Raw genomic sequence first — 48,037 nt, forward strand, 5'->3', positions numbered from 1 at the left:
TATGTAGAGTTTCGCTTTACATAAATTTTATTTCTTCGTCGGTATCGTTTTTTGAGACTCATATGATTGATGTGGATTTAATAGTAAAGATTTTAGAACAAAATTTAAACTTTTAAAAAAAAGCAGTCCTTCTAAAAAAACTGCTTTGTCTATCTCAATTCTAAAACCGAAAACTCCATAAAGAAACATTACACCGCTGAAAAGCTCCCGAAGCTGTGCCTGTCGAAGTATTAAACGGGCTTTCATTTGCCTACGGCGAAGCTTCGGATTCGTATCCTGCGGACAAGACGAAAGCTTAGTTATTATCTGCAGTCTCTTTTTAACAGTTCAATTTCAAACTTCATTTTTTGTTCCCAATTCTTGCCGTTTCGTTTCTCAAGATATGGTTTAACTATTTCAGCATACTTTTCTTGTGCTTTATTTTGATCTTCCATGATATTGCAACCAGTATTAAAATATGTTACACCATATTTTTTATAAATACTATCAATTTTGTTCTCTATAGTTTGGTCACATTCAGAAATTATTAAGCCTCCTGCATATTCATAAGTTACATTATCGGCTGTAATATCTTTTTTAGCTTGAGTTATATAAATGTTTTCAAGTTTCAGATAGTTTATTTTGTTTTCATTGTATTTTGAAAATCCTGTAAATACTAAAAAGAATAGAAAAATTGTATTTATTAATGCAAAAAATGCAAGAAATTTATGCTTAAAACTTAAATTTTGAATATTCAAATTTGAAATTAAATAAGTGATTACTACTATTATACTAAACGTAATTAGAAGATATCCGAAGCCATAATTACTAAAATTGTGGAATAAATCAAATTTTATTGGATAATTTATAGCATAGAATTCTCCAATATTTGAAATAAATATTAAAATAAGAATTATGATATTTAATATTGTCAATTTCTTTATCATGGCGGTTCTGGAGAGATTCTGACTAACGTTAAGTTTAAGTTTAAGTATTGATAATCAGTTTTTTGTGAATTTTATATCTTTGTCAGTCAGACCAAATTTAGTGATTTGTTTTTGAATTCTGTTGACCATTTTTAGTTTTCTTTTTTCATCCAAGAAATCATATATAGAGGTAAAACCTCGTTTGCGTTTATTTATATAAAACAAATTATATTTCTCTACTTTATCAATTGCTGATGAGTTCCAAATTTGGAGTTGTTTATAATGGCAATATAAAATTGCTAATTTTTCCTAGACTATTTATCATAAACAATTTTAACCATATTCTTTAACAAAAAAAGAAATAATGTAATTCCTATGGCTTAAATTTACACTATTAAATAAATTATGAGTTTAATATACAGTAAAGACATCGTAGTGACGAAAGAACATTTAGACCAAAATAATCATGTGAACAATGTACAATATGTGCGTTGGGTGGAAGAAATTGCCGAAGAACATTGGGAATCTGTGAAGCATATGTGTCAATATACCAATGATTATTGGGTGATGTATGACCATCATATACAATATAAAAAACAGCTTTTTTTGGATGATATTGTTACCATAAAAACCTATCCTTTGCCTCCAGATGGTGTAAAGCAACCTAGAAAAGTAGAATTCTATTGCAACGGAAAATTGATGGTAGATTCCCGAACTCTTTGGATCTTATTCGAGAAAGAAACCAACAGAATGCGCCGTTTGGATAGCCATTGGCTAGATCAATTTTCTTCTGGTATTTAGATCTTTGTAATTTGATTACCATTTTTATATCTTATTGTATAATGTGAAAATACCAGCTCGGCAGGAAATGATATAGCCAATAGTAGAGAGTAGAAATCTAAACCTCAAAGAGATTATTACTATCTGTTACAAATGATAGTTTTCGTATTACACAACGAGTTTTAAAATCAAAAGATTACCTTTGCATAATTAATAAAAAGGAATCCATAATCCTAAAAACGAAAAATAAAATGGCTATAGAAAAAAATAACGTTGTTGCGTTAACTTACACACTTCATACTGTAGGAGAAAATGGAGAAAAAACTTTTGTAGAACAAACAACTACAGAAAACCCACTTACATTTTTGTACGGTGTTGGGATGATGTTACCAAAATTTGAAGAATATATTTCTGATCTTAATGTAGGTGACAAAAAATCTTTCGATTTGCCCGCAGTAGATGCTTACGGAGAAAGACAAGACGATGCAATTGCTCAGTTACCTGTAGATATGTTTCAGGAAGCAGGTATGCCTCCAGTAGGTGCGATGTTGCCTTTGCAAGATAATGCAGGAAACAGCTTCAATGCAGTAGTAGTAGAAGTTACAGACGAAGTAGTAGTAGCAGACCTTAACCACCCAATGGCTGGTATGAATTTGTCTTTTGATGTAGAAGTAATTTCTGCACGTCCAGCTACAGAAGAAGAGTTGGCTCACGGTCACGCTCACGGAGTAGACGGTACAGAAACTCACTAATAAATAGCGACTTATTGTGCTTTATAAAAAGAAGCTACGACCCAATCGTAGCTTCTTTTGTTTTTTCTATAAGATATTAGTTATGATGTCCCATATTCAATTTTATTTTCTTTAAATCTTCCAACTCGTGTACAGGCCTTTCGATATCGTAAGGAATTGGCATTTTAGAAAATGTTTGGAAATACAGCAAACATGCATCCTTCCACCATACAGCATCTTTAGATTGTATCTTTAATCTGGATTGTATGTGTTTGAATCTTTCTTCGTCTACATAAGGTTCCATTTTATCCCAAAGAATTTGGTATTGTCTTACATTTTTAACCCCATTATCATATTGATAAGCCATATTTTCCCAAAGATTTTTACCGTTCTTCATCTTGTAAGTCCAAGGTACTCTGTGGAACCAAAGAATCATATTTTCTGGTGTTGTCTCTACATCGTTATACATTTCTTTTAGCGGCGAACTGTATTGAGATGATGCGTTACTACCTTTACTACTACGATCGAAACCTATACCGTTAACATCAGCTTTATGATAATAATACGGTGACCAATCTGCCCTTGTATTTTCGTAGTTCCCCCAAGGTTCTGGACCGTAATGATGAACGCCTGCAAAGATATGATGTAGTCCCAAAGGCATCATATAATCCACCGTAGTTTCGCGAGAAGTTAACATTATCTCTTTAACTGGTTTTAGAAAATTGGCTTCGCTAGTAAATGTTTGCTTAATCCACTCGTCTGCAATTTGTTCTGATGATAATTGATGATTCCAAGCCAAACGTCCGAAAGCATACCAGTTAGCTTGTGCAAAATGGTGTCCTGTCCAGTTGGTATCTTCACCAATATTAGCGACCGCAGAAATTGCTGTTACCTTTGCAGGTCGCAATGTCCCATCTGTTAATTTGGCGATTGTAGACCCTTTACCATCCGAAAATGTATCACTATCCAAATTTTCTTTAAACATTGGTGCCAAATAAACCAAGTGATTAGAATGGCCTAAATATTCTTGAGTTAACTGGAACTCTACCATCTCTGGCGTTTTCTTTAACGCGCCGAAAAGTGGGCTAAATACTTCTCTTGGTTGGAAGTCAATAGGACCATTTTTAATTTGTATGATAACGTTATCATCGAACTGACCATCCAAAGGTTTAAACTCTAAATAAGCTTGCTTAGCACGATCATCAGAACTTGGGCTATACACAAAAGCACGCCACATAATAAGTCCACCATAAGGCTTCAAAACTTTGGCCATCATATTGGCTCCGTCTGCGTGTGTACGTCCGTAATCTTGTGGACCAGGCTCGCCTTCGGAATTAGCTTTAACCAAGAATCCTCCAAAGTCTGGAATCGTTTTATAGATTTCAGCAGCTTTATCTTTCCACCAATTCTGAACGTCTTTATTAAGCGGATCCGAATTTTCTAATCCATCAATAACTTTAGGCGAAGAAAAATTAACGGATAAATAAACCTTAATCCCATAAGCTCTAAAGATGTCTGCCATAACTTTAACCTTATCTATATAATTTTTCTTTAGGATATTAGGCGATGCGTTAACATTGTTAAGCACAACAGCATTAATCCCAACAGATGCGTTGGCTCTGGCATAAGCTTCGTAACGTGGTGAAATTTTGTTAGGAAGATCTTCCCATTTCCAAAGTGATCTACCAGCATAACCACGCTCTACAGTACCGTTAAGGTTGTCCCAATGATTGAGAATTCTCACATCGTAAGATGGCTTTTCTGTAATGTTAAGTTGAGATAAATTGGATTTTGTTTCTTGCAACCTTAGCAAATGATAAACTCCATATAACAACCCGCTTTCTTTAGCAGCTGAAACAACAATTTTGTTACCCGATGTTTTAATAGTATAACCATCTTTTAGCGAAGATAATTTGTTATCTATTTTTAGCTCGATGGCTTGTCCTTGCCAATAATTTGTTAGTTCCGTTTTCGCGATTTGCAAAGTTTTAGAATTGCCTTTCGAAACAATTTTTTCTTTAGCTAAACCACCTTTAGCATTTGGAAATCGTAACCATAATTGGCTACCATCTTCTGCGTGAAAACTTAATGGAATCAAAAGTAAGAATAAGCCTAAGTTTCTAATTTTTCTAAGATTCATAAAAGGTTAATTTTGAGTAAATTTTGGGATCGTACTTTCATATTTTGGAAATACATTAACCCAAATAATTAAAAGTAAAGTCCTTGAAGACTCGGCCGAAATACATATTCCAACCAAGCCCCAAGATCAAATTTTATAAATTAATCTTTACAGATTATTGCTCCATTCCTTCGATGGCTTTTATAGTGCCATCTTCATTGTATTCTAGTTCAACAACTTTTAGACTTCTTAGCCAAGTTTTGCCTTCAGAAGGAACACAATCGTGGAAGAATAACCAGTTTTTTCCTTTGTATTCTACAATACTGTGATGCGTTGTCCAGCCTACAACAGGCGTCAAAATTACCCCCTGATAAGTGAAAGGTCCGTAAGGATTATCTCCTACTGCATAACAAAGAAAATGCGTATCTCCTGTGGAGTAAGAGAAGTAATATTTACCATCGTGTTTGTGCATCCAAGAAGCCTCGAAGAAGCGATAAGGATTACCATGTTTTAGTTCTTCTCCGTTTTCGTCAAGAATTTTAATATCTCTAGGTTCTTCTCCAAATTCTAGCATATCGTCTCTTAAAACAGCAACTTTAGGACAAAGAGCTGGTTCGTCTTCATTAGGAAGAATTGCAGATTCTAACGCTTTGTTATTTCTGTAACGTTGAAGTTGGCCTCCCCAAATTCCACCAAAGTAGAAATAGTGTTTTCCATCTTCCTCGAAAACAGCAACGTCGATGCTATAAGAACCCATCATTGGATGTGGTTGTGGAACGAAGGGGCCATAAGGTTTGTCTGAAATTGCAACGCCGAAACGGAAGATGTCGTTTTTATCCTTTAAAGGGAAATATAGATAATATTTACCCTCTTTGTAAGCTACATCACAATCCCACAATTGGCGACCTGCCCATGGAATATCTTCTACCGAAAGAGCAACTCCATGATCTGTAACTTCGCCATTTTCTACATCTTCCATAGAAAAAACGTGGTAATCTTTCATGTTGAAATGATCTCCATTGTCGTTTTCTTCTACTCCACTTTCCCAATCGTGAGAAGGATAAATGTATAATTTACCATCGAAAACGTGAACGGATGGATCTGCCATATAATCGTTCGGTACAAGGTATTTTGCTTTCTTCATTATATCAATTTTTATAGTATTTATTTAGTTTTTTTTTTCTTCAGCCAACTGAATCAGTTTTTTTACAATAGGTTTTGTTTGATATTTTCTATCAAATAATAAAGGATAATCCGTCCTTCCCTTTATTGGGAAATCGTTTTTCCAAGAGTCTATGTCCGTTACGCCCCATTGGGTTACCCTTTTTACTTTATCTTTATGTTTTAAGAATAAAGAAAAGAAATCCATATATCTTTTTTCCCATTTTGTAGTTGCTGTCTCTGACAAACCAGAAGTATAGGGATTAAGCTCTTTCTCGTAAGCCTGTGTATCGGCGATATTAGAAGATATTTTGTGAGGCGAAGGCAAGGCACTGATGTCTAGCTCTGTAGAACTCACTTTCACTCCAGCATTGGTATAAGCGATGATGGCTTTCTCATATTCTTCTATCGTAGGATAATCTAAGCCTACATGAGTTTGTAATCCCATCCCATCTATTCTTATTCCTCGAGATTTCAAATCTGCAATGAGTTTTACAACTGTTTCCACTTTCCCTTTATGCCACTCATTATAATCATTATAGTACAACTCTGCATTAGGGTCTGCTTCGTGTGCATATTGGAACGCCAATGGGATAAACTCTTCTCCTAAAATTTCATAGAACTTACTTTTTCTATAAGAACCGTCTTCCATGATGGCTTCGTTCACTACATCCCAACCATGTATTTTCCCTTTATAGCGAGACACAACTGTGGTAATGTGTTTTTTCATACGTTGCTTCAAAACTTCAGCAGACACATTTTTGCCCTCTTTATCAGTAAAGAACCAATCGGGAGCTTGTGAATGCCAAACTAAGCAATGTCCGATAATGAACATCTTATTTTTTTGTCCAAAAGCAACAAATTGATCGGCATCATCAAAAAAGAATTCTCCTTCTTTGGGCTGAAGAAACATCGACTTCATACAGTTTTCAGCAACAATAGAATTAAACTGATTTTCGATAATAGCCACCGCTTTTTTATCGTTATTATGAATGGCGTCTAGATTAATCGCCGCACCTACATAAAAGTGATTTTTAAAACCTTCCTTCAGTGTTTGTGGAGATTGTACAGAAGCTGTTTTCTGAGTTGTTGAACAAGATGTTAAACTAATAGCTGCAATAGATAAAGCAGTAATAACGATATTTTTCATAGTTATTTTTTTCTTCTTTCTTTTAAATCATTTTCAATTTGAACTTCCATTTTCTTATCAATTTTATATAAAAATAAAAGTCCACAAGCTGCAAAGAACGGAACGGCAGGAAAAATACTTACTAGCATTTTTGCGCCTGCAGCTACTGTTTCTGGTTGGATAACACTAGCGCCACCTTCTGCAGAAATATATCCGTAGGTACTGATAATCCATGCCACCAAAGAGCTTCCGATACTTAATCCTACTTTTAGACCCACCATCATGGCAGAGAAAATAATTGCTGTTGCACGACGGTTATTTTTCCATTCAGAATAATCGGCAACGTCAGCAATCATCGCCCATAATAATGGCGTACTAATACCATAGAAGAAACCGTGAAGAATCTGCGCTCCAAACATCAATAACACCGATTCTGGAGGGAAGAAAATAAACATGGCAATAAATAAAGTTGAAATAAAAAGTGAGGTCATAAAAGTATCCCTTTTTCCAAATTTATCAGCAAATCTCTTGGAGAAAGTAATCCCAATAATCATCATAATAATTCCACCAGCATTGAATAATCCGAAACCTGCAGATTTAGGATCAGCACCAAAGAAATTCATCCCTATAGAATCAAAAAATGCTGTAATAGGTAAAATAAAAGATTTAAGAGAATGTTCGTCTACATAATTATTAAAATAATACACGAAAGATCCTCCTTTCATTGCCAAAGTAATAAAGATCAAAGTGGTTACAGACAGCATAATGATCCAAGGTTTATTTTGAAAAAGATCCTTAAGGTCATCTTTAAGATTAGATTGTTGCTCTGCAGTTGGTACTACTCTTTCTTTAGTTGTAAAAAAAGTCATTAGCAACATAATTGTTCCGATAATCGCCAACCATGTCATCACAATTTCTATACCGGCTGCCTTATCGCCTTCTCCAGCAGATAATATAATAGGCAACATAAATACTTGTACAAAGAACTGCGCAAACATTACAGCTACGAAACGATAAGAAGAAATACTGTTTCTTTCTCCCATATCTCCTGTAATTACTCCGCTAAGAGCAGAATAAGGCAAGTTGTTCCCTGCATATAAAAGAAGCAAAAGAGAATACGTAATTGCTGCATACATTACCTTCCCTTTATAATCGAAATCTGGAGTACTAAAAGCCAATAAAGCGCAAACACCTAAAGGGACAGCTGTAAACAAAATCCAAGGACGAAATTTTCCCCATTTAGTTTTCGTACGGTCTGCAATAGCACCAATTACAGGGTTGAACCCAAAACCTGCGATAAGGCCTACAATCAGGGTGATTACTGATGCATCTTCTGCCTTTAGACCATAAATATCGGTATAGAAATACGCCAAGTAAGTAACTAAGGTCTGAAAAACCAAATTTGCAGCGAGGTCTCCCAAACTGTAGCCCACTTTTTCTATTACTGATATTTTTTGAGATTGATTATTCATAATCTTTTACAATATTATTTACTTAAAAATTTATTAGTATTATTAATTTTCTGTAGTGAATGATGAAGCTGGCAACCCCGCTGTATTTTTCAGATTGGCTGTATCTGGATTGTCAGCCCAGGCATAACGCACCGCTTTTGGTTGGGTAATTTCGTCTGCCCAAACTATTAATTTATTACCTTTTATCTTTGCTTTTGCCCAAACCCACTTTCCATTGTCGCCTTGTATCGCAAAGCCATTTAGATCCTTCACTTTAGCAAAATCATCGGTTCCATTTTCGAATGTAAGAATAGCTTTACCTTTTTTAAATTTTGCGGATTGATAAACGGGACCATCAGCAGTTATTTTTTCGTTATAGCTTATTTTCTGAGCTTGCAACGCCACGCGGTCTCCCACCGATTTTTTGTTTAATGGATGAATGTCATTCCACTCTCCAATGTCATGACTTACCACCAAACCAGTGTTAGAAACTTTTTGCGAAACTTTTCTTTGTTGATCTCTAAGTTCTGCCCAATTGCTTTCTATAGGTTGTTCTGAAGCTACCATAAAATTGGATAACTGAACCACAATAAATGGCATATCTTTATGCTCGAATTTTGTTCTCCAATCTGAAATCATCGTCGTTAGCAAATCTCCATATTCTTGAGGTTTCCCAGTGTTGCTTTCGCCTTGGTACCAAATGGTTCCTCTGATGTTGTAATTAATCAAAGGATGAATCATCGCATTGTACAAACCGGTAGGCTTCCAACGTATAAAAGTCTGTCCGGGCGCTACACGATTCATTTTCGAACCAATATTGTATTTCCAATTGCCTTTAAGATCTATTTTCTGACCTTCCATTTCTAGATAATATGGCTTATCTACTACAAATTCTCCTCTTCCACTACCATTGATGGCGCGTACAGTTATGATATTTCTCCCATCTTTCAAAACACCTTCAGGGATTTTGTACCATCTTGGTGGATATTCGTAAGTTACATTTCCTACCTTTACTCCGTTGATATACGTTTCATCCGCATCCTTTATTCTTCCTAAATTTAAAAAAGCAGTTTTACCATTGCTCACAGTAGGAAGTACAATTTCTTTTTTCAACCAAATAATTCCTTCAAATTCTCCTTCATGATCTTCCCAAGAACCTGGAACACTCATTGTCTTCCAAGAAGAAAAATCGGTAGCATTGCTTGTCCAATTTTGTTTTAAACCCAAATCGGTAGCGTTTAGTTCTGCATACCATGCGTCACTCAGATTCCTTTCATTGGATTCTGTATTTTTTATAAGGTCGTCACTTTTCCATTTTTCAGCTTCCGCCAAATAATCTGGATATTTTTTTAAAGTAGACGGATCCATCCATGCCTGAATGGGTGAGCCACCTAAACTAGAATGCAAAATTCCAATAGGAACATTGTATTTTTCGTTTAGATTTTTAGCAAAAAAATATGCAACAGCAGAGAAACTTGCTATTGTACTCGATGAAGTTGATTCCCATTTTCCACCACTAATATCAACTTGAGATTGTTTAAAATTATACTTTTGAGGAACTGTGAAAAATCTGATATTTTTGTTGTAAGCCGAAGCAAATTCCTTTTCGTACAAAGGCTTTACACGGTACATCGGCAACTCCATATTAGATTGTCCAGAAGCCAACCAAACATCACCTACCAAAATATCTTTTAGAGTAATCTCATTAATAGTCATCGTGTAGGGACCGCCTGCTTTATGAGATGGAAGCAAAATCTGCCAATTACCATTGATATCGGCTATCGTATGGTATTTTTTATTTTGAAACTGAACGAAGACTCGCTCTTTAGAATCTGCTTTCCCCCAAATTTTAATTTTTTGATCTCGCTGCAAAACCATTCCATCAGATACCAATGCTGGAAGTTTTATTTTTGCCTCCATCATTGTACCTAACCCCATTAGTCCAAATGATAGCGAGACTACTTTTTGTTTTAATTTTTGGTTCATGCTTAATGGTATTTATAAAATTTTAAAAAATAAGAAATACTTCTCTATTCATGGATTAAGAAGGTTCGCTTTTACAACAAAACGAGCAGTCTAGAGTAATTTTAATATTCATAATAAAGTAGGATACTACTTCCAATTTTCCTATACATCATCCTTCATCAAAAAAGAAATATCTATCAACTATCTACAATAAAAAACAAATAATACATAGTACATCTGTATAGAAGTATCAATATATTTCCACAATTTTAAAAATAAATGAAAGAATTTACATAAAAAAATGATTTGGTTATCCTGAAAATAATTTAAGTGAAAAAAGTGCGTGAAAAAGCTCACTAACAAAGTAAAAACAAAATAACTTATCATTAAAAATAAGATTAGAAATGCAGGATAAATTCTGATGCTATGTTCGAAATAACTGATTAACAAAACCAAGAGAATTTTAAAAATAAAAAGCAAAGTTTAGCTTATCGTATATTTTATAATAACCTCGATTTTTGGATATGAGTAGATGGTGACATTGAGAACAGATTAATTTAACATTAATTTAACTTTTACAAACACAAAAATTCATAGATTTCTCCATGAATTTTTGCTTTTTTTCAATTATAAATTAACCAAAAAACCTCCTCGGCGCTGAAATTATGACTATTTCTTGGTCTATATTGTAAAAAATTTGAATACAGTAGTAGACTCATACTTTTCTTCTGGTTTTATAAATACCGATGGAAAATCCTTCTTGTTGGGCGAATCTGGAAAATGTTGGGTTTCCAAACAGAAACCTGTTCTACTTCCACAGTCCGATCCTTGTTGATTTTTTTTGGTTGAGTTAATATGATTTCCCGTGTACAAATGTACGCCTGGCTCGGTGGAAAGCACTTCCATTACCACACCAGATTCTTCGGAAGATGCCATGCCCACAGATCTAAAACCATTTCCATTGATCACCAAGGTATGATCGTATCCGCAGCCTAGTCCCAAATCAATATCATAAGTATGAATATCATTTCCTAAAGTTTTTGAAATTCTAAAGTCAAAAGGCGTGTCTTTCACAGACTTTAGCTCACCTGTAGGAATCATTGTGTCATCGGTGGGCAAGTAAGCATCGCAATTCAACTGCAATTGATGATCTAGAATATCCTTAGAAAAATCACCCGACAGATTAAAATAAGTATGCTGCGTCATATTCACCACCGTTTCTTTATCAGTGGTAGCCTCGTAAGTTATTTCTAGAGCATTATCAGCAGTCAAAGTGTAGGTAACGCTACTTGCCAAATTACCAGGGAAACCTTCTTCCCCATCATGGCTTAGATAAGCTAGTTGTACTTTATCATTGCTAGTAATTTTTGCATCCCAAATTTTGGTATGAAAACTATTTTTACCTCCATGCAGATTATTCGGCCCATTATTAGCCTCCAACTGATAAACCTCATCATTGATTTTGAATTTCGCATTGGCAATACGATTCCCATAACGACCTATAATAGCCCCAAAAAAGAAAGGATTTTCGAAATAATCTTCAGGATTTTCATATCCAAGAACTACCTCTTTTAGCTCACCTTTTTTAGAAGGCACTTTAAGAGAAGTAATGATGCCACCGAGATTAATAATCTCGACAGACATACCATTGGCATTTTTTAAAGTATATTTTTTTATCAATTCACCCTCCGCAGAGGTTGCGTAATCCGAGATCGTAATCATTTATTTATTATTATATAAAATTCAACTTCATTAGAATTCACTTTCTGGTGCGCCAAGATAAGAAGGTTTGAGACCACCCGTGTTGATTAATATTTTTTCTAAGACTATTGCAGGGTCTAGAACTTTAAATCTTAAAGTATGTTTCCCTTTAGCATCGATCGTAATTTTAGATTTGGATCTGATGATGTGTTCTGCTTGCCACTCTGCTAATTCACCTTTGTAATGTCCATTAAAATTAATAGTCTGTGGGTTTTTACCATCAATAGACAGCTCATATCTAAGACCTTTATTATGGTTGAAATTGAGCGTAGGTGCTAACAATAATTCAATATCAAAAGTACCTATTGTTTCAAAGTTTATATCGTATTCTACATACAAATTGTCCTTCTGTGTAGGATAAGCATTGGCCGGAAAAGTAGTAATTCCCGATTTGGTTTTTCCGAAATTAGGAATCACTTTCCACTCTATTTTCCCTGAATTATTTTTTCTGGCAAAATTTTCAGCTTCAATAGAAACGTAGCCATCCTTTTCCTTGAAAACTTTTTCGGTATTCGGAGATGAAACAACTGTTACTTCCGGCATCACATTATGCTCTGGTTGTTGCCAATAGGTATACCCAATGTGAATTTGATCCATCATATGAGGCCATTTTCCACCTGCAATTTCTTTATTATACTTGTTTACCAAACGTGTATCGTAATCAAAATGTTTTTTTACCTTTTCTGCAAAGTGATTGGCTTCTGGATTATTTTCAGCTGCATATTTTTTGTTATTTGCTAAACTAAAATACATTTCGTACAGATTACTACTTGCATCGATAGGATACAGCACCAGTTGGAAGTAAGCATCCTTATATTCAGCTGGGATGTCGTTATACATACGGTTAGCCTCTAGAGCCAACGTTCGGTATTCGTTGACTACCGTTTCAAATTCTTTATAGTTTTCTAAACTGTATGTTTTATCATTGAGCATTTCAGGCGTCACGCGGCGATTGTATTTCGTATACAAATCGATCATACGAGCGATATCTTTTGCATATTTTTCACCAAATTGTTGAGCCGACCAATTTTCTGTATATTCTAAAAGATTATCTTGGTTAAATTGTTTCGGATTCCAAGCCATATCTAGGAAAAAAGAAATCGGGAATTCCATTGGTTTCAAATCTCCCACATTCACGACCCACAATTTCTTAACTTCGTGCTCGTAGGTAAGGTTCATTTGCTCCCAAATACGTTGAATGGGGCTGATATTGATCCATTTTGAATTTCTAGGGCCTCCTACATAATCAAAATGATAATACATTCCATAACCTCCTTTGTGAAGAGGCTTGGTAAGATCTGGAAGTTTTCTCACATTTCCCCAATTATCATCACAAAATAAAAGAACCACATCATCGGGAACGCGCATTCCAGCATCATAATAATCCTGAACTTCCTTATACAACGCCCAAACCTGCGGGGTTTTGTTGGCTTTTTTTCCTGTCGCTTTTTCAATAATCGAACGCTGATTTTTCACCACATTTTCTAATAACGAAATATTAGTTCCTTCTTCCATTGCTTCATCACCATCTCCACGCATACCGATAGTTACCAAGCGCTCATAGCTATTACTTCGTTCAATACCTTTGGTCCAAAAATCGTCTAAAACTTTTTTATTTTTGGTATAATCCCAGACGTTAGGCAACTTATTTTTAGCGATATAACGTCTCCAGTCTTGCTGGCTCATCGTCATAGGTTCATGATGAGATAATCCGATGACAATTCCCATTTCGTTCGCCAATGGTCCGTTTTGTGGATCATCATCATAGAAAGCACTTCCCCACATTGCTGGCCACATATAATTTCCTTTCAGTCGAAGTACAAGCTCAAATGTTTTCTCATAAAATTTAGAATTGAATCCTCCGAATGTTGCTCTTGCCCAACCTCCCAAAGCAGGTTCTTCATCATTTAAAAATATTCCACGTAATTCTACAGCAGGCTCGCCATCGGTGTAACTTCCTTTTTTGAAGTAGAGATTTTCTTTTTTGGCAACAGGTACATCTGCCCAATAGTTCCAAGGAGAAACGCCTATTTGTTTAGAAAATTCATAGATACCATAAATTGTACCGCGTTTATCACTTCCTGCAATAACGATGACGTCAGAATTATCGTTGGCTTTAATATTTTGAATGATAAATTTTTCGCGTTTGCCTTGTAAGTCTTTAGCATTCATCTTTTTTTGTTTTACTAAAGCATCAATCACAGAATTGCTTCCAATAGTTCCTACAATAATGGTAGGTTTATTAGAATTTGATAATTGATTGATAAATAAGGGTGCTTCACCAGTTACATTTTTAAGATCCGTTTGGAAACTATTTAGAGCTCTTAAAACCCCCTTGTCGATGGTTGTATCATAATAGATATTCGGACGGCTCGACTTATCTTTTATCGTTATTGATTGTTCTGATTTTTGAGTTAAAATAAAAGGATCTGCCGCTTTACAGTAGGCTATAGATATCCCTAATAGAACGAGAGCGATTGATTTTTTAACTATTTTCATAATCCCATTAATTTTTGAAATCCATTATATTATTAGCCGTTGTATACAATCCTATTAAAGCACCTGTGAAACCACCGGCAACATTTGTTGAAAGGATATCTCCAGAAACAGCTTCTCCCAAATTGGTATAGTTTTGCCCATCTACCGAAAAACTGAATTGGTATTCATCTGAAACCACATTCACCTTCATCTGTATTGTTTTTTTGTAATTTATTTTTTGGCTCGCAAGCACTTTTGATACTCCTTTTTCTGTTTTTTCTAATACAATATAGAAGTCTTTGTTTTTCTTTGTAATTCCGAAAACATAATTGTGATTTTCACTTTGATAACACGTTAGACCTGCCAGTTCTTTTTCAGATTTGGGCTGATAATCTAGCGTTACATTAGCTTGAAAATTTGAATGTTGTTGTCTGTGGAATAACGCAGAAACCGGTGCTTTATCTTTGATATTGGTAGCATAAGCTGCTAATTTTACTCCATTTTTCTGAGTAGAAATAAAACTCTCTCTTGGCCCACGCATGGCAATCCAACGGAAATCTAAGTTTTTATCGGTTAAAGCATCTTCAAAAGTAAAATTACCATTCGGGAAGAATCCGTTTTTACCTGTTTCATTTATAGCGTTGTTTGGCAATTTCATCTTAGGTTTCATCGGTACCAAACCATTTTCGAAAACAGGATAAGTTCCGCTCCAATCTACAGGCAGTAAAAAGGTTTCTCTGCCTGTATTTACTCTATTTTTTTCATTAGGACGAATGCCTAAAAATACGCCATAATATTTACCATCTTTACCTTCTACCAAATCTGCATGTCCCGCCCAATCTACCATATTTGCTCTGTTACGAGGAAAATGACGTTGCGTGAGAATTGGGTTGCTAGAGGCTGGAATAAATGGGCCTTTTGGAGAATCACTCATAAAAACAACTTCACTATGCCAATCTCCTGTACCACCTTCTGCACACATCAGGAAATATTTTCCATCTTTTTTGTACAGATGAGGTCCCTCTATCCATATGGGTTTTTGGGAAATATCTACTCCACCATCAACTACAATTTTATCAGATCCAGCGATTACTTGATCTTTGTCCAAATCATATTCCCACATTTTTATCACACGGTGTCCACTGTATAATTCTTTTCCTGCATCTGGTGCATCATTGTGAAATAAATAGGCTTTGCCATCGTCATCAAAGAATAAAGAGGGATCAATTCCGCCCACTTCAATTTTTTTAACCTCGCTCCAGCCTTTTTCAGGATCTTTAGTTTTCACCACCATATTGCCAATACCGCTTGCAATCTGCGTAGTAATCATATAAAATGTATCGTTGTACTTGTTGTATTTGATGTCTGGTGCATAGATACCCTCAGAAAAACCTGCTTTGTCTACTTTCAGCTGAGAAGGTCTGTCCAATACGTGTCCTATTTGTTTCCAATTTACCAAATCTTTAGATTTAAAAATAGGAACACCCGGAAACATAGAAAATGAAGAATTTACCAAATAATAATCATCCCCTTTTCTCGTTATACTAGGATCTGGGTAGCATCCTTGCAAGATTGGAGAATGCATTTCGTCAGATTTTAAGGGATTTTCATTGTAGATTTTATCATTTCCCTTGTAAGAAAAGTTAGAAAAAACCTGTGCCGAAACAGACTGAGCTGCGAGTAATGCTGCTGCCGAAAATAAAAGTGATTTTGGTTTTAAAAAGTAAGACATAGTTCTTTAGTTTTAATTAAGATTTACTGAACTGATTTTTGTTTATTGATAAATTTGATAAGAAACCAACAAGAGATATAGGAAACTCCTGCGATAAAGAATATGATATTATAACCGCTGTTAATATCTCCTTGTTTTTTGAAATAATCTAAAACAATCCCTATAAATAGAGGGAAAATAATCCCTGCGATAGAACCCATCATCCCACCAAAACCAATCACTGAGCTCACATAAGAATTGGGAAGTTTATCTGAAACTGCCGTCATAAGATTGGCACCCCAGCCTTGGTGTGAAGCCGTTGCAATAGCAATTACAAGGGTAATCATCCACATATTATCCAAATATTTGGAGAACATTACAGGAACTACCATTAAAGCAAATAACAGCATTGTAGTTGTTCTCGCTTTGTTTACCGTCCAACCTTTTTTTATAAATAAACCTGAAATATAGCCACCGCCAATGCTTCCAATTGTGGTTCCACCATAGATTAAGATAAGTGGTAAGGAAGGTTTGGTAAGATCCATCTTGAAAACATCCGCAAAATAAGCAGGCAACCAAAACATAAAGAAGTACCAAATAGGATCGGTCATCATTTTGCCTAATGCAAATGTCCATGTAGCTTTTAGCTTAAAGATTTCTTTAAAAGATACCGCAGGTTGATCTTTGACCTCTACATCCTGATCACTTTTGATATAGGCTAATTCTTCCGAGGATATCTTTTTATTATCTTCTGGTTTACTATAGAATCTCCACCATAATATCATCCATAAAAGTCCAGCCGCACCAATCCAAACGAAAGTTTGCTGCCATCCATAATGTCCCAAAATAAAAGGGACTAAAATGGGTGCTAAGATAGCTCCAATAGTTGCCCCAGAATTGAACAATCCTGTTGCCAAAGCTCTTTCCTTTTTTGGAAACCATTCGGCAACAGATTTTACCGCAGCAGGTATGTTTCCCGCTTCGGATATACCTAATGCTGTTCTTGCTAGTAAAAACCCAAAAGTAGATTTTACCAAACCATGTCCCATAGAAGCAATACTCCATACTACAAGAGAAACTGCATAACCTATCTTAGTACCTACTTTATCAATGAATCTTCCCATCAATAAATTCCCCAACGCATAAGAAGCAGTAAATGCCATTACAATGTAAGAATAATCTTTCTCATCCCACCCGAACTCGCTTTCTAACGTGGGTTTCAGAAGACCCATTACCTGTCGGTCTAAGTAATTGATTGTTGTTGCTAAGAAAACCATAAACAACATAAACCATCTTAAATTTTGTTTTTTCGGTGCTTGCATCTTATGAATTTAGTAGATTAAGTAACTCTTGCACTTTCGTCTGAAGTTCTTCAAGAGAAATATCATTTTTAATTAAAGCACTGCCTTGTCCCACTGCGATTGCCCCACCATTCAGCCATTCGTTTATATCCTCTAGTTCTGCCGTAACTCCCCCAGTTGGCATAAATTCCATACCCGGAAAAACAGGTTTTATAGATTTGATATAATTTTTACCAACCGCATCAGCAGGGAAAATTTTCACCAACCGTAGATCATTTTGGTAGGCTAAATTCACTTCTGAAGGTGTTAATGTTCCTGGAATTAAAAGGATATTTTCTATTTTTGAGCAATCAATTAATTCTTGATTGATTACGGGTGTGATGATGAAATCCGCTTTTGCATCTGCATACAATTTCAATTCAGAAGCGTTTTTTACCGTTCCAATTCCTAACATTAATTCAGGGAATTCGGTAGATGTAATTTCTTTTAATCTTGTAAAATTATCCAAGGCTTTTTCACCACGATTGGTGTATTCTATAATTCGGATTCCAGCTTCGTATAAAGCTTTTACAATTGATTTCGAAACGTCAAAAGAATCATTGTAGAACAACGGAATTATTTTTTGGTCTTTTATTTTTTGTACAATTGGGTTCATAGTTTTTCGATGTTTATCGTTTCGTTAATGGTATCTCCTTTTACAAATAGTTTTTTGAAAGCTACTTTTGAAGCATCTTCTAAAATTTGTTGAATTGGATTATTTTTAAGACTTCCATGGATTAGCGCAGCCATAAAAGAGTCGCCACTTCCTACACGCTCTACTACTTTTTCAGAGTATTGTTTTTCTGAAATAAATAACTGATTGTCTTTAAACAAAGTCGCATAATAATTCACTTCGTCGCCTTGTGTAAACCTAAAAGTATTGGCTACAGTCGTTACATTAGGATAAATTTCTTGAACTTTTTTCGCCGACTTTTTAGCTTGTTTTAAGAGATTTTCGTCATCGAAATTCCCATTCAATTCATATTCAATAGGAATATTTAAAAATTGCTGAATCGACCAAATATTTCCCATCAATAGAGAAACATAAGGCATCAAAAGAGAAATTTTATCGTAAGAATTTCTGTTCACCCAAAGTGCTGCACGATAATTAAGATCCAGTGAAACCCTTATATTTCTTTTTTGTGCTTCCTTCATTAAGTTTAAACATTTCTGGAATGCACTTTCACTTAGAGCGGGTGTAATGGTAGAAATATGCAACCATTTAACCTCATTAAAAAGTTCATCATCTGCAACCAAATTAAATTGAGATTCTGTAAACACCGATGGAAAACGATCATAAACTACGCCTGCATTTTGCATATCTCCATCCAAGGGAAGATAAAAAGTCCCTAATCTCCCATTAGATTCATCAGAAAAAACTTCAATTCCTGCTTTATTTAATTTAGAAGAAAGTTGATTTCCTAAATAATTTTGTGGTAAAGCTGATAACAATTTTACTGGATTTCCCCACTGTGCTAAAGCCGAAGATACATTATATTCTGCACCTCCAACATATATTCTTAAAGATTGATTATCTAGCCAATTTCCTTCTGTATCCGGAGCAAAATGCAAAAGCAATTCTCCGAAACACAATATCTTTTGAGTCTGTTCCATAATTAAAATCCGAAGTAGTTTTTAGTATTATTATAACAGATATCTTGGATAATCTTCCCGACCCATTGTTCGTCATTAGGAAGAAGACCTCTCTCCATTTCGGACCCGAACATATTACACAGTAATCTTCTAAAAAGTTCGTGTCTTGAGAATGATAATAAACTTCTAGAATCCGTTAACATCCCCACAAAAGTGCTTAGAAGTCCGATGTTGGAAATTGTATTCATTTGCTTTTCCATGCCGTCTAATTGATCTAGGAACCACCAAGCTGCGCCAAACTGAACTTTAGATTTTATGCCTCCTTCATTGAAATTCCCTGCTAATGAAGCAAGAACTTCATTATACGCTGGATTTAGATTATAAATAATGGTTTTTGCTAACTGATCATTCGTATTAAGCTGATCCAACATTACACTTAATCTTTGGGCAAAATACTGCTCTCCAATTGCATCATAACCCGAATTTATCCCAATTTTAGTCAACATTGCTGTATTATTATTACGCGTTGCCCCTACGTGGAATTGTTGCACCCAACCTTTCGCTGCATACATTTTACAAAGCTCTTTTAACACATAACCACAAAGTGCATCTGGATTTGAGAAGATTGCTTTATTTCCTTTTAAAAATTCAGAATATTCTTCTTCTAAAGTAGAATTCCAAAGCGTTGTATCTGGGAAATATTCGAACCCATGATCTGAAACCTTAGCTCCTACTTCATCAAAATAATTAATTCTGTTTTGTAAAGCATTTAATAAATCAGATGCAGATTCGATTGTCATCCCACAAACTTGTTCTAACTTTTTAATTGAAGTTAAATACGCTTGAGGATTAATGATATTGATGTAAACATCGGGACGGAATGCTGGTAAAACTTCAGTTTCGAAAGCACTCGATTTTAACGCTTTATGATATCCTAAATCATAAGCAGGATCATCGGTAGTACATAATGTAGTTACATTAAAATTTTTGATGATGGATTGTGGTCGGTAAGCATCAGTTTGTAACGCTTCTTGCATTTGGTTGTAAATGGAAGAAGCCGAATTTTCGTTTAAATATTCTTTAATTCCGAAAGGATTTTTAAGTTCTAAATGCGTCCAGTGAAACAAAGCATTTCTCAAAGTATACGGAACAACAGAAGCCCATTTTTGAAATTTTTCTTTATCTGAAGCTGTTCCAGAAATAAAATGTTCCTCCACCCCGAAATTACGCATTGCTCTCCATTTGTAATGGTCGCCATCTAACCAAATAGCCGTTGGAGAACGGAAGTGATTATTAATAGACATCACATCGGGTTCTAGATGATTGTGATAATCGATGATAGGCATATTTTGAGCAAATCCGAAGTAAAGATTTTCGGCAGTTTTGTTTTGTAAAAGGAAAGCTTCTCCGAAAACATTTTTGCGATCTATAGTATTTGTAGTCATGGTTTTGGGATTTTAAATAAAGTAGAGAAAGAAAAATTAACTTTCAAAAAAATGGCCTAAACAAACAAAAAAATGATGCAAGGCCTTTGTAAAAATATATGTAAAATGAAAAATATTAAACTCCACTAAAAGCACTAAATCCTCCATCTATAGGAAGAAGTGCTCCTGTAATAAAACTTGATGCCTCGGAACATAAAAACTGTACCGCACCATTAAGTTCGGCTGCATCACCAAAACGTCCCATTGGGGTTTTGGCGATTACTTTTTTGCTACGATCCGTTAAAGATCCGTCCTCGTTAATAAGGATTTTTCGGTTTTGATCTCCGATAAAAAATCCTGGTGCTATTGCATTAACTCTTATTTTATCTCCAAATTTCAAGGCAACATCCGATGCCAACCATTGTGTGAAATTGGTAATTGCAGATTTTGCAGCTGAATAACCTGCTACTCTTGTAATTGCCGAATAAGCGGCCATAGAAGAAATATTAACGATACTTCCAGAACCTTGCTCCGCCATTACCTTTCCAAAAACATAGGATGGATAAACAGTACCATTGATATTAAGATCAGTAACCTCGTTCCAACCCATCATATCCATATCAAAAAAAGATTGCTCTGCAGACAAAGTAGCGGTAGGAATGTTACCTCCAGCGATATTTAATAGAATATCAATTTTGCCATATTTCTCAATGATTTTTGCAGATGCTGCTTCTAAACTTTTTACGTCCATCACATTCGCTTCTACAGCAAATGCATCACCTCCATTAGAAGTAAGTTCTGCCACTCTAGAATCCATTTTTTCTTGGCTTCTTCCCAAAGCAACTACCTTTGCACCTGCCTTGATGAAGTGTTCTGCCAAGGTACCACCGAGTACTCCCGATGCTCCGGTAATAACGGCAACTTTACCTTCTACGCTAAATAATTCGTTCATTTCTTTCTTTTTACTTTTTAGATATTATTCAAACTACATTATGGGTAAAATTCTGCATTCACTGTTGCCATCACCCCATCTATTTGCCCAAGTGCCAACATTCTTCCTAAGAAAGAATATCCAGGATTGTATCCTTTATCTACATCATCGGCTAGCAATCTACCGTGGTCTACACGCATCGGAAGATTTGGATTTTCTTTTTGGAAAACTTTTACAACTTCTATTATCTTTCCTCTACCTGAAAGGTGGTCTGCTTCTATGAAATCTCCATTATCAAATACATTGGTGCTTCTTAGGTGTACAAACTTGGTTCTAGAAGCATATTTCTTTGCCATTGCTGGAACATCGTTGTGCAAACCAGCACTCAGAGAACCTGTACAAAATGTAAGTCCGTTGTGAGAATTGTCTACAGCATTCAGCAACCAATCTATATCCTCTTCATTAGTTACAATTCTTGGTAAACCTAATAAAGCAAATGGTGGATCATCTGGGTGAACACACATATGGATATTCCATTTTTCGCAAACTGGCATTACTTTCTCCAAGAAATACTTCATGTTTTCACGAAGTTGGTTCTTATCGATACCATCATAAAGCGAAAGTAAATTCTTAAATTTCTGAATAGGGTTAAGATCGCCCTCTTTTATATTACCATTAACAAATCCTTGTGTTTTTACAATCACAGAATCTATCAATTCGTTTTTTTCGGTTTCAGTAATAGTATTCTGAATCGCTTCTACTTTTGAAAGAATCGCTTCAGAATACTCATTTTTTGCGCCTTCTCTTTCTAAAATATTGATTTCGAAATAGGCAAATTTTGTTTTATCAAAATAGAGAGAAGAAGAACCATCTTCCCATTGATAATAAAGATCGGTACGCGCCCAATCTAGTACCGGCATAAAGTTGTAGCAAACAGTTTTGATGCCCGCTTTCCCAAGATTTTCTAAACTTAGAATGTAATTTTCTATCAGTTGATCTCTGTTTTCTCCTGCATATTTTATCGCTTCAGAAACAGGTAAACTTTCTACTACAGACCAACGAAGCCCGAAGGATTCTATATGATTTTTGTACTCTTGAATGTCTTCTAAAGGCCAAACTTCACCATTTGAAATATCATGCAGTGCAGAAACAATTCCTTCTACACCAATTTGGCGAAGCATATTGAGTTGGATTTTATCTTTATTACCAAACCATCTCCATGTTTTTTCCATAATCTGTAACTTTTTTTTGGTAAATAAAGCAGATGCATCATACATCTGCTTTATTTGCTAATTATGATATGAAATTAATTGTATTATAATTTAGTATCCAGGATTTTGATAAGCCGCTTCTTCAGCTGGACTCATATCCATATTATCAAACTGACTCTGTGGAATTGGTCTGAGGTAATGGAATTTCTGAATGTTACGAGTAACTGTTTGTGGTGTATGATCACCATAATTTACGCCACCAATCGTATACGTTTGTGCATACTCAGTCCATTTTTGAGTTCTTACCAAATCGTACCATCTGTACCCTTCTCCATAGAATTCTCTAGATCTCTCTGCTAAGATATAATCTATTGTAATTGTAGAAGGTGTTGCCGCAATCATTGCAGCACTATTATCTTGTACTTTTGGTGCATTACCATTGTTATTCCATCTCCACTTACCTGCTCTAGCTCTTAGAACATTTACAAGATCTCTTGCAGACATTGATCCAGAAGCACCTTTTACCGCAGCTTCTGCAGCTACAAGATAGAATTCTGAGAACTTCGCTGCATATGCAGGACGCGTGAGTGAAGCATTTGGATATCCTAGACCAGTACCATTATCCGTACGATAGGTACCTATCTTCCATAAACTTGGATATACAATACGGCTGTTTCCGCTAGCATGTATTACAAAGTCTGCCCTTCCAGGAATTTCTCCTGCACCAATATTACTTTTTCCTGCTGCTGTAGGATAAGTAATATTAGATAACTCAGTATCATCATTTAGGAAGGTTAAGATAGCATCTCCTTGTTTTACAGGTAGGTTATTTGCATTGTACAGAATGACGTTACTAATGCCTCCTTTGTTCCAATTTCCTCTAAAAGTTGTTTGAAAAGTTCCATCATAGCGAGAATCATTAGTTTTATCTGCAAAAGTATTCTTAATAGATTCTATGGTTGGCGCCAGACGCGTCCATGGTCTCCCTAAATCCTGAGTTGCTGCACGTTGTACAGAGCTTACTGCAGACCATGTAGTAGGTGAAGTGCTACTTCTAACATTGGTGTAATTGTGTGTCATCATCCAAGCACCAAAGTTGTCTGGTGACCAACCTGTAGCAAACCCAATAGGATTTCCTTCATTATAATACGCACTAGATTCGGTATGATCTGCATAGAGCATAGTTTCTTTATTACGATCATTTGAACCCACATTTACATCATAGTATGTAGGCTCCAAAGCATATGGACCAGGATTATTGATGGCTTCTAAAGATAAATCGTATGCTTTTTGGAAATACCATTGTGCATTGTGCCCATTGGGATCTACTCTATCTGCATGAGGATAGGTAGGGATATTATTAGGATTTTGCAACCACCAAGCATAGGTTATGTATGCTTTTGCTAAAGTTAAACGGGCTACATTTTTGGTTACCCCTCCGATAACTCTAGGGCTAGAAGGAAGGTTTTGAATGGCTGTTTCTAAATCTTTAAAAATTGCTTTTGTATAGACTTCAGGTACGGTATTTCTTACGGACTTTGTAGAAGCTGAAATATTAAAGGCTAATTCTCCTGATCCTAAATCTAATGGTACTCCTCCGTAGTTTTGAACTAATAAGAAATAATCGAAAGCTCTAAAGAATCTAGCTTCAGAAATTAAAGCTTCAGAGACCCCAACAGCAGCACCATTCTGTATGATTCCATTGGCAGTATTGATGTAAGGAAATACCGCACTCCAAACCATACCTGTAGGGAAAGTATTCATGTTTATTTGACCCGCACCCGACAAATCGGTTTCTTTGAAATTTGCATCTGCACTTTGAGCATACGTCGCTTCATCAGTACCATTTATTGTAGCACTCATGTAATATCCGTTCCCATATAACAGGCGTAAATGTCTGTATAGAGCGGTCACCCCTTGGTTTATCCCTTGTTCTGTATAAAAATCATTAGGCGTGTATATTCCGTGCGGTTCTTCTTCTAATATACTATTACAAGAAGTAAGAGATAATGAAACCATGAGCATCCCTGCTACAAGTTTTTTATTTAATTTTATCATGACTTAGTTATTAGAAAGTTAAGTTGAGACCCATTATGAAGTTTGTAGTAGAAGGATTATTTGTACCTACCAACAGAATACGATTTTGATATTGTGAACCTACAGCTTGATTTTCTGTTCCAGTAGAGTTTGGTTCTGGATCCATCCCTGACAATCTGTGATAAGGCGAGCCAAATACAAATGGATTCTGTACAGTAGCATAAATTCTAAAGTTTGATAATTTTAAATTATCCAGAACATTTTTATTAAAATTATATCCTAAAGTGATCGTACGAATTTTAAAATAAGATGCATCAAAAAAAGCTAAAGTTGAGCTATATTTAAGATTATCTCCACTTCTTACCCCATTAGGACTTGGAAAGTAGGCATCCGTATTTTCTGGTGTCCAGTAGTCTACATTTACATTTCCTCCTCTACCAGATAGTCTATTTAGGTATCCAGAAGGTCCATATAAAGAGCTTACTAATGTGCCTCCATGTTGAAAAGCTGCAACAACACTTAAATCGAAATTTTTGTATGCCCATCTAGAGTTAAGACCACCTTGCCAATCAGGATCTAATTCTATAATCTGTCTATCCTGAGAATTAATAGCTCTTTGTGGAGTGCCATCTGCATTGTAACCACCCGTGTACAAAACTTTGATCATCCCCACATTTCCACCTGGTTCTAATATATTGAGATAAGGGTCACCTGCTTGCCATAATCCTGTATATTGGTAGTCGTATATTGAGTTTATGTTATGCCCCACAAACCATCCCATTGCTTCATCCTGGGTCTGCCCAGAATTCAATGCAGTGACTTTATTATCATTGGTATAGAAGTTAGCACCCAAATCCCAAGAGAAGTTCTCTGATTTTATAACTTGAGCATTCAGTGAAACTTCCAACCCTTTATTCTGTGTTTGCCCTACATTCGTAGTTACTAGCGTAACTCCACTAGTTGTTGGAAGATTTTTATCTAATAAAATATCGTTTGTTTTGGTATTATAATATTCTACAGTACCCGTAATTCTGTTATTTAAAAACCCAAAATCAACTCCATAATTGTATGTTTGAGAATATTCCCAACCTAAATTAGCGTTAGGAAGCCTTGTAACATAATTACCAATTTCATAAGATCCTGTTCCGTTATTTCCAAAATTATAAGGTACTGTACCCAATCTTCCAAAAGTAGAGTAAGGAAGTACTGCTTGGTTTGAGGTCTGTCCGTACCCTGCTCTGAATTTTAGCAAATTAACAAATGTGAATTTCTCCATAAATGATTCTCCCGTCACATTCCATCCTACAGAAACCGCTGGATAAGTGTGCCACTTGTTGCCAGGTGCCAAAACAGAAGCTCCATCAGAACGTAATGTCGCAGTTACCATGTACTTATTGTCATACTGATACATTGCACGACCCATCCATGACACTAATCCTCTTTTGTAATAATTTTGTTGGTTTGGATCTATGGTAATTTCACCTTGAGCATGTCCCAAATTATAAAATTGAAAAGCATCAATAGGAACATCCACAGCTTTTACATGAGATCTGTTGAATTTTTGTTCTTCAGCTGAGTATAATGCAACGGCATTTATTTTATGTTTTCCAAAAGTTCTGTCATAAGTCAACAAGTTTTCTACAACCCATTGCGTCATCAAAGAATGACTTATGTTAGCAGATGACTGGGTAAGTGGGTTTGTTGCGAAAACTCCCATCCCAGTATAACTTCCAGTATCCGAAATCCGAATATTAGCTCCCACATTCATTCTATACTTAAGGCCTTGTATTCCGGGTACAGACAATTCTCCATAGATATTATTGTAAGAAGCAAATGCTCTTGTTTGATCTACATATGCATCTCCTAATTTTGACAAACCTTCTCTAGAATAAATATAACTTTGGTCTATAGAATGATTTGCTATAGTTTTTATAGTACCATCAGCGTTATAAGGATCTATAAGTGGTGAATATCCTAATATAGTTCCAGGGTTAATATTATTCCCGTCATTGATAGAGTAGCTATTATTCGAAGTCAGTCCAAATCTTAAGAAACTATTTATCTTTTGATCTACAGAAGCTCTCATGGCATATCTTTGATAGCTTTGTAATGGTACCACTCCATCCTGTTTGAAATAAGATAATCCTACATTATAACTTCCTCCTTCACCACCGCCAGTAAGTCCTAAATCGTGGCTTGTAATCATTGCTGGATTGTAGAATAAAGATTGCCAATCTGTATTCATTCCCTCTTTCTCATCAGTTCCGTTAGAATATAGATTAGCTAACTTACGTAACTTAGCATAATCATTACCATTCATCATATCATACTTAGAAAACAATGTTTGAACACCTGTAAAACTGTTATACGATAATTTTGCCTTTTGGTTTGATACACCTCTGTTTGTTGTAATCAGAATAACTCCGTTAGCCCCTCTAGATCCATAGATTGCTGTTGCAGACGCATCCTTTAGAATATCCATGCTTTTAATATCACTCGGACTAATATCGCCTATTGACCCAGCAAAAGGAATTCCGTCTAGGACAATAAGAGGATTATTATCCGCTGATAATGAGCGTGTACCTCTAATCCTTATTTGTTGCTCGGATCCAGGTTTTGTAGATGTTCTACCAATTTCTACTCCTGGTAATCTACCTTGTAATGCCTCTGTAACGTTAGCAGAAGGTACTTCCTTTAATGCCGCAGCACTCAATGAAGACACAGACCCTGTTACTGCTTCTTTTTTCTGTTGGCCATACCCAATAAGAACTACTTCCTCTATTTTTTTCTCTTGAGTCGTAGAATCATTCTTCTTACTTTGAGAGAACATCATTGTTGAGGGTAACAAAGCCATTGCGAAAAATAGAGCAGCTCTATTACATTTGACAAAATTAAAACTATTCATAATTATTGTTTTTAGATTATAGAAAATTAAAAGTGCTATTGTTACTTCCTATAGTATTAGAAATCACAATAGCACATTTTAATTAGATATGCATATTTACAATAGCTTCGAAAAGCTCTTGTTTACCACTTCTTGGTTGAGGCTCTCCTGCATCCATTGCAATATTTCTTAGGTCTTCTAGAGAAAGTTTTCCTTCTTCGAACGCCTTACCATTACCAACATCGTAAGATGCATAACGCTCTGTTCTTAGTTTGTTATAGTCAGAGTTTTCAATGATATCCGCAGCAGCCAAAAGACCTCTTGCAAACACATCCATACCAGAAATATGAGAGATAAATAGATCTTCCATATCGATAGAGTTTCTTCTAATTTTAGCATCAAAGTTTACTCCTCCATTACCTATTCCTCCATTAGGAATAATCGTTAACCAAGCCTGAGTAAGTTCTAATACATCATTAGGGAATTGATCTGTATCCCATCCATTTTGGTAATCTCCTCTATTGGCATCGATAGAACCCAACATACCTGCATCTATAGCCGCTTGAAGTTCATGCTCGAAAGTGTGACCTGCCAAAGTAGCGTGATTAACTTCTAAGTTCAATTTAAAATCTTTATCCAAGCCATAATGTCTTAAGAAGCCAATTACAGTTTCCGCATCATAGTCATATTGGTGCTTTGTTGGCTCCATTGGTTTTGGTTCGATAAGGAAAGTACCTGTGAATCCCTGACTTCTAGCGTAATCTCTAGCTACCGTTAAGAATTGTGCTAAATGGTCTTTCTCTCTTTTCATATCTGTATTTAGAAGAGACATATAGCCTTCTCTTCCTCCCCAGAATACATAGTTCTCACCACCCAAAGCAATAGTAGCATCAATAGCATTTTTCACTTGAGTTGCAGCACAAGTCAAAACATCAAAATTTGGGTTTGTGGAAGCTCCATTCATATATCTCTCATGAGAGAATACGTTTGCAGTACCCCAAAGTAGTTTGATACCAGTTTCAGCTTGTTTTTGTTTTGCGTATTCTACGATAGCTTTCAAGTTAGCTTCGTACTCGCTCCAGCTTTCGCCAGCTTCTACCAAATCAATATCGTGGAAACAGTAGTATTCGAAGCCCATTTTAGACATAAATTCGAAACCAGCATCCATTTTTAGTTTAGCTCTAGAAACAGCATCACTAGCGTCATTCCAAGGGTGGTGGATAGTAGCTTCCCCGAAAGGATCATTACCATCTGCACATAGCGTGTGCCACCAAGCCATTGCAAAACGCATCCATTCTTTCATCGGTTTTCCAGCAACTACTCTATCAGCATCATAATAACGGAAAGCCATTGGATTTTTGCTTTCTAGCCCTTCGAATTTAATTTTTTCAATACCTGGAAAAAACTCTCTTGTTCCTTCTGAAATTTGCATAATCTTTATATTATATTAATTATTTTTTATTTTATTTTAAGATTGAAATTCTCTTGCTGCTGAGGTTGACATTCAGCAGATATATTTCAATTTTCGTAGCATTAATAAGGGTTTACATCACTTTTTTTAGATAGCCATTCCAACTAGAATATGCTTCTAAATATTGATCTCTTTTTTCGTGTTCTGGTTCTATAATAGCAATCTTCTCTAATGAAGCAAACGCTTCTTCAGAATTAGCATAAAAGCCAATTCCCATACCAGCAGCTCTTGCTGCACCTGCGGCGCCATCGGTATCATACAGCTCTATCACTGCATTACTTACTGTAGCCAAAGATTGTCTGAAGATGGAGCTCAAAAACATATTTGCGTTACCTGCACGAATCACGTTGATATCTATGCCCATATTTCTCATGATGTCCATTCCGTATTCATAAGAGAAAACAATTCCCTCTTGTGCCGCACGTAGAATATCACCTTTAGAATGAATATTAAAATTGATCCCGTGCATAGAACAATTCACTTCATTATTTTCCAATACTCTTTCTGCTCCATTCCCAAAAGGCACAATGCTTAGTCCTTTAGAACCTATGGGTGATAGAGAAGCCAATTCATTCATATCACCATAAGTAGAAAGTGATGTGGCGAAGTTGTGTTTCAACCAAGAATTGAGAATTCCTGTTCCGTTGATGCAAAGTAATACCCCCAATCTTATATCTTCAGGAGTATGATTCACGTGAGCAAAAGTGTTTACTCTAGATAATTTATCATAATCTATCTTATCCAAAACGCCATATACTACACCCGAAGTACCTGCTGTAGAAGCTATTTCTCCTGGGTTGAATACATTTAATGATAATGCATTATTAGGTTGGTCTCCTGCTCTATAAGAAATTGGAGTTCCTTCTTTTAAACCTAATTCTGCAGCCACTACCTTAGAAACGGTAGACTGAATTCCAAATGTAGGTACGATTTCTGGGAAGAAGCTCCTCGGAATTCCATAATGATTGCACACATCCTCTGAAATGCAATTGTTTTTAAAATCCCAGAAAATACCTTCAGAAAGTCCTTCCACAGTAACTCCTATTTCACCAGAAAGCTTCATTGCTATATAATCTCCTGGAAGCATTATTTTATCTATTTTCTCAAATATTTCAGGTTCATTTTCTTTTACCCAAGCAAGCTTAGAAGCCGTAAAATTTCCTGGAGAATTCAATAAGTGAGAAAGACATTTTTCTGGACCAATTTCCTGAAATGCTTTTTCACCATAAGGCACTGCTCTACTGTCGCACCAAATGATAGAAGATCTAAGAAGATTTTGGTCTTTATCCACCAAAATAAGTCCGTGCATTTGCCAAGTAATCCCAATACCTTTGATGTCTTCTGGGTTTATCTGAGCTTGGTGCATTACAGCCTCGTGAGCCAACTTTAGATTTGTCCACCAATCGTAAGGGTTTTGCTCTGCCCAACCTGGGTTTAGCGCAACAATTTTCATTTCCTTTTTTGGAGAAAAGTCTGTAGCAACAATCTTTCCGCTTGAAGCTTCAATCAAACAAACTTTTACAGAAGAACTTCCGATGTCATAGCCTAGCAAATACATAGTTAAGTGATGGTTTTTTATTTTATTAGTTTTGCATTGTTTTTCTTGTACACCTTGGCATCAAACTTATAATATCTCGCTGCACGATGAGAAACGTTTTTTTCAATTTCGTCTAGTCCAATGATGTAATTGAAAGACGATATTTTTTTATGGAAATTTTTGATATCAATTTGCTTCTCGCTGATTGCGCTGTACAGTTGATACAATTGTCTTATGGTAAATTTTTTAGGTAAAAGTTCGAAGATGATAGAGAAATCAGAGTCAATCCATTTTCTTATCTCTACTAAAGATTCTTTAATAATCTTATTATGATCAAATGGTAATGTTGGGATTGCGTCTACAGGACACCAATCTACATTATCATACTTACTGCTGTTGATCTTATGATCTATTTTGCATAAAGAAAGGTACGCTACCGTTATAATACGATCGATGGTATGGTTGTATTCCTTTCCCATCCAAGTAATATCAATCTCGCTACTTGCACGCATTGGATCTGCAAAACATTTGAATTGCTTCAAAACCATCTTCTTAATACCCGTAAGTTCGTGTAATACTCTGCTTGCCGCCTCATCTACTCCTTCATTACTAAATATCAAACTTCCTGGAAGTTTCTTTTTATTATCCCCAGAATTTTCGTCAGAATATCGTTGTACCAAAAGGATGTTTAGTCGGTTTTCGGAATCGAATCCAAAAATGACACAATCAACAGATACATAGGTATGAATAAAATCTTGCTTCATTTATTAGTTAACATTTACGTAACATTACAAATATAAAAATTCAAATGAGATAAAAAAATAAAATTTGCAATATACCCTATGTACCAATGGATTACATATCATATTTTAATGATAAGAATACTGTATTTTATATGATAAGGTTATCTTATCACAAATGATATTTAAATTAGAAATCGCTAAAATTGAGAAGATTAGAGCTGAAAAAATAGAAAAAATTTCTTATTCAAATAAAAAACTAATTTATGATAAGAAAATAGATGAAATTTCTAAATTATTTTCTTAATTAGTTAGAAATAATGCTTTTTGACGGGCAAATAATCAATTTTTTAACGTTCAACAATTACCAAAATCAAGACCCTTGCCTGCAATTTTAGATATACAATCTTCAGATATGATAAAAACAAGAAAAGAATTTACAAATTAAAAAAGCAGTATTGATAATAAAGAATTACTATGAAAAAACTACTTTTCCAGACTTAGGAAAGCCTAATTAATAATGAGAAAAGTATAAAACAAAAAAACTCCAAACTTATAAGTTTGAAGTTTTTTTTTGGCGATCCGGACGGGACTCGAACCCGCGACCTCCGCCGTGACAGGGCGGCATTCTAACCAGCTGAACTACCGGATCATTTTTTAGTTTCTTTGACGATTGTAACAACTACTCTGTCATTTTTACTGGTGCAAATATAGTATTATTTCGTAAACCTCCAAAATATTTTGCAAAATAATCCCTAGTTCTACAGCAATCATCAGACAATCAATACTATTTTTTCTTTTTTAAATAATATTCTACTCCTCTATTTTATCACCTTAGATTTATAAATTACAACTATATTAAAAATTAGAGAATAACTATCTTAAGAAATCCTCGCTGCTGCATCAATAAAGATAACATTGATGGATAGACTGCAAATTCACACTGAATTTCTTATCTTTGCTCATCTTAAATTTTAAAGAAAAATAGAATGAATTCCTTTATTGAAGAACTAAAATGGCGTGGCCTTTTTGCTGACATGATGCCCGGCACAGACGAACAACTAAACAAAGAGGTAACTACAGCGTATATAGGTTTTGATCCTACCGCAGATTCTTTGCATATTGGGAGTCTTATTCAGATAAAAATATTAGCACACTTCCAACAACATGGTCACAAACCTATTGCTTTGGTGGGTGGAGCAACAGGGATGATTGGCGATCCTTCTGGTAAGTCTGCAGAGCGTAATCTACTAGATGAAGATACACTTTTGCATTATGTAGAATGCCTAAAAAATCAGCTCTCTAGATTTTTGAATTTCGATGGCAACGAATCCAACAATGCAGAATTGGTGAATAACTACGATTGGATGAAACACATCTCTTTTTTGGATTTTGCTAAAAATATTGGTAAAAACATTACGGTAAACTACATGATGTCCAAAGATTCTGTTAAAAAACGTCTTACTGGCGAAGATGGCGCAGACGGAATGAGCTTTACAGAGTTTACGTACCAACTTATACAAGGCTACGATTTCTTACACCTATACCTAAACAACGATGTAAGATTACAAATGGGAGGTTCTGACCAATGGGGAAATATCACTACGGGGACGGAATTGATCAGAAGAAAAGCAAAAGGTGAAGCCTTCGCTCTTACGGTTCCTTTGATTACTAAAGCAGACGGATCTAAGTTTGGAAAATCTGAAAGTGGAGAAAACTATTGGCTAGACGCTAAGAAAACATCACCCTATAAATTTTATCAATTTTGGCTAAATGCTACGGATGATGATGCAGAAAGGTTCATAAAGTTTTATACATTTTTATCAAAAGAAGAAATTGAAGCTTTGGTAGAAGAACATAAAACAGCTCCACACGAAAGAAAACTTCAAAAGAAATTGGCAGAGGAAGTTACGGTTTGGGTTCACGATAGAGAAGAATATGAAAAAGCCGTAAAAGCTTCTGAAATTCTTTTTGGTAAATCTACAGCCGAACATTTGGTAAATCTAGATGAAGCGTTATTCCTTGAAATATTTAATGGTGTTCCACAAATTGAAATTTCTAAAAATGAAGTTTTAGGGATAAACATAGTAGACTTGTTAACTGAAAAATCTGGGTTTTTGAAATCTAAAAGTGAAGCACAGAGAGAACTAAAAGGAAATGCAATTTCCATAAATAAAGAAAAAGTAAACGATTGTTTTGCAGCGAAAAAAACTGATCTGATAGACGGTAAATTTCTACTTTTACAAAAAGGAAAAAAAAGCTACTTCATTATAAAAGCAATTTAATCTTTGCTTTATAAAACAAAAAAATACCGCTTCTACTGAAACGGTATTTTTATATATTCAAGTTTCGTTACATATCTTTATTATAATTCCAAGAAGCTAAAATCTAGAGAAACACTTTTTATTCCAGATCCAATCACTGTTTTAGTTTTAGCAACTTCTCCATCCACGTATATGGTTACTGTTAATTCAGAATCTGAATTTGGCATTTGTGCGTTGGCATCCAAGTTGAGCTGAGATTGGCTAGAGTTCACGAAAAACTCGTCACTACTCCATGGCGCTACATAAGGAGTAACAGCAGTATTGTACATTGTATTTTGTGCTGTACCCACCTGCGTTACAATAGTTTTTAGCTCTACACCAGTAGTAGCCTTTACTTCAAACCTTACCAAGTGATCTGTAAATTCGTCTTCTTCATCATCTTTACAAGAATTCAGTACAGATACAACTGAAAATAAAATTGCGAATAAAAATGAAAGTTTAAGTAAACTTTTTGATTTGTAAAATTTCTTCATTTCTCCAAATAGATTTTTAATGTTCCAAATATAAGTTTTTTATCAATATAAAAATAGGTTTTATGAAAATTTTCCAATAATGAATTACTTATACTATGAAATTAATAAAAATACAAATATCCAATTCTATTTCGCAAACAGATCCTAAAATATAATTTCCGAGGTTAATGCTATTTCGAAATTTAATTATTAATTATATTTGCTGTATGAATTTAGATTACATTGTAAGAGAGCCAGAAAATATCACCAGCAAAACTCCTATCCTATTTATGCTACACGGATATGGTAGCAATGAGCAAGATCTTTTCAGTTTCAGAGAAAGTTTGCCTACAGATTGGATTTTGGTAAGTTTCCGAGCGCCAAAACCAACTCAAATGGAAGGTTTTTCTTGGTTTGATATCGACTTTAATAATCCAGAACAATTTTTGGATATTGACCAAGCGAAGGAAGCATTAGAATTTATTTTGCAAAATATGATGGCAATCGTCAATAAATATGGACTTGTAGAGGGACAAACTCATCTCTGTGGCTTTAGTCAAGGTGGAATTCTGTGCTACAGTCTTGCCTTAAAATATCCAGAATTATTCAATAAAGTTGCATGTCTAAGCAGTTATCCTGAGGATCAACTTTTGACAGACATCGAAAAGAGCAAGAAAAAAAGAGAAAATCTAAGATTTTTTGTTTCTCACGGTACAGATGACGCAGTTATCCCAATGGATTGGGGAAGAAAAGGCGCCGAAATTTTGTATGATCTAAGCTGCTACTTTACCTTCAGAGAATATATGAGTGGACACGGTGTTAACCGAAAAAATTATATCGACTTGATGGAATTTTATTCGAAATAAGACTGTATTTCTTAATTATAATATTAAACATTTTCAGCACTGAGAGTGTTTTATGTTTTAAATGGCTTACCTTCAAATCACTATATTTTTAATTGTAAATAAATTTTTTAAGAAAAACACAAATCGCATGGAAGCAGAAGAATCTACATTAGACAAAATAAGGAACAGACCAAGGTTCAAAATGTATACTCAACTAACCAAAGAATCCTATACAGAGCATCTTAGAGATTATTTGGAAGTACATAAGGAAGAATTTTGGGGAAATATCAACACCGAAATGGCTACGATCTGTGTAAAAACTAAAAACGATCATTTTTGGAAACCTCATCTTTCTTTGAGTACACAAATGGAAGACGAACAATTGGTAATACGAGGAATTTTCGGGCCTAGTTCTGCAGTTTGGACGTGCTTTATGTTTTTTTACTTTTTATTTACTATACTTTGGATGACTTTTTTCACGATGTTTTACGTAGAAAAACAAATAAAAAGCCATGATTACCCTTGGGCTCTCACGGCTTCTTTTGTGATGTTGTTTTTGATATTGGCGACTTATGTCTCAGCAAGAATTGGACAAATTTTAGCCAAAAAAGAAATGTTAAAACTAAGAAAATTTGCCGAAGAATCTACCTTGAAATTTGAAATTAAAAGCTAATTAGAGGCTACTATTTCTTTTGTAGGCAGTTCAAGACCCTTAGTTGCTTTTATAGAATCTACTACTTTTTCTCTATTAGTCTGCTCATATATCATTTTTTCTAAATTTGGTTTTATGAGCGCATTCATTTCATCTACAGAAATATGATTCGCATTAGGATCCGTTAAAAGTTTTCTCCATGGTTTTCTTCCACCCCATTTGTAATCTCCAAATACCATAACTGCTGTGCCTTTTGCCTTTGTAGTAGCTCCACCAGGATTTAGTATCCATGTATCTGCATAGTTATACAACCATTGGGCATCTTTCATGAGTAATCTCAAACAAGAATGAGAAGCAGGATAACCTGGAAGATCATATTGATGCCATCCAATACCACCTATATTATGTATATTAAAGTTGTAAGGAAGTTTCCACTCGCTACTCACAGTAGATATGGATAATTTTTTTTTCCAATTTGCAAAAGTGAGTCCTCTAGTCGTTTGTGCCGTTTTTTTTCCCATACTTGTGGGTCCCCATTTTACTAAAGACCCATTAGAATACACACCAAATGCTTGGATGGGATAAGAAAATACAACAAATTTTTTCACATTGCTTAATAAGTTCAGTTGCATTGGAAAAGGTGAATATGCCATCAATGTAGTGTCAATATCCTTGGGCACTACTAGAGTATCAGCATTCCATTTGTTTTTAGAATCCAAACGATTCAGCGCCAATATTGCATATCGCTCTTTCTCATTATACTTTTCACTAAAAATCGCATACAAAGAATCCCTCATTTTTTTGTCTTTGGGAATCGCAAATGCATTATAGAAACCATCTTCCTGCATAGTTGCGGGAGCAGACTCTTTGGTTACTGGTACTTTTGTCAAAGAATCCTTCCCTACCAATGGCGTATCTGGAGATATAGCTATATTTTCTTGTGAAGGGGTGTTTGGAGTCTCGCTCTCCTTTTTACAAGCAACTAAGGTAAGGGTAATAATAGTAGAATAAAAAAAAGCGTTCTTAAATAATTTTTTTTTCATAAAATATAAATAGGGATCGTAGTGTTATAGAACTCAGTACAAATATCAGACCTTTAAATTATAATTAAGTGTGTTTTTTGTCACTTTCTCCATATTAACTAAAATAGTAGTAGAAATACGACAAAAAATCGTAATTCTACTACAAAATATAAAATAAATAGTTAAAAATTTTCTTATTATAAATTTCACTATTATATTTGCTAAAGAAATCACATCACAAAATAATAATTTACGTATTAAAATTTACAATTATGGCAGCAAACTCAAGAGGAATCTTAAAATTCAACGGTAGTGAAGGGCAAAAATTATTAAAGTTAAACTATAGTGTTTCTAGATCTACAGACGTTTCTGGACGTGTAGCTTCTGATCCTTCCAATGCAATTATCAAACTAACTATCGAGGCAACAGAGAATTCTGAAATCTTAGAAAGTTTATTAAATGGTAAATACAAGCCCACGAGCGGGGAAGTTACTTTTAATAAATCGCATGAAGAAGGAACCTTGATTACCCTGAACTGGGAAAATGGATACGTTATTCAACACGAAGTGGATTTTGATGCAGTAGATGAAAATTCTATGCTCATTAGTTTTACGGTAAGTGCAGAAAAAATCAATTATGGTAATGCAGCATACGAGGGCCTTTGGCCAAGTGCATAAGCCTTAAAAAAAAATCATTTCAATTTATATTTTGCAGAATGGTAGCCCTTCAAAGTTACTGTTCTGTTTTTCTATTGTATCCCATAAAGACGGAGTAGCCATTTTTTCTAATTAATAATTTCTAACACAAAACATTATGTTTCAAGATAATAATACAACCCAAAAGGCTAATGCTGGAAAGTCTAAAAATGTACCAGAAGTCGAAAACCTGAAAGATACTGTAGCAGCTAATACATCCAATTTAGCCCAAAAAAAACTTAACGAAGCATCAGATTCATTAAGCAAATTAGGTTCAGTGGCTACATCAAGTTCGATGTTTATGAACCAGCCAATACAATCTAACACTCCTTATATAACGGAAGGGAAAGCGTGGGCACCTCAACCTACCTCTAAAATCCACAATGCAGCTGCCATCGTTGCCAACCAAATTTTAGGTATTAATAGGGTTGTAAAGTTAGACGTTATTGTAGAGGGCACAATGATTCCTCATTTCAAGCATTTCAAATTGGTACAAAGCGCAGTAAAACACCATACTTTTGAGCTTACCCTTGCATACGATGCCTTGGGAAGTGCAGAAAATCATAATTTGGAAGAAGCTCAAAATTTTCTAGGTAAAAGAATTACCGTTGTTTTTAAATATAAAGATGTGCTAGATGGTCCCGAAAGGAATTTCATTGGCGTGATCACAGAAGTAGGTTTTAGCCAAGAGCAAGGAAGTTTAGGGAATATTGTACTCATTGGGCATAGCCCTACCCTACTTTTGGATGCTGCTCCTCATATACAGAGTTTTGGAGGCGCACAAGAAATTAGCTTAAATAGTATTGCAGATCAAGTAATACGAGAAGGATTGGGTGCTAGCAAATTTGATTTTAGAGTAGATGCAAAATACGGAAATGTACCTTACAGCTGTCAATATGAAGAAACGCATTATAATTATCTTGCCCGTATAGCCGAAGCGTACGGCGAGCAGTTTTTTTATGATGGAGAAGTATTGCACTTCGGAAAGTTACCGCCGCAAAATGAACCCGTAAAACTCACCTATGGAAGTAGCGTGAATGATGTAAAGGTAAGAATGAAGGCTCAGCATGTAAACCCGAGTTTCTATGGATATAATAGCAGTAAAAACGAAAAATTATTGGCGGGAGCTTCTAAAATAAATCATGTTTCAGATATCGCACAACGAGCCTATGATATTTCAACAAAAACCTTTACTACTCCATCTCTTCGAGTAGCTCCCATAAGAGCTACGACATTTATGGATATTGATGCCTCCCAAAAAGGAACTGCAGGTAGTAAAGCTTCAGAAGTATTTTTAACCTCAGGTTCTACTACAGTACCCTTTCTTTATCCTGGTTGCGCTGCAGATATAGAGATGCGCCAAGCAGACTCCAACAAAACCACCTACTTTACCAAATTACTTATGGTAGAAGTAACACATGAAGTAGATGCAAGAGGATATTATACGGGGCATTTCGATGCTATTGCTGCGGATTCTGGATATATTCCTCGTCCAGAATTTCAGGAACCAAGAGCAGATGCACAATTTGCTAAAGTAATTTCTAATACCGACCCTCAAAACCAAGGGCGAGTAAAAGTACAATTCGATTGGCAAAAAGGTCCCGATACCACAGAATTCATCCGTGTTATGACTCCAGATGCTGGAAGCAGTGATAAAGTGAGTAAAAACAGAGGATTTATGGCAATCCCTGAGGTTGGTGACCAAGTGGTTGTCAATTTTGCACACCAACATCCTGATCGACCTTTTGTAATGGGAGGAATCTACCACGGGAAAGTGGGCGGCGGCGGCGGCGCCGGTAATAACGTAAGAAGTTTCAGCTCCAAAAGTGGAAACATCATCGCATTAAATGATGGAGCAGGGATTGAAATTAAAGACAGAGCTGGCAATCATGTTACTTTAAGCGGAACAGGAAATCTTACAACAGAGATTAGTAATGATTATACAGAGAAAATAGGAAATAATCAAAATACGTATATTTCCAATAGCCACAAATTAGTTGTGACTAATATGAGTGAAACTAATGTTAACAACCATTTATCAATAGATGTAGGTGCTGGACAAAGTAAAATGTTGCTGGATAATGCGGGAAATGTATCCATTACTAGTAGTACAAATATAAAATTAAAAGTAGGTGCAAGTTCAATTGAAATAACAGCCAATAAAATTTCAATTTCAAGTCCTGAAGTTGATATTAATGGTGCTGGTGCAACTGCTAATTTCAAAGGAGCTACAACAATTAAAGGAACGCAAGTAGATATCAATTAAGAATGGAGATTATAGAATATAAAATAAAAAAAGGAGATACATTAGAGTCTATTGCTAAGGAATTTAATATTTCTGTTGAGGAATTGGTGGATTTTCATAATAAAAATTGTGGGATTACGCAGCAGATTTTGGGCATAAATCTTCCAATAGGAATTAGAAATATTTTAATTGAAAACTTAGTCGTAAAAACGCCACTAGATCTATTTAAGGAAAATATACTTAATAAGTCATCCAATAAAAAATCAAGATATAGGACAAAGCAAATAAATATTGTTAAAATTAATGATGTAATCAGCGCGCATTCTACAGTAGAGTGTGAATATCTTTTTCACATTACAACAAATAGTAATGGAAAAAAAGCTGAAGTGGATTTGGAAGATAGCGTATATAATTTTTATACAAATGGTTCTGAATATCTTGCAGATTTTTTAAGAAGTTCTGACGCAGTAAAACGAAAATTAATTTATAATATAAATGAGAATGGCAAAATATTAAACCTAGAAAATCTTAATTCGATTAATAAAAATTGGGAGAAGTTTAAAAGCCAGCTGGGAGAAAATCCTTTTTTTAAAAATTCAGATCCTAATGTTTTGAACCAGATTATTAATGCGGGTAATATAGAATATAATTCGGAAGAAATATTAATAAAAAACAGCAACAGCAATTTGTTTAATCAGGTTGTTTTCAGTCAGTATCTTACCAAATATTTTACTGATTTTGAAGTAGAAGAGTTTACTACTCAATCTCATTTTTTTCCACAAATAGCTTTTACAGTAGAATGTAAAACTGAATTAATAGGTGAAGATGAAAACAATTTTAAATTTGCCAAAGTAGGTAAACCTAAATTCGTTGACATAGACCAAATAATTGTCTTATATGAAAAACTATATAAACCCCAAATAGGGTTTAGGTTTACAGATTATTTATACGATTTTGTTATAGATTTTACAGTATCCAAAGAAGATGGGCTTATTACACAAGCATCCGTAAATCTAAATGAGAGAATAAAAAACAATATGCAATCGCAGGTTATTTATGAATTAAAAAAAGTAGAATTATGAAAGGATATATAGAGGACGGAGCTTGGATTTCTTGTACATTCGACTTAGTAGGAACACCACAACAACTCCAAAGACATCTAGATAGTGAGGATAATAAAGTTCAATATTCTGTAGGCAAAAGATTGCTTACAGAATTAGATAAAAATACGAAAAACTGTTTCAAATGCAAATCACCAGCTAAATTTTGGGGAGGTATGTTGGCATTTGTTGGAGGTGTAGCTGTAGGTGCTGCGTTGGTTTTAAGTGGACCAGTTGGTTGGATTGCATTAGGTGCTATTGCAGCGGTAGCAATTGGAACCACAATAGCAGTAATTACACACGATTGCTCAGATAAGCAAAAAGCAGGATCGTGGGAGAATACTCATCAAACTGTATTGATAAAAAAATCTAAACCTTTATTATACAATTATTCTATTTTGACTTGTAAAGAAGGAGGATTGATGATTGCTTCTGAAACGGAAGTTCAGGCACAGAAAGTATCAGATTCTATGAAGTACAATGTAAGACAAGAATTAGCAGTTCAAATATTATCACAAGCAGTTTATGGTGTAGCTACAGGAGCTACATCTGCCAACCCTGGAGTTGCCGCATTTAATGCCGTTGCAGGAGCAGGAATCTATGCTGTAGGTGAGAGCAATACTCCTTTAGGAATTACCCTATCAGGAATGAAACTATATGGTCCAGATAAATGGATTGGTCTAATAGCATCTAGTAATAAAAATATTTTGGGAGCTGCATTTGCTAAAGACTTTTTCATGGGAAGAAGTGGCTTTTTAGCTGGTGCTGGAGTGACTGTAATAACTGCTGTTGCAGATTATTTTGTTAATAAATTTGAAGAAACTCTTATCAATAAAAATGAAAATATTGTAAATAATATTTCAGAATTTGAATCCTCATCTAATAAAGTAATTATCTCAAAAAACTATTGATATGAAAATCTTAAATTATTTGCGCTATTTTTTCGCAGTTAACTTAATACTTATAATAATTACAAGAATAATTATTCCTGGCTATAAAGAAATTAAACGTGAAAAAAAAATTAGTGATGTAGATATTAAAAATTATATTAAAGATTCGGAAATCATTAAATTAGTTAATTTCAAAAAAATAAATTACAGCGTTATTCCTGTTGAATATTTTGACGGAACTCCATTTGTAAAAAAAGTTGGATATAAAAGAATTGCATATTTAACAAGTGATGATCAAAAGATTTATAAAATTGAATTATATCATCCGCAAAGCATTTTAATATTAAATAATAATGTAAGAAAGGATACCTATTTATCTATTAATAAGAATGAGTTAAATAAAAAAGGAAGTATGGAAGATCCTATCGTAGCTTTACGATATTCTGTTGATGGATTTATGAATAATAATGTATCTGATGAAAAGTATAACTACAATGTAAAAGAATACCTGACTTATAAAGATTACAAACCATTTACAAGTGCAGACCCATGGTATTATATTATAATGGTTTGGGTTTTTGTAACTATAGCGGGATTTTCTACAACCACAGGAATTTTAATTAAGAAAGGCTACATCAACAAAGAGGGAAACTATGAACCAAATGGACCTAGTATAAAATCTAAGCAATAGATATGCATTTACTCAATAAATTACGAGTATTCTTTGCTGTAAATTTAGTTCTAATTATTATATTCAGAATAATTATACCTGGTTACAAAGAAATAGAACGAGAAAAAAAGATTAATCAGGAAATTGTTAGGCAATATATTAATAACTCAGTAACAATAAGAGTTTCAAATTACAAAATTATATCAACTGAAGATGATTCAGAATTCTATTTTGATGGTACACCTTTCGTAAAAAAAGCTGCTTACAAAAGTTATAATTATATTCAAGGGGATGATCAAAAGATTTATAAAATTGAATTATATCATCCTCAGAGCATAATAATTTTAAATAATAAGGTAAGAAAGGATACCTATTTATCTATTAATAAGAATGAGTTAAATAAAAAGGGAAGTATGGAAGATCCTATTATAGCTCTACGATATTCTGTTGATGGATTTATGAATAACAATGTACCACAAGAAGAATATTTCTACAATGTAAAAGAATACCTGACTTATAAAGATTACAAGCCTCTTACAAGTGCAGACCCATGGTATTATATTATAATGGTTTGGGTTTTTGTAACTATAGCGGGATTTTCTACAACCACAGGAATATTAATAAAAAAAGGTTACATCAACAAACAAGGAAACTTTGAACCAAATGGACCTAATGTCAATTTAAAGTAATAATAATGCTTTTACTCAATAAATTCCGCATTTTTTTCGGCATCAATATTTTCCTAATAATAATTTTGTTTGTCCTGATTCCTGGAATAAGTGAATATAATAGGCAGAATAAAGTAAAAGAAAAAGATATTTTAGATTATAAAAAAAATTCATCAATTTTAATTCTTGATGAGTACGATAATTTAACTAAGTCTTCAACAAGAGAAAAATATTTTGAAGGAGCTGCATATTTAAAACAAGGAGCAAAGAAGAGAATAGCTTTTATAAGAGATCTTAAATCAAATAAAATTTTTAAAATTGAACTATTTCATCCACAAAGTTTGATGATGATAAGATTTGGAAAGGGTGATAAACTAAAAGTAGTTGTGAACAGTGATGAGCTTAAGAAAAAAGGAACTATAGAAGATCCAATTATAGCGTTGAGATATACCATTGATGGAGACATGAACAACAATGTATCAGATGAAAAATATAACTACAATGTTAAAGAATACCTAACATACAAAGATTACAAGCCAATTAATGAAGCGAGTTTCCTATTTATACTAAAAATGTTTTGGGTTATAGTAACTATTATAGGCTTTTCTACAACAACAGGGATTTTAATAAAAAAAGGTTACATCAATAAACAAGGAAACTTTGAGCCAAATGGACCTAATGTAAATTTAAAGAAATAACCATGCTTATGATAAATAAATTACAAGTGCTTTTTTTTAAATTTAAAAATTGACATCATATTTACATTTTACAATACAATAATTTTATTGTTATGAAAAAATTAGTTAAAATTTAATTCATATGACAAAATTAGGAAAGTCAAAATATCTATTTGAATATATTAAACTTAATAAAGGAAATTGAAATCAAAATAATTGTAAATAAATTCAAGACTATTTCTAAAATATTCAATACAGAATATGGAAAAAGAGGTATATAATATTACAGGCGTTACAGCAAAAAAAGAATTACAAATTGGCTTATTATTCGGAATTAGCTTTGTAATACTTTGGGGAATACTTTTCGTCGGTTTTCAATACATACAAAATATTACAGATTTCAAAATAATTACCTCATTTTCTTTTTTGTGCACTATGTCGATTGCTTTGTCGGTAAGCTATTTTATTCTAAAAATTTTAGGGGCAAAACAGAGAGAAAAATTCATTTTTCAATTAGAGAAAGACCATATGGAGATACACTATCATGAGAATACTATTTTTTTTGATTATACCAACATTGAAGAAATCTCTTTAGTTGGAACAGCAAATACGATGAGATATTTTAAAATAAAAACAAAAAATAGGAGTTTGAAAATACGTTTAGGTACTTATCATTTAGCTCCTTTTTCTGAACATAATGATATTTTAACAATCGATATAGTAATGAAATCTCTCGTTGAAAAGCTAACTCTATTAAACTTTTTCAATAAAAAAGTGGTAATTCCAAATAAAACTTTTGAACACAGAATCTTTAGAAATAATCCATAATGAGTAAATCTTATAATATCAAAGGCGTAGATTTGAAATCTGAGTTAATATTAGGATTTTCAATTCTTCCTTTTATTATCATTGGAAGCGCTATATCAGTCTATACGTATCATAATGTAATGCATTACGATTATAAAAATATTCCATTTACTATTGTACTTGGAGGTCTGATTTTTGGATCATCAATTGGTCTGCTTATTATAAATTTTCTAGGAAAAAAAATAAGTTCTACATGGAAAATAAAATTTTCAGACGAAGACATTTCTATCGATTTTAAAAATAAAAAATGGAGATTTACGCTCAATGAAGTCACAAAACTTAAGATTTATGGAATCCAAAATTTTAAGTACGTCAGTTTTTGGCTTAATAATAAAGACTGTATAAAGCTGAGAATTGGCAATAGTGGTCTAACACCTTTTTCTGATAAAGAAGATCTGAAAATTTTAGACAATTTTCTGAAAGATCTACTCCCCTATTTTGAAAATAAATATCTTAAAATAGATAAATTAAAAAAAATATCTCCACCAGGAACCATAAAGCTAACTTATATAAAAACGTTTAGCTAACCAGAAATTAAGATAGATCACATTAATAATTAATGAAAGGAAAAACCACTCATAAAAGTATTAGAGCATTAATAATTGTCCTGAGCGTTCCAGGATTATTACTGATCGCTTATTTGCTTTTTTCACAAATAAAATTATTCTTAGTTAACGTGAGTGATTATGCCAATAATTCTATAGAAATAAAACTAACAGATGTTACGTCTATATCTAATATGAGAGAAGATTATGGTTTTGGAACTGGAAGTGGGACAGGAAAAAGTGTTGTTCAAATTTTAGATGGTGATAAATATTACAATCTATCTTATTATGAAAAAAATAAGGCAGACAGAAAATTTTATTTTTTTGATGAAAAAAAATTACCTAAATCTATATCAATAATAGTTAACAGAGAGGAACTTGAAAAAAAAGGATCCAAACAAAATCCTATTCCAGTTTTTAATTTTTCAATGAAACATAATGAAATGATTTGGGACAATGAATCTTATAGAGAAAATATAAGAAAATACTTAACTTATGAGAAATAAGAAATATTTTCATTTGACTTAAATCTTTATATTGCTTTTGTAATTATTCATATTGTGACTTTTAATTTAATTGGCTCAATATGGGGAAGAAGAAATCATTAAGAGTTTCTTAGAAAATGAAGTTGCAGCTATAAGGGGAATTAAAGTAATAGAAAATCAATTCTAAGATAAAAGTGATGAAATAAATAAAAAGTATGGTGGGAATGAAATACAATAAAAGAAGGAGGTCTTTTGGATATATTACCAGATAAAGATGGTTCTGTAGATTTGGCACGTGATACTGCAATTGGAATATTAACTGAGGCAAGCTATAGTCCAGAGATGATAACCGCTCTTGCAAATAATGCCAACATCATCAAGGCTTATCCCGCAATCGTTACGGCATCATTAGGCTCACAGTTTCCAATGGCCTCTCTTCGACTAAATTCTAGTTTGTATTTTGCTGCAGCTAGGCAAACCTTCAATCCAGGAGTAATAAAATCTTTAGGATCTGGATTAGCATGGGGAGTTGCTGGTGCTGTGGTAGATGGTGCTTCAGACCAATATGAAAATAGTATTTATAATGATACTTTAAAATATTTTACAGAAGAATTGATGAGTGAAAATAAAAAATCAAAAGGTATTAATATAATAGCAAACAAAACCTAGTTTATGAGAATGATTGGATATTTTTTAGGCGCAACATTTGGAGCAGCGTTAGTTTTTTTCTTGATAAGTTTTATCTTTTTAAGACCTAGAAATGTTGAGGAGAGCCAAGTAATAGAATTTATAAAAAATTCGGATAAAATTTTAATTACAAATCCAGTGCCTTTACATACTGAATTCAGAAAATCTGATCCAAGATTAGGAGGAGATCATATCAATAAGATGACTTATTTTAGTAATCGGAATATGTCTTATGTAAGAGGTTATACATATACTTATTTTAGTAAAGAATTAAATAAATTTATTATAACATATTCAACGACTGAAGGTAATTTTAATAAGAAAATTTTGGATTTTGGAGATAAGGAAAAAGATAAAAGTATTTATCCAGATATGTATTTTTTCTATAATAAAACTCAAAATACAGATCCGTCCTTTGGTACAATAGACAAGCCTTTACCTATTTTGCACTTCCGTAGCTCCAATCCATCCTTGCGCTCAATGCGTGATAATAACAAAGATTCGGATGAGGTTTATCTTAAGAAAGTATATGAAGAAAATGTGAAATTATATCTTCAATATTTTATTGAAAAAGAAGATTTTAAGAAGCTTTTTCCAAATTCATGAGAGGAATTAGATATTTTTTAGGCGCAACATTTGGAGCTGCACTAGTTTTTTTCTTGATAAGTTTTATCTTTTTAAGACCTAGAAAAGTTTCAGAAGTAGAAATACAATTTTTTTTAAATAACAGTGAAAAGATTTTAATAACTAATGTACCATTAAATGAGGGAGGTTTTTATGGGGTAGATGAAAGACTAGGAACCGATTTGGTTAGTAAAACTACTTATTTTAGTAATCGAAATATGTCTTATGTAAAAGCAGATACTTACACATATTTTTGCAAAAATTTAAATAAATATGTAAGATCCTATGTTATTAGTGAAGGAGGTGGTATGAATTCTGAACTATTAGCCTTTGGTAGAAATATTAAAGACAAAGAGATTTGGCCTGATATATATATATATATATATATATATATATATATATTAACAAAGCCCAAAATGAAGATTCTAGCTATGGTACAATAGATAAACCCTTGCCAATCTTGCATTTCAGAAGTGCAAACCCTTCTTTACGTTCTATGAGACAAAACAACAGAGATTCAGATTTTGCCTATTTAAAAGATAGATATACTGAGAACGTAAAACTGTATTTGGAGTATTTCATAGAAAAAGAAGATTTTAAAAAACTTTTTCCCGAGAACTAAATAAATGAAAGGCATAGGATATTTTTTAGGAGCAACTTTAGGTGCTGCATTGCTTTTTTTTATTATAAGTTTTATCTTTTTAAGACCTAGAAAAGTTTCAGAAGTAGAAATACAATTTTTTTTAAATAACAGTGAGAAAATTTTAATATGTAATGTACCATTAATAACATCATTCGATATTCCAGTTCCAGATGAAAGATTAGGAAGAGAAACCATTAGCAAATTAACATACTTTAGTAACCGAAATATGTCTTATTATAAAGCGGAAACATATACCTATTTTTCAAAAGAATTAAATAAATATGTACGTACATATTATATTGATGAAATTGGTAGTAATATGACAAGTAAAATCTTAGAATTTGGAGATAAAGAAAAAGACAGCACTCAATGGCCAGATATATACTTTTTTTATAATAAAAAACAAAATGCAGACCCTACCTTTGGTACAATAGATAAGCCTTTACCTAAGTTACCCTCGTTTCACTGGACCAAAAATTAGTATTTCTTAGTTGGATTTTAAGCTGCTTTGGTGTATTTATTTTGGGGTTTATTTTTAATTCCTTGATGCTTTCGATAATGATATTTTTCTAGCCATTGTTTTATTC

The 48,037-nt window shown here is 34.0% G+C and carries 41 protein-coding genes and 1 tRNA gene; 19 read left to right on the plus strand and 23 right to left on the minus strand.

Features of this window, described 5'->3' with window-relative positions; translation table 11 throughout:
* Positions 1–302: 302 nt before the first annotated feature.
* Positions 303–926 (minus strand): hypothetical protein, encoded by a 624-nt coding sequence (locus tag ACKI42_RS04450; RefSeq protein WP_407402865.1) that lies wholly within the window; start codon positions 924–926, stop codon positions 303–305.
* A 384-nt stretch (positions 927–1,310) separates the two neighbouring features.
* On the opposite strand from ACKI42_RS04450, the gene ACKI42_RS04455 reads away from it, so the two are divergent.
* Complete coding sequence (locus ACKI42_RS04455) at positions 1,311–1,706, plus strand: acyl-CoA thioesterase (protein WP_407402867.1); 396 nt, start codon at positions 1,311–1,313, stop codon at positions 1,704–1,706.
* A gap of 230 nt (positions 1,707–1,936) precedes the next feature.
* Positions 1,937–2,437: a peptidylprolyl isomerase gene (locus ACKI42_RS04460; protein WP_407402869.1), complete on the plus strand. Its 501-nt coding sequence runs from the start codon at positions 1,937–1,939 to the stop codon at positions 2,435–2,437.
* Between the two features lie 76 nt (positions 2,438–2,513).
* Here the strand turns inward: ACKI42_RS04460 and ACKI42_RS04465 are convergent, their stop codons facing one another.
* From ACKI42_RS04465 to ACKI42_RS04560, 20 genes are all read right to left on the minus strand, one after another.
* Complete coding sequence (locus tag ACKI42_RS04465) at positions 2,514–4,556, minus strand: alpha-glucuronidase (RefSeq protein WP_407402870.1); 2,043 nt, start codon at positions 4,554–4,556, stop codon at positions 2,514–2,516.
* Between the two features lie 154 nt (positions 4,557–4,710).
* Complete coding sequence (locus ACKI42_RS04470) at positions 4,711–5,679, minus strand: glycoside hydrolase family 43 protein (RefSeq protein WP_407402872.1); 969 nt, start codon at positions 5,677–5,679, stop codon at positions 4,711–4,713.
* A 24-nt stretch (positions 5,680–5,703) separates the two neighbouring features.
* A complete protein-coding gene (locus tag ACKI42_RS04475; RefSeq protein WP_407402874.1) occupies positions 5,704–6,846 on the minus strand; it encodes an endo-1,4-beta-xylanase in 1,143 nt (380 codons plus the stop codon).
* A 2-nt stretch (positions 6,847–6,848) separates the two neighbouring features.
* Positions 6,849–8,297, minus strand: a complete 1,449-nt coding sequence (locus ACKI42_RS04480; protein ID WP_407402876.1) for an MFS transporter — start codon at positions 8,295–8,297, stop codon at positions 6,849–6,851.
* Between the two features lie 42 nt (positions 8,298–8,339).
* Complete coding sequence (locus tag ACKI42_RS04485; RefSeq protein WP_407402878.1) at positions 8,340–10,262, minus strand: sialate O-acetylesterase; 1,923 nt, start codon at positions 10,260–10,262, stop codon at positions 8,340–8,342.
* Positions 10,263–10,922: 660 nt separating this feature from the next.
* Complete coding sequence (locus ACKI42_RS04490; RefSeq protein ID WP_407402880.1) at positions 10,923–11,963, minus strand: aldose epimerase family protein; 1,041 nt, start codon at positions 11,961–11,963, stop codon at positions 10,923–10,925.
* Between the two features lie 30 nt (positions 11,964–11,993).
* The gene (locus ACKI42_RS04495; protein ID WP_407402882.1) at positions 11,994–14,501 is read right to left on the minus strand and encodes a glycosyl hydrolase 115 family protein; all 2,508 of its coding nucleotides are present in this window, start codon (positions 14,499–14,501) and stop codon (positions 11,994–11,996) included.
* A 7-nt stretch (positions 14,502–14,508) separates the two neighbouring features.
* A complete protein-coding gene (locus ACKI42_RS04500) occupies positions 14,509–16,212 on the minus strand; it encodes a glycoside hydrolase family 43 protein (RefSeq protein ID WP_407402884.1) in 1,704 nt (567 codons plus the stop codon).
* A gap of 23 nt (positions 16,213–16,235) precedes the next feature.
* A complete protein-coding gene (locus tag ACKI42_RS04505) occupies positions 16,236–17,513 on the minus strand; it encodes an MFS transporter (RefSeq protein WP_407402886.1) in 1,278 nt (425 codons plus the stop codon).
* Between the two features lies 1 nt (position 17,514).
* A complete protein-coding gene (locus tag ACKI42_RS04510; RefSeq protein WP_407402888.1) occupies positions 17,515–18,147 on the minus strand; it encodes a bifunctional 4-hydroxy-2-oxoglutarate aldolase/2-dehydro-3-deoxy-phosphogluconate aldolase in 633 nt (210 codons plus the stop codon).
* Positions 18,144–19,145: a sugar kinase gene (locus ACKI42_RS04515; protein ID WP_407402890.1), complete on the minus strand. Its 1,002-nt coding sequence runs from the start codon at positions 19,143–19,145 to the stop codon at positions 18,144–18,146. The genes ACKI42_RS04510 and ACKI42_RS04515 overlap by 4 nt, the downstream gene beginning before the upstream one ends.
* A 2-nt stretch (positions 19,146–19,147) precedes the next feature.
* Entirely contained in the window at positions 19,148–20,569 is a 1,422-nt protein-coding gene (gene uxaC / locus ACKI42_RS04520) for a glucuronate isomerase (protein WP_407402892.1), read from the minus strand.
* 115 nt (positions 20,570–20,684) lie between these two features.
* Positions 20,685–21,500 carry an SDR family oxidoreductase gene (locus ACKI42_RS04525; RefSeq protein ID WP_407402894.1) on the minus strand — a complete coding sequence of 272 codons (816 nt, stop codon included), beginning with the start codon at positions 21,498–21,500 and terminating at the stop codon, positions 20,685–20,687.
* 38 nt (positions 21,501–21,538) lie between these two features.
* A complete protein-coding gene (gene uxuA, locus ACKI42_RS04530; RefSeq protein WP_407402896.1) occupies positions 21,539–22,711 on the minus strand; it encodes a mannonate dehydratase in 1,173 nt (390 codons plus the stop codon).
* A 90-nt stretch (positions 22,712–22,801) separates the two neighbouring features.
* Entirely contained in the window at positions 22,802–24,748 is a 1,947-nt protein-coding gene (locus ACKI42_RS04535) for a RagB/SusD family nutrient uptake outer membrane protein (protein WP_407402898.1), read from the minus strand.
* Positions 24,749–24,758: 10 nt separating this feature from the next.
* Entirely contained in the window at positions 24,759–27,632 is a 2,874-nt protein-coding gene (locus ACKI42_RS04540) for a SusC/RagA family TonB-linked outer membrane protein (protein ID WP_407402900.1), read from the minus strand.
* A gap of 82 nt (positions 27,633–27,714) precedes the next feature.
* Positions 27,715–29,043 (minus strand): xylose isomerase, encoded by a 1,329-nt coding sequence (gene xylA / locus ACKI42_RS04545; protein WP_407402902.1) that lies wholly within the window; start codon positions 29,041–29,043, stop codon positions 27,715–27,717.
* A 112-nt stretch (positions 29,044–29,155) separates the two neighbouring features.
* Positions 29,156–30,640 (minus strand): xylulokinase, encoded by a 1,485-nt coding sequence (locus tag ACKI42_RS04550; protein ID WP_407402904.1) that lies wholly within the window; start codon positions 30,638–30,640, stop codon positions 29,156–29,158.
* Positions 30,641–30,657: 17 nt separating this feature from the next.
* On the minus strand, positions 30,658–31,383 hold the full coding sequence (locus ACKI42_RS04555; protein WP_407402906.1) for an NUDIX hydrolase: 726 nt from the start codon (positions 31,381–31,383) through the stop codon (positions 30,658–30,660).
* Between the two features lie 551 nt (positions 31,384–31,934).
* Positions 31,935–32,011, minus strand: a tRNA-Asp gene (locus ACKI42_RS04560).
* Positions 32,012–32,348: 337 nt separating this feature from the next.
* Between ACKI42_RS04560 and tyrS the strand changes: the two genes are divergently transcribed.
* Entirely contained in the window at positions 32,349–33,644 is a 1,296-nt protein-coding gene (gene tyrS / locus ACKI42_RS04565) for a tyrosine--tRNA ligase (protein ID WP_407402908.1), read from the plus strand.
* A gap of 80 nt (positions 33,645–33,724) precedes the next feature.
* Here the strand turns inward: tyrS and ACKI42_RS04570 are convergent, their stop codons facing one another.
* Positions 33,725–34,156, minus strand: a complete 432-nt coding sequence (locus ACKI42_RS04570) for a hypothetical protein (protein WP_407402910.1) — start codon at positions 34,154–34,156, stop codon at positions 33,725–33,727.
* 206 nt (positions 34,157–34,362) lie between these two features.
* Here ACKI42_RS04570 and ACKI42_RS04575 point away from each other — a divergent pair, with 206 nt between their 5' ends.
* Both ACKI42_RS04575 and ACKI42_RS04580 read left to right on the plus strand, forming a co-directional pair.
* On the plus strand, positions 34,363–35,001 hold the full coding sequence (locus tag ACKI42_RS04575) for an alpha/beta hydrolase (protein ID WP_407402912.1): 639 nt from the start codon (positions 34,363–34,365) through the stop codon (positions 34,999–35,001).
* 127 nt (positions 35,002–35,128) lie between these two features.
* Complete coding sequence (locus ACKI42_RS04580; protein ID WP_407402914.1) at positions 35,129–35,653, plus strand: hypothetical protein; 525 nt, start codon at positions 35,129–35,131, stop codon at positions 35,651–35,653.
* On the opposite strand, the gene ACKI42_RS04585 is transcribed toward ACKI42_RS04580, so the two are convergent.
* On the minus strand, positions 35,650–36,675 hold the full coding sequence (locus ACKI42_RS04585) for a L,D-transpeptidase (RefSeq protein WP_407402916.1): 1,026 nt from the start codon (positions 36,673–36,675) through the stop codon (positions 35,650–35,652). The two genes, ACKI42_RS04580 and ACKI42_RS04585, sit on opposite strands and share 4 nt — an antisense overlap.
* 251 nt (positions 36,676–36,926) lie before the next feature.
* Between ACKI42_RS04585 and tssD the strand changes: the two genes are divergently transcribed.
* From tssD to ACKI42_RS04655, 14 genes are all read left to right on the plus strand, one after another.
* Positions 36,927–37,331, plus strand: a complete 405-nt coding sequence (gene tssD / locus ACKI42_RS04590; RefSeq protein WP_407402918.1) for a type VI secretion system tube protein TssD — start codon at positions 36,927–36,929, stop codon at positions 37,329–37,331.
* Between the two features lie 136 nt (positions 37,332–37,467).
* Positions 37,468–39,615, plus strand: a complete 2,148-nt coding sequence (locus ACKI42_RS04595; RefSeq protein WP_407402920.1) for a type VI secretion system Vgr family protein — start codon at positions 37,468–37,470, stop codon at positions 39,613–39,615.
* 2 nt (positions 39,616–39,617) lie between these two features.
* Positions 39,618–40,676 carry a LysM peptidoglycan-binding domain-containing protein gene (locus ACKI42_RS04600; RefSeq protein ID WP_407402922.1) on the plus strand — a complete coding sequence of 353 codons (1,059 nt, stop codon included), beginning with the start codon at positions 39,618–39,620 and terminating at the stop codon, positions 40,674–40,676.
* Positions 40,673–41,605 (plus strand): hypothetical protein, encoded by a 933-nt coding sequence (locus ACKI42_RS04605; RefSeq protein WP_407402924.1) that lies wholly within the window; start codon positions 40,673–40,675, stop codon positions 41,603–41,605. Before ACKI42_RS04600 ends, ACKI42_RS04605 begins: the two co-directional genes overlap by 4 nt.
* Position 41,606: 1 nt before the next feature.
* Complete coding sequence (locus ACKI42_RS04610) at positions 41,607–42,275, plus strand: hypothetical protein (protein ID WP_407402926.1); 669 nt, start codon at positions 41,607–41,609, stop codon at positions 42,273–42,275.
* A 2-nt stretch (positions 42,276–42,277) separates the two neighbouring features.
* Positions 42,278–42,943, plus strand: coding sequence for a hypothetical protein (locus ACKI42_RS04615; protein ID WP_407402928.1), 666 nt, complete (start codon positions 42,278–42,280; stop codon positions 42,941–42,943).
* A 5-nt stretch (positions 42,944–42,948) separates the two neighbouring features.
* On the plus strand, positions 42,949–43,620 hold the full coding sequence (locus ACKI42_RS04620) for a hypothetical protein (protein ID WP_407402930.1): 672 nt from the start codon (positions 42,949–42,951) through the stop codon (positions 43,618–43,620).
* A 240-nt stretch (positions 43,621–43,860) separates the two neighbouring features.
* The gene (locus tag ACKI42_RS04625; RefSeq protein ID WP_407402932.1) at positions 43,861–44,427 is read left to right on the plus strand and encodes a hypothetical protein; all 567 of its coding nucleotides are present in this window, start codon (positions 43,861–43,863) and stop codon (positions 44,425–44,427) included.
* On the plus strand, positions 44,427–44,993 hold the full coding sequence (locus tag ACKI42_RS04630) for a hypothetical protein (protein WP_407402934.1): 567 nt from the start codon (positions 44,427–44,429) through the stop codon (positions 44,991–44,993). The genes ACKI42_RS04625 and ACKI42_RS04630 overlap by 1 nt, the downstream gene beginning before the upstream one ends.
* 32 nt (positions 44,994–45,025) lie before the next feature.
* Entirely contained in the window at positions 45,026–45,517 is a 492-nt protein-coding gene (locus ACKI42_RS04635; protein WP_407402936.1) for a hypothetical protein, read from the plus strand.
* Between the two features lie 231 nt (positions 45,518–45,748).
* Entirely contained in the window at positions 45,749–46,165 is a 417-nt protein-coding gene (locus ACKI42_RS04640; RefSeq protein ID WP_407402938.1) for a hypothetical protein, read from the plus strand.
* A 3-nt stretch (positions 46,166–46,168) separates the two neighbouring features.
* On the plus strand, positions 46,169–46,789 hold the full coding sequence (locus ACKI42_RS04645; protein ID WP_407402940.1) for a hypothetical protein: 621 nt from the start codon (positions 46,169–46,171) through the stop codon (positions 46,787–46,789).
* The gene (locus ACKI42_RS04650; RefSeq protein ID WP_407402942.1) at positions 46,786–47,250 is read left to right on the plus strand and encodes a hypothetical protein; all 465 of its coding nucleotides are present in this window, start codon (positions 46,786–46,788) and stop codon (positions 47,248–47,250) included. The genes ACKI42_RS04645 and ACKI42_RS04650 overlap by 4 nt, the downstream gene beginning before the upstream one ends.
* 183 nt (positions 47,251–47,433) lie before the next feature.
* Entirely contained in the window at positions 47,434–47,931 is a 498-nt protein-coding gene (locus ACKI42_RS04655) for a hypothetical protein (RefSeq protein ID WP_407402944.1), read from the plus strand.
* The last annotated feature ends 106 nt before the right edge of the window (positions 47,932–48,037 follow it).

This window comes from Chryseobacterium sp., from assembly GCF_045629545.1.
In the GTDB taxonomy this organism is placed as follows: domain Bacteria; phylum Bacteroidota; class Bacteroidia; order Flavobacteriales; family Weeksellaceae; genus Chryseobacterium.

What these genes read in the sequence shown, in the direction of transcription:
- ACKI42_RS04645 (WP_407402940.1), top strand. Translation starts at nt 46,169, where the DNA reads ATGAGAATGATTGGATATTTTTTAGGCGCAACATTTGGAGCAGCGTTA.
- uxaC (WP_407402892.1), bottom strand. Translation starts at nt 20,569, where the DNA reads ATGACTACAAATACTATAGATCGCAAAAATGTTTTCGGAGAAGCTTTC.
- ACKI42_RS04600 (WP_407402922.1), top strand. Translation starts at nt 39,618, where the DNA reads ATGGAGATTATAGAATATAAAATAAAAAAAGGAGATACATTAGAGTCT.
- ACKI42_RS04555 (WP_407402906.1), bottom strand. Translation starts at nt 31,383, where the DNA reads ATGAAGCAAGATTTTATTCATACCTATGTATCTGTTGATTGTGTCATT.
- ACKI42_RS04585 (WP_407402916.1), bottom strand. Translation starts at nt 36,675, where the DNA reads ATGAAAAAAAAATTATTTAAGAACGCTTTTTTTTATTCTACTATTATT.
- ACKI42_RS04450 (WP_407402865.1), bottom strand. Translation starts at nt 926, where the DNA reads ATGATAAAGAAATTGACAATATTAAATATCATAATTCTTATTTTAATA.
- ACKI42_RS04650 (WP_407402942.1), top strand. Translation starts at nt 46,786, where the DNA reads ATGAGAGGAATTAGATATTTTTTAGGCGCAACATTTGGAGCTGCACTA.
- ACKI42_RS04655 (WP_407402944.1), top strand. Translation starts at nt 47,434, where the DNA reads ATGAAAGGCATAGGATATTTTTTAGGAGCAACTTTAGGTGCTGCATTG.
- ACKI42_RS04580 (WP_407402914.1), top strand. Translation starts at nt 35,129, where the DNA reads ATGGAAGCAGAAGAATCTACATTAGACAAAATAAGGAACAGACCAAGG.
- ACKI42_RS04485 (WP_407402878.1), bottom strand. Translation starts at nt 10,262, where the DNA reads ATGAACCAAAAATTAAAACAAAAAGTAGTCTCGCTATCATTTGGACTA.
- ACKI42_RS04470 (WP_407402872.1), bottom strand. Translation starts at nt 5,679, where the DNA reads ATGAAGAAAGCAAAATACCTTGTACCGAACGATTATATGGCAGATCCA.
- ACKI42_RS04500 (WP_407402884.1), bottom strand. Translation starts at nt 16,212, where the DNA reads ATGTCTTACTTTTTAAAACCAAAATCACTTTTATTTTCGGCAGCAGCA.
- ACKI42_RS04540 (WP_407402900.1), bottom strand. Translation starts at nt 27,632, where the DNA reads ATGAATAGTTTTAATTTTGTCAAATGTAATAGAGCTGCTCTATTTTTC.
- tssD (WP_407402918.1), top strand. Translation starts at nt 36,927, where the DNA reads ATGGCAGCAAACTCAAGAGGAATCTTAAAATTCAACGGTAGTGAAGGG.
- ACKI42_RS04620 (WP_407402930.1), top strand. Translation starts at nt 42,949, where the DNA reads ATGCTTTTACTCAATAAATTCCGCATTTTTTTCGGCATCAATATTTTC.
- ACKI42_RS04550 (WP_407402904.1), bottom strand. Translation starts at nt 30,640, where the DNA reads ATGTATTTGCTAGGCTATGACATCGGAAGTTCTTCTGTAAAAGTTTGT.
- ACKI42_RS04635 (WP_407402936.1), top strand. Translation starts at nt 45,026, where the DNA reads ATGAAAGGAAAAACCACTCATAAAAGTATTAGAGCATTAATAATTGTC.
- ACKI42_RS04575 (WP_407402912.1), top strand. Translation starts at nt 34,363, where the DNA reads ATGAATTTAGATTACATTGTAAGAGAGCCAGAAAATATCACCAGCAAA.
- ACKI42_RS04525 (WP_407402894.1), bottom strand. Translation starts at nt 21,500, where the DNA reads ATGAACGAATTATTTAGCGTAGAAGGTAAAGTTGCCGTTATTACCGGA.
- ACKI42_RS04465 (WP_407402870.1), bottom strand. Translation starts at nt 4,556, where the DNA reads ATGAATCTTAGAAAAATTAGAAACTTAGGCTTATTCTTACTTTTGATT.
- ACKI42_RS04595 (WP_407402920.1), top strand. Translation starts at nt 37,468, where the DNA reads ATGTTTCAAGATAATAATACAACCCAAAAGGCTAATGCTGGAAAGTCT.
- ACKI42_RS04630 (WP_407402934.1), top strand. Translation starts at nt 44,427, where the DNA reads ATGAGTAAATCTTATAATATCAAAGGCGTAGATTTGAAATCTGAGTTA.
- ACKI42_RS04490 (WP_407402880.1), bottom strand. Translation starts at nt 11,963, where the DNA reads ATGATTACGATCTCGGATTACGCAACCTCTGCGGAGGGTGAATTGATA.
- ACKI42_RS04495 (WP_407402882.1), bottom strand. Translation starts at nt 14,501, where the DNA reads ATGAAAATAGTTAAAAAATCAATCGCTCTCGTTCTATTAGGGATATCT.
- ACKI42_RS04455 (WP_407402867.1), top strand. Translation starts at nt 1,311, where the DNA reads ATGAGTTTAATATACAGTAAAGACATCGTAGTGACGAAAGAACATTTA.
- ACKI42_RS04480 (WP_407402876.1), bottom strand. Translation starts at nt 8,297, where the DNA reads ATGAATAATCAATCTCAAAAAATATCAGTAATAGAAAAAGTGGGCTAC.
- ACKI42_RS04625 (WP_407402932.1), top strand. Translation starts at nt 43,861, where the DNA reads ATGGAAAAAGAGGTATATAATATTACAGGCGTTACAGCAAAAAAAGAA.
- ACKI42_RS04515 (WP_407402890.1), bottom strand. Translation starts at nt 19,145, where the DNA reads ATGGAACAGACTCAAAAGATATTGTGTTTCGGAGAATTGCTTTTGCAT.
- uxuA (WP_407402896.1), bottom strand. Translation starts at nt 22,711, where the DNA reads ATGGAAAAAACATGGAGATGGTTTGGTAATAAAGATAAAATCCAACTC.
- ACKI42_RS04475 (WP_407402874.1), bottom strand. Translation starts at nt 6,846, where the DNA reads ATGAAAAATATCGTTATTACTGCTTTATCTATTGCAGCTATTAGTTTA.
- tyrS (WP_407402908.1), top strand. Translation starts at nt 32,349, where the DNA reads ATGAATTCCTTTATTGAAGAACTAAAATGGCGTGGCCTTTTTGCTGAC.
- ACKI42_RS04570 (WP_407402910.1), bottom strand. Translation starts at nt 34,156, where the DNA reads ATGAAGAAATTTTACAAATCAAAAAGTTTACTTAAACTTTCATTTTTA.
- ACKI42_RS04535 (WP_407402898.1), bottom strand. Translation starts at nt 24,748, where the DNA reads ATGATAAAATTAAATAAAAAACTTGTAGCAGGGATGCTCATGGTTTCA.
- ACKI42_RS04460 (WP_407402869.1), top strand. Translation starts at nt 1,937, where the DNA reads ATGGCTATAGAAAAAAATAACGTTGTTGCGTTAACTTACACACTTCAT.
- xylA (WP_407402902.1), bottom strand. Translation starts at nt 29,043, where the DNA reads ATGCAAATTTCAGAAGGAACAAGAGAGTTTTTTCCAGGTATTGAAAAA.
- ACKI42_RS04605 (WP_407402924.1), top strand. Translation starts at nt 40,673, where the DNA reads ATGAAAGGATATATAGAGGACGGAGCTTGGATTTCTTGTACATTCGAC.
- ACKI42_RS04610 (WP_407402926.1), top strand. Translation starts at nt 41,607, where the DNA reads ATGAAAATCTTAAATTATTTGCGCTATTTTTTCGCAGTTAACTTAATA.
- ACKI42_RS04615 (WP_407402928.1), top strand. Translation starts at nt 42,278, where the DNA reads ATGCATTTACTCAATAAATTACGAGTATTCTTTGCTGTAAATTTAGTT.
- ACKI42_RS04505 (WP_407402886.1), bottom strand. Translation starts at nt 17,513, where the DNA reads ATGCAAGCACCGAAAAAACAAAATTTAAGATGGTTTATGTTGTTTATG.
- ACKI42_RS04510 (WP_407402888.1), bottom strand. Translation starts at nt 18,147, where the DNA reads ATGAACCCAATTGTACAAAAAATAAAAGACCAAAAAATAATTCCGTTG.